Origin of the sequence: Salinicola halophyticus, assembly GCF_003206695.1 — a bacterium.
GTDB lineage: Bacteria > Pseudomonadota > Gammaproteobacteria > Pseudomonadales > Halomonadaceae > Salinicola > Salinicola halophyticus.
In genome coordinates, this window is the sequence record NZ_PZJN01000004.1 from 346,029 (window position 1) to 402,693 (window position 56,665).

58 protein-coding genes (2 of these 58 only partly in view) are annotated in these 56,665 nt (G+C 61.6%); 17 read left to right on the forward strand and 41 right to left on the reverse strand.

Annotated elements, in window-relative coordinates:
• From DOM58_RS06760 to DOM58_RS06770, 3 genes are all read right to left on the reverse strand, one after another.
• A protein-coding gene (locus DOM58_RS06760; RefSeq protein ID WP_075563280.1) for a saccharopine dehydrogenase family protein crosses the window boundary here: on the reverse strand, positions 1-635 show its 5' portion. Its footprint begins 565 nt before the window's first position; 635 of the gene's 1,200 nt are visible here — the first part of the coding sequence; it begins with the start codon at positions 633-635; the stop codon falls past the left edge of the window.
• A gap of 318 nt (positions 636-953) precedes the next feature.
• The gene (locus tag DOM58_RS06765) at positions 954-1,277 is read right to left on the reverse strand and encodes a YnfA family protein (RefSeq protein ID WP_223162143.1); all 324 of its coding nucleotides are present in this window, start codon (positions 1,275-1,277) and stop codon (positions 954-956) included.
• A 160-nt stretch (positions 1,278-1,437) separates the two neighbouring features.
• Positions 1,438-1,689, reverse strand: a complete 252-nt coding sequence (locus DOM58_RS06770; protein ID WP_075563281.1) for a CsbD family protein — start codon at positions 1,687-1,689, stop codon at positions 1,438-1,440.
• A 180-nt stretch (positions 1,690-1,869) separates the two neighbouring features.
• On the opposite strand from DOM58_RS06770, the gene DOM58_RS06775 reads away from it, so the two are divergent.
• Together DOM58_RS06775 and DOM58_RS06780 are read left to right on the forward strand one after the other, a co-directional pair.
• Entirely contained in the window at positions 1,870-2,757 is an 888-nt protein-coding gene (locus DOM58_RS06775) for a DMT family transporter (protein WP_110692259.1), read from the forward strand.
• Between the two features lie 231 nt (positions 2,758-2,988).
• Positions 2,989-3,414 carry a copper resistance protein NlpE gene (locus DOM58_RS06780; protein WP_110692260.1) on the forward strand — a complete coding sequence of 142 codons (426 nt, stop codon included), beginning with the start codon at positions 2,989-2,991 and terminating at the stop codon, positions 3,412-3,414.
• Positions 3,415-3,471: 57 nt separating this feature from the next.
• Here the strand turns inward: DOM58_RS06780 and DOM58_RS06785 are convergent, their stop codons facing one another.
• The 9 genes from DOM58_RS06785 to fabV all read right to left on the reverse strand — a co-directional run bounded on the left by DOM58_RS06785 (position 3,472) and on the right by fabV (position 15,059).
• Positions 3,472-4,269, reverse strand: coding sequence for a class I SAM-dependent methyltransferase (locus tag DOM58_RS06785; RefSeq protein ID WP_245392183.1), 798 nt, complete (start codon positions 4,267-4,269; stop codon positions 3,472-3,474).
• Positions 4,257-5,054, reverse strand: coding sequence for an undecaprenyl-diphosphate phosphatase (locus DOM58_RS06790; protein ID WP_110692261.1), 798 nt, complete (start codon positions 5,052-5,054; stop codon positions 4,257-4,259). The genes DOM58_RS06785 and DOM58_RS06790 overlap by 13 nt, the downstream gene beginning before the upstream one ends.
• A gap of 51 nt (positions 5,055-5,105) precedes the next feature.
• On the reverse strand, positions 5,106-5,795 hold the full coding sequence (tsaB, locus tag DOM58_RS06795; protein ID WP_075563285.1) for a tRNA (adenosine(37)-N6)-threonylcarbamoyltransferase complex dimerization subunit type 1 TsaB: 690 nt from the start codon (positions 5,793-5,795) through the stop codon (positions 5,106-5,108).
• 194 nt (positions 5,796-5,989) lie between these two features.
• Complete coding sequence (adk, locus tag DOM58_RS06800) at positions 5,990-6,646, reverse strand: adenylate kinase (RefSeq protein WP_110692262.1); 657 nt, start codon at positions 6,644-6,646, stop codon at positions 5,990-5,992.
• 242 nt (positions 6,647-6,888) lie between these two features.
• Entirely contained in the window at positions 6,889-9,048 is a 2,160-nt protein-coding gene (aceF, locus tag DOM58_RS06805; protein WP_110692263.1) for a dihydrolipoyllysine-residue acetyltransferase, read from the reverse strand.
• Between the two features lie 112 nt (positions 9,049-9,160).
• Entirely contained in the window at positions 9,161-11,851 is a 2,691-nt protein-coding gene (aceE, locus tag DOM58_RS06810) for a pyruvate dehydrogenase (acetyl-transferring), homodimeric type (protein WP_075563288.1), read from the reverse strand.
• Positions 11,852-12,231: 380 nt separating this feature from the next.
• Positions 12,232-12,843, reverse strand: a complete 612-nt coding sequence (ampD, locus tag DOM58_RS06815; protein ID WP_110692264.1) for a 1,6-anhydro-N-acetylmuramyl-L-alanine amidase AmpD — start codon at positions 12,841-12,843, stop codon at positions 12,232-12,234.
• Positions 12,840-13,826, reverse strand: a complete 987-nt coding sequence (locus DOM58_RS06820) for a GlxA family transcriptional regulator (protein WP_188113787.1) — start codon at positions 13,824-13,826, stop codon at positions 12,840-12,842. The genes ampD and DOM58_RS06820 overlap by 4 nt, the downstream gene beginning before the upstream one ends.
• A 33-nt stretch (positions 13,827-13,859) precedes the next feature.
• Positions 13,860-15,059, reverse strand: coding sequence for an enoyl-ACP reductase FabV (gene fabV / locus DOM58_RS06825; protein ID WP_110692265.1), 1,200 nt, complete (start codon positions 15,057-15,059; stop codon positions 13,860-13,862).
• 343 nt (positions 15,060-15,402) lie between these two features.
• Between fabV and DOM58_RS06830 the strand changes: the two genes are divergently transcribed.
• The gene (locus DOM58_RS06830) at positions 15,403-15,810 is read left to right on the forward strand and encodes a DUF7079 family protein (protein ID WP_075563291.1); all 408 of its coding nucleotides are present in this window, start codon (positions 15,403-15,405) and stop codon (positions 15,808-15,810) included.
• A gap of 32 nt (positions 15,811-15,842) precedes the next feature.
• Here the strand turns inward: DOM58_RS06830 and DOM58_RS06835 are convergent, their stop codons facing one another.
• Entirely contained in the window at positions 15,843-16,337 is a 495-nt protein-coding gene (locus tag DOM58_RS06835) for a glutathione peroxidase (RefSeq protein WP_110692266.1), read from the reverse strand.
• 104 nt (positions 16,338-16,441) lie between these two features.
• Entirely contained in the window at positions 16,442-16,963 is a 522-nt protein-coding gene (locus DOM58_RS06840) for an NUDIX hydrolase (RefSeq protein WP_245392184.1), read from the reverse strand.
• Between the two features lie 224 nt (positions 16,964-17,187).
• Between DOM58_RS06840 and DOM58_RS06845 the strand changes: the two genes are divergently transcribed.
• Positions 17,188-18,849 (forward strand): acyl-CoA dehydrogenase family protein, encoded by a 1,662-nt coding sequence (locus tag DOM58_RS06845; RefSeq protein WP_110692268.1) that lies wholly within the window; start codon positions 17,188-17,190, stop codon positions 18,847-18,849.
• Positions 18,850-18,934: 85 nt separating this feature from the next.
• Here DOM58_RS06845 and DOM58_RS06850 read toward each other — a convergent pair whose 3' ends face one another.
• A complete protein-coding gene (locus DOM58_RS06850) occupies positions 18,935-19,543 on the reverse strand; it encodes a LysE family translocator (protein ID WP_110692269.1) in 609 nt (202 codons plus the stop codon).
• A 586-nt stretch (positions 19,544-20,129) separates the two neighbouring features.
• Between DOM58_RS06850 and DOM58_RS06855 the strand changes: the two genes are divergently transcribed.
• Both DOM58_RS06855 and DOM58_RS06860 read left to right on the forward strand, forming a co-directional pair.
• Positions 20,130-20,456 (forward strand): ElaB/YgaM/YqjD family protein, encoded by a 327-nt coding sequence (locus tag DOM58_RS06855; RefSeq protein WP_110692270.1) that lies wholly within the window; start codon positions 20,130-20,132, stop codon positions 20,454-20,456.
• Positions 20,457-20,615: 159 nt separating this feature from the next.
• A complete protein-coding gene (locus DOM58_RS06860; protein WP_075563297.1) occupies positions 20,616-21,026 on the forward strand; it encodes a carboxymuconolactone decarboxylase family protein in 411 nt (136 codons plus the stop codon).
• Between the two features lie 129 nt (positions 21,027-21,155).
• Here DOM58_RS06860 and DOM58_RS06865 read toward each other — a convergent pair whose 3' ends face one another.
• From DOM58_RS06865 to DOM58_RS06875, 3 genes are all read right to left on the reverse strand, one after another.
• On the reverse strand, positions 21,156-21,884 hold the full coding sequence (locus DOM58_RS06865; protein WP_110692271.1) for a Crp/Fnr family transcriptional regulator: 729 nt from the start codon (positions 21,882-21,884) through the stop codon (positions 21,156-21,158).
• Positions 21,885-22,147: 263 nt separating this feature from the next.
• Positions 22,148-22,762: a hypothetical protein gene (locus tag DOM58_RS06870; protein WP_157957507.1), complete on the reverse strand. Its 615-nt coding sequence runs from the start codon at positions 22,760-22,762 to the stop codon at positions 22,148-22,150.
• 250 nt (positions 22,763-23,012) lie between these two features.
• On the reverse strand, positions 23,013-24,152 hold the full coding sequence (locus tag DOM58_RS06875) for a GGDEF domain-containing protein (protein WP_110692273.1): 1,140 nt from the start codon (positions 24,150-24,152) through the stop codon (positions 23,013-23,015).
• Positions 24,153-24,481: 329 nt separating this feature from the next.
• Between DOM58_RS06875 and DOM58_RS06880 the strand changes: the two genes are divergently transcribed.
• Entirely contained in the window at positions 24,482-24,883 is a 402-nt protein-coding gene (locus DOM58_RS06880) for a DoxX family protein (protein ID WP_110692274.1), read from the forward strand.
• Positions 24,884-24,895: 12 nt separating this feature from the next.
• On the opposite strand, the gene DOM58_RS06885 is transcribed toward DOM58_RS06880, so the two are convergent.
• The 7 genes from DOM58_RS06885 to metE all read right to left on the reverse strand — a co-directional run bounded on the left by DOM58_RS06885 (position 24,896) and on the right by metE (position 31,054).
• On the reverse strand, positions 24,896-25,591 hold the full coding sequence (locus tag DOM58_RS06885; RefSeq protein WP_245392185.1) for a uracil-DNA glycosylase family protein: 696 nt from the start codon (positions 25,589-25,591) through the stop codon (positions 24,896-24,898).
• 54 nt (positions 25,592-25,645) lie between these two features.
• On the reverse strand, positions 25,646-26,119 hold the full coding sequence (locus tag DOM58_RS06890) for a TspO/MBR family protein (protein WP_245392186.1): 474 nt from the start codon (positions 26,117-26,119) through the stop codon (positions 25,646-25,648).
• Between the two features lie 5 nt (positions 26,120-26,124).
• Complete coding sequence (locus DOM58_RS06895) at positions 26,125-26,565, reverse strand: VOC family protein (protein ID WP_110692276.1); 441 nt, start codon at positions 26,563-26,565, stop codon at positions 26,125-26,127.
• Between the two features lie 82 nt (positions 26,566-26,647).
• A complete protein-coding gene (locus DOM58_RS06900; RefSeq protein ID WP_110692277.1) occupies positions 26,648-27,052 on the reverse strand; it encodes a DoxX family protein in 405 nt (134 codons plus the stop codon).
• Between the two features lie 18 nt (positions 27,053-27,070).
• Positions 27,071-27,679, reverse strand: a complete 609-nt coding sequence (locus DOM58_RS06905; RefSeq protein ID WP_075563304.1) for an FMN-dependent NADH-azoreductase — start codon at positions 27,677-27,679, stop codon at positions 27,071-27,073.
• Between the two features lie 155 nt (positions 27,680-27,834).
• Positions 27,835-28,620 carry a C-type lysozyme, inhibitor gene (locus DOM58_RS06910; protein WP_110692278.1) on the reverse strand — a complete coding sequence of 262 codons (786 nt, stop codon included), beginning with the start codon at positions 28,618-28,620 and terminating at the stop codon, positions 27,835-27,837.
• Between the two features lie 145 nt (positions 28,621-28,765).
• The gene (gene metE / locus DOM58_RS06915) at positions 28,766-31,054 is read right to left on the reverse strand and encodes a 5-methyltetrahydropteroyltriglutamate--homocysteine S-methyltransferase (RefSeq protein WP_110692279.1); all 2,289 of its coding nucleotides are present in this window, start codon (positions 31,052-31,054) and stop codon (positions 28,766-28,768) included.
• A gap of 125 nt (positions 31,055-31,179) precedes the next feature.
• Here metE and DOM58_RS06920 point away from each other — a divergent pair, with 125 nt between their 5' ends.
• Positions 31,180-32,112, forward strand: coding sequence for a LysR family transcriptional regulator (locus tag DOM58_RS06920; RefSeq protein ID WP_075563306.1), 933 nt, complete (start codon positions 31,180-31,182; stop codon positions 32,110-32,112).
• A 37-nt stretch (positions 32,113-32,149) separates the two neighbouring features.
• Here DOM58_RS06920 and DOM58_RS06925 read toward each other — a convergent pair whose 3' ends face one another.
• The 8 genes from DOM58_RS06925 to DOM58_RS06960 all read right to left on the reverse strand — a co-directional run bounded on the left by DOM58_RS06925 (position 32,150) and on the right by DOM58_RS06960 (position 38,887).
• Positions 32,150-33,784: an ATP-binding protein gene (locus tag DOM58_RS06925; RefSeq protein ID WP_110692280.1), complete on the reverse strand. Its 1,635-nt coding sequence runs from the start codon at positions 33,782-33,784 to the stop codon at positions 32,150-32,152.
• Between the two features lie 266 nt (positions 33,785-34,050).
• Entirely contained in the window at positions 34,051-34,770 is a 720-nt protein-coding gene (locus DOM58_RS06930; protein WP_075563308.1) for a winged helix-turn-helix domain-containing protein, read from the reverse strand.
• Positions 34,771-35,092: 322 nt separating this feature from the next.
• Positions 35,093-35,740 (reverse strand): glutathione S-transferase family protein, encoded by a 648-nt coding sequence (locus DOM58_RS06935; RefSeq protein ID WP_110692281.1) that lies wholly within the window; start codon positions 35,738-35,740, stop codon positions 35,093-35,095.
• A 23-nt stretch (positions 35,741-35,763) separates the two neighbouring features.
• Positions 35,764-36,303, reverse strand: coding sequence for a carboxypeptidase-like regulatory domain-containing protein (locus tag DOM58_RS06940; protein ID WP_110692282.1), 540 nt, complete (start codon positions 36,301-36,303; stop codon positions 35,764-35,766).
• A gap of 213 nt (positions 36,304-36,516) precedes the next feature.
• Positions 36,517-37,041, reverse strand: coding sequence for a retropepsin-like aspartic protease family protein (locus DOM58_RS06945; protein ID WP_110692283.1), 525 nt, complete (start codon positions 37,039-37,041; stop codon positions 36,517-36,519).
• Positions 37,031-37,303, reverse strand: a complete 273-nt coding sequence (locus DOM58_RS06950; protein WP_110692284.1) for a DUF3253 domain-containing protein — start codon at positions 37,301-37,303, stop codon at positions 37,031-37,033. The genes DOM58_RS06945 and DOM58_RS06950 overlap by 11 nt, the downstream gene beginning before the upstream one ends.
• 6 nt (positions 37,304-37,309) lie before the next feature.
• Positions 37,310-37,933, reverse strand: coding sequence for a YbhB/YbcL family Raf kinase inhibitor-like protein (locus DOM58_RS06955; RefSeq protein WP_110692285.1), 624 nt, complete (start codon positions 37,931-37,933; stop codon positions 37,310-37,312).
• A 255-nt stretch (positions 37,934-38,188) separates the two neighbouring features.
• Positions 38,189-38,887, reverse strand: coding sequence for an extensin-like domain-containing protein (locus DOM58_RS06960; protein WP_110692355.1), 699 nt, complete (start codon positions 38,885-38,887; stop codon positions 38,189-38,191).
• A 205-nt stretch (positions 38,888-39,092) separates the two neighbouring features.
• On the opposite strand from DOM58_RS06960, the gene DOM58_RS06965 reads away from it, so the two are divergent.
• Entirely contained in the window at positions 39,093-39,869 is a 777-nt protein-coding gene (locus tag DOM58_RS06965) for an EAL domain-containing protein (protein WP_075563313.1), read from the forward strand.
• A 76-nt stretch (positions 39,870-39,945) separates the two neighbouring features.
• Positions 39,946-41,298, forward strand: a complete 1,353-nt coding sequence (locus tag DOM58_RS06970) for a GGDEF domain-containing protein (protein WP_188113788.1) — start codon at positions 39,946-39,948, stop codon at positions 41,296-41,298.
• Positions 41,299-41,421: 123 nt separating this feature from the next.
• Here the strand turns inward: DOM58_RS06970 and madM are convergent, their stop codons facing one another.
• From madM to DOM58_RS06990, 4 genes are all read right to left on the reverse strand, one after another.
• Positions 41,422-42,183 carry a malonate transporter subunit MadM gene (gene madM / locus DOM58_RS06975; protein ID WP_075563314.1) on the reverse strand — a complete coding sequence of 254 codons (762 nt, stop codon included), beginning with the start codon at positions 42,181-42,183 and terminating at the stop codon, positions 41,422-41,424.
• Positions 42,184-42,197: 14 nt separating this feature from the next.
• Positions 42,198-42,599 carry a malonate transporter subunit MadL gene (gene madL, locus DOM58_RS06980; RefSeq protein WP_110692287.1) on the reverse strand — a complete coding sequence of 134 codons (402 nt, stop codon included), beginning with the start codon at positions 42,597-42,599 and terminating at the stop codon, positions 42,198-42,200.
• Between the two features lie 205 nt (positions 42,600-42,804).
• Positions 42,805-44,343, reverse strand: a complete 1,539-nt coding sequence (locus DOM58_RS06985; protein ID WP_110692288.1) for a malonate--CoA ligase — start codon at positions 44,341-44,343, stop codon at positions 42,805-42,807.
• 36 nt (positions 44,344-44,379) lie between these two features.
• The gene (locus DOM58_RS06990) at positions 44,380-45,744 is read right to left on the reverse strand and encodes a malonyl-CoA decarboxylase (protein ID WP_245392187.1); all 1,365 of its coding nucleotides are present in this window, start codon (positions 45,742-45,744) and stop codon (positions 44,380-44,382) included.
• Between the two features lie 212 nt (positions 45,745-45,956).
• Here DOM58_RS06990 and DOM58_RS06995 point away from each other — a divergent pair, with 212 nt between their 5' ends.
• Complete coding sequence (locus DOM58_RS06995; protein WP_110692289.1) at positions 45,957-46,634, forward strand: GntR family transcriptional regulator; 678 nt, start codon at positions 45,957-45,959, stop codon at positions 46,632-46,634.
• A gap of 43 nt (positions 46,635-46,677) precedes the next feature.
• Here DOM58_RS06995 and DOM58_RS17575 read toward each other — a convergent pair whose 3' ends face one another.
• Both DOM58_RS17575 and DOM58_RS07000 read right to left on the reverse strand, forming a co-directional pair.
• Complete coding sequence (locus DOM58_RS17575; protein ID WP_168170669.1) at positions 46,678-46,851, reverse strand: hypothetical protein; 174 nt, start codon at positions 46,849-46,851, stop codon at positions 46,678-46,680.
• A gap of 227 nt (positions 46,852-47,078) precedes the next feature.
• The gene (locus DOM58_RS07000; RefSeq protein ID WP_075563319.1) at positions 47,079-48,713 is read right to left on the reverse strand and encodes a BCCT family transporter; all 1,635 of its coding nucleotides are present in this window, start codon (positions 48,711-48,713) and stop codon (positions 47,079-47,081) included.
• A gap of 199 nt (positions 48,714-48,912) precedes the next feature.
• Between DOM58_RS07000 and DOM58_RS07005 the strand changes: the two genes are divergently transcribed.
• From DOM58_RS07005 to DOM58_RS07030, 6 genes are all read left to right on the forward strand, one after another.
• Positions 48,913-49,560 (forward strand): thermostable hemolysin, encoded by a 648-nt coding sequence (locus DOM58_RS07005; RefSeq protein ID WP_110692290.1) that lies wholly within the window; start codon positions 48,913-48,915, stop codon positions 49,558-49,560.
• Positions 49,553-51,055, forward strand: coding sequence for an AMP-binding protein (locus DOM58_RS07010; protein WP_110692291.1), 1,503 nt, complete (start codon positions 49,553-49,555; stop codon positions 51,053-51,055). The genes DOM58_RS07005 and DOM58_RS07010 overlap by 8 nt, the downstream gene beginning before the upstream one ends.
• A 31-nt stretch (positions 51,056-51,086) precedes the next feature.
• Positions 51,087-51,782: an iron-containing redox enzyme family protein gene (locus tag DOM58_RS07015; protein WP_110692292.1), complete on the forward strand. Its 696-nt coding sequence runs from the start codon at positions 51,087-51,089 to the stop codon at positions 51,780-51,782.
• The gene (locus tag DOM58_RS07020) at positions 51,769-52,566 is read left to right on the forward strand and encodes an SDR family oxidoreductase (protein WP_110692293.1); all 798 of its coding nucleotides are present in this window, start codon (positions 51,769-51,771) and stop codon (positions 52,564-52,566) included. The genes DOM58_RS07015 and DOM58_RS07020 overlap by 14 nt, the downstream gene beginning before the upstream one ends.
• Positions 52,567-52,585: 19 nt before the next feature.
• The gene (locus DOM58_RS07025; protein ID WP_223162144.1) at positions 52,586-53,290 is read left to right on the forward strand and encodes a tetratricopeptide repeat protein; all 705 of its coding nucleotides are present in this window, start codon (positions 52,586-52,588) and stop codon (positions 53,288-53,290) included.
• A gap of 148 nt (positions 53,291-53,438) precedes the next feature.
• Complete coding sequence (locus DOM58_RS07030; protein WP_075563325.1) at positions 53,439-54,431, forward strand: LLM class flavin-dependent oxidoreductase; 993 nt, start codon at positions 53,439-53,441, stop codon at positions 54,429-54,431.
• A 229-nt stretch (positions 54,432-54,660) separates the two neighbouring features.
• On the opposite strand, the gene tal is transcribed toward DOM58_RS07030, so the two are convergent.
• Positions 54,661-55,617, reverse strand: a complete 957-nt coding sequence (gene tal / locus DOM58_RS07035; protein ID WP_075563326.1) for a transaldolase — start codon at positions 55,615-55,617, stop codon at positions 54,661-54,663.
• Between the two features lie 402 nt (positions 55,618-56,019).
• Positions 56,020-56,665, reverse strand: the 3' end of a protein-coding gene (gene xylB, locus DOM58_RS07040; protein WP_110692294.1) for a xylulokinase. Its footprint extends 842 nt past the window's final position; 646 of the gene's 1,488 nt are visible here — the last part of the coding sequence; its start codon lies beyond the right edge, outside the window; its stop codon occupies positions 56,020-56,022.

Genomic DNA, 56,665 nt, shown 5'->3' on the forward strand with positions numbered 1-56,665 from the left:
AACTTGCGCTTCTCGGCCAGGGGCGGTGTCTCGACCCACTCACCCTTCTCCCAGTAACGACCGTTCGCAGTGATCTCGCGAATGTTGATTTCCGGATTGAAATTGGTCGCAAACGGATAGCCGTGGTCGCCGCCATTGGCATCGAGGATATCGATGCGGTGAATCTCGTCGAACAGATTCTTCTGGCCATAGGCGCAGTAGATATTGGTCATGCCCGGATCGAAACCACAGCCCAGCGTGGCCATCGCGCCGGCCTTTGCGTAGCGATCCTGGAACGCCCACTGTTCCTTGTACTCGAACTTGGCTTCGTCGGGGTGCTCGTAGTTGGCGGTGTCGAGATACGGCACGCCGGTCTGCAGGCAGGCTTCCATGATGGTCAGATCCTGATATGGCAGTGCCACATGGATCAGGATATCCGGTTTGAACGACTCGATCAGCGCGACCAGCGCCTCGACGCTGTCGGCATCGACCTGGGCGGTCTGGATCGGACGCGGCAACTGCTCGGCGATCGCCTTGCATTTGGCTTCGTTACGGCTGGCGAGACAGATCTCGCTGAATACCTCGGGATGCTGGGCGCACTTGTGAGTAACGACACCACCGACGCCACCGGCGCCAACAATCAGGACTTTGCTCATGAATTCGCTTCCAGATCGGGAAAAGTCAACAGTGATAAGGTCTTATCGCTAGTGGCCAAGGCGAGTCAAATCAGTGGTCAAGGGCTTGTCGAATGAGTGTGCAACTAACTTCTCAGAAGATTCAGCGCGTCCCGACCCGATGCCACCCCGGTCTTGGTCTCGCACCGACCCGGGAACCGGCGAGAGGCCGCAGATAATGACCTCGTCTGAGACTGGCCTCAAGACTTTTTCGCGTCAAATTCCGGCCGATTTTAGGATAGATTCGTTACCATCCGACTAAACATCGCCCTCCAGTGTCTTGCCCTCGCTCGCCGCCCTTCAACCCCGAGGCCCGAACAGAATGACACCGGCGCCGATCAGACAGATCGTCGCGCCAATCACGTCCCACCGATCCGGCAGGCGCTGCTCGACCAGCCATAGCCATACCACCGACGTGACGATGTAGACGCCGCCGTAGGCCGCGTAGGCACGCCCTGCGTAATCGCTGTCGACCAGCGTCAGAAGCCAGGCGAACAGCATCAGGCTGACGACGCCCGGGCCCAGCCACAGTGCAGACTTGTCCAGTCGCCACCACGCCCAGAATGCGAAGCAACCGGCGATTTCTGCTAGCGCGGCGGCGAGGTAGATAAGGGGGGTCAACAAGATGTGGGCCTGTCTAAAACCGTAGGATCCGGCGGTATCGCCTCACCTGACAGGCGCCATTCCAACGCTACCGACCAAGACGTCTCCACGAGCCAAAACGACGACCCCGGCCTGAAGCCGGGATCGAGAAACGCTCTTGGCCGAGAAGTTCGAACGAACTTCAACGACGGCCGAGAATAATACCCAGAAACACGCCAACACCGCCTGCAATCGCCAGCGCGCTGATCGGATTCTTGACCGTTGCCTCACGGACTTCGTCGAGCTTCTCGCCGTAATTGGCCTGCACCTTGCCTACTGTCTGACGCGCTTTGCCTTCGCTGCGCAGATCGTCATCTTCGGTGAAAGCGCCAACGGCTTCCTGAGTGCGACCCTTGAGTTCCTCGGTGCGTCCTTTCACTTGATCTTCGTACATGTCGATCTCCTTGATGACTGACTTTACAGCAGAATCACTCCACTGGCCCTTGAGCATAGTTGGCTTGCGCGTTCTCGACAAAATTCGCGTATTTCGGTCGAGCTCGAACGCCGAAAACTGCCGGACATCAGCGCCGAACCGGTTTACGCTGCGTGGCGATCATGACCAAGGATAAATGCCATGCCGCTACCGTCGCTGCTCCGTCTGCTTCTGCTATCCGCGCTTTGGGGAGCCAGCTTCCTGTTCATGCGAATTGCCACTCCGGCACTGGGGGCGTTTCCCACCGCGTTTTTCCGCGTGCTGTTCGGCGCGCTGGGGCTGGTGGCGATCCTCGCCGTACTGGGCGTGCGTTGGCAGTTCGATGGCAAGTTCAAGACGTCACTGGCGATCGGCATGGTCAACTCCGGCATTCCGTTCGCGATGTTCTGTATCGCGGCCCAGTATCTGCCTGCCGGCTACTCCGCCATGCTCAACGCCTCGACGCCACTGATGGGCGTGGTGATCGGCGCCACTTTCTTTCAGGAACGGCTTACGCGGGATCGTCTGATCGGCGTGGCGCTGGGCGTACTGGGCGTCAGCGTGCTGGTGGGGACCGGCCCTGTCGCGTTAAGCCGGGGTCTGCTGATCGGTGCCGGCGCCTGCCTGGTCGCCGCTGGCTGCTATGGATTGAGCGGCTTCGCCGTCAGACGCTGGATAGCCGAGCGCGGCGGGCTCGATTCGCGGCTGATCGCAATGGGCTCACAGGTGGGGGCGACCTTGTTACTCGCGCCCTTCATGCTGGGGCAGGTCGCACTCGCGCCAAACGCGCTGGTATGGAACGACCTCGGTGTCTGGTGGGCAATGCTGGCACTGGGCCTTGCCTGCACCTCGGTGGCCTACCTCTTCTACTTCCGCTTGGTCGAGGATCTCGGTCCGATCAAACCACTGACGGTCACCATGCTGGTCCCCCTGTTCGGCGTGCTGTGGGGCGCGCTGTTCCTCGGCGAGCGGGTCACCTGGGCGCACGCTGTCGGCGGACTGCTGATCGCGGGAGCCCTGTGGCTGATTCTGTTCAGGCGCCAGCGATAGCTCTTTAGCGACAGCTCTTTGGCAATAGCTGGTTGGCAATAGCTGGTTGGCGATAGCTCGTGGGTGATAGCTCGTTGGTGATGGAACAGCGGCAACAGATCCTTGGCGAGCGGACGTCGCCGGCAGAACATCATCCACCGACCTGCAGCGAGAGAGCGCATCAGCGAATCTCCCGCCTCTGGATTTTCGAACTATACTGAGAAACGCATTCTGCTAAAAAAGGAATAAGCAATGCGTACTTCAGGTTTGATGGGTGCAGGGCTGCTGGGTTTGACTCTGACACTCGCAGGTTGTGCCGGGGCGCCGCCGTCTCCATACGAGAAGGCGGCCGGTGAATACGAAGGCGTCCTGCCCTGCGCGGACTGCTCGGGCATCCAGGTCGATCTGGAAATGATGAACATGGATGACACTGGTGGCGCCTATTCGCTCAACAGCCTCTACCAGGGACGGAGCGATGAGCCGATGACCACCAAGGGCAATTTCCTGGTGCTCAAGGATGCCGGACCGCAGCAGATTCCGACGATCTACGAGCTCAAAGGCGCCGGCGGCAATACGATCTACTATCTACGCCCCCTCGACAACGGCGATCTCGAAGTCCTCGATACTCACATGCAGACGATCCAGTCCGGCGCCGACATGACGTTGAAACGTCAGTAAGTTCAGCCAGGACCAGCCGACGAACCGGGCTCATGCCCGGTTCGCTCGTTTAAAGGCTCAAGTCTTCAGTGAACGATGCACATACAGATCGTATCGGCTGGTCTTGCCTTCCAGAACGTGCTTGGGCGCGGGGCCCTCGATAGGCGGCGCCTTGCGTGGGCGCTTGACCACGACGCGGTGCGTGGCGACATCCAGCGCCGCCGACAGCAGGCTCGGGGCATCGATATCATCGCCCGCGAGCTCGCGGAAGAGCCGCATCTCCTTCTTGACCATGGCGGACTTTTCCCGATGCGGAAACATCGGATCGAGATGCACGACCTGAGGCTGGTGCGGCCAGTCGCCGACTGCTTGCGCCAGTGCCGTTGCGCTGTCGGCGTGTCTCAGTGAAAGCCGTTCGACGATCTGTGCCACCTCGTCGTCGCTCGACGCCTGCCGCAGAGCCGCCTGCAGCAACGCGTGGACCGCCGCCACGCGTTCGACCATCAACACCTCGGCCCCCAGAGAGGCCAGCACGAAAGCGTCCCGACCCAGGCCTGCGGTGGCATCGACGATCTGCGGCACCACACCCTTAGCGAAGCCGCAGGCTCTGGCGACGAGCTGCCCGCGCCCGCCGCCGTAACGCCGGCGATGCGCCGCGGCTCCCGTCACGAAATCCGCGCGTATCGGATGACCGTAGAGTCTGACGTCACCGCCGATTTCCAGTCCGTTCTCGCCACATTGCAAGACGAGCCCGCCAGCGGGCGCCGACGAAGCCCAGGGCAATCCATAGCGCGCGGCGAGATCGATCAGGGAGTCGCCGACCACGGTCAGCGGCTCGCCGGCTGCCATCGGAGAGTGGGAATTCACGTCGCCCATACGAACAGCGCCACGCCCAGCAGCAGACGATAGATCACGAACGGCATCATGCCGATCTTGTCCAGTGCTGCCAGAAACAGCTTGATGCAGATCCAGGCCGCCACGAACGACAGCGCCACACCCAGCAGAATCTCGTGCCACTGGGCTGCGGTACCCGACTGAACCAGCTCGAATCCTTTCAACGACCCTGCCGCCAGAATCAGCGGAATCGACAGCAGGAAAGAGAAACGCGCCGAGGCCTGCCGGGTAAAGCCGAGCATCAAAGCTGCCGTCATGGTAATGCCCGAGCGCGAAGTGCCCGGAATCAGGGCAATGGCTTGGGCCAGGCCGATCAGCAGCGCGCTCTTCAGGCTCAGGGTTTCGAGCGGCTTGACCCGGCTACCGCGCTTGTCGGCCACGCCCAGCAGCACCCCGAACAGGATCGTCGTCGTGGCAATGACGAGCACCGAGCGCCCTGCACTCTCGACCCAGCCTTCGATCAACAGACCGACGATCACCGCCGGGATGGTGGCGATGATGATCGCCCACCCCAGACGACTTTCCGGGGTCGGCCCGCGCTCGCCGAACTGGGTAAACCAGGCGTGAAGGATGCGCCAGACTTCGTGGCGGAACGCGAACAGCACGGCCCCCAGCGAGCCGATATGGACGGCGACATCGAAGGCCAGCCCCTGGTCGGACCAGCCAAACAGCTGCGAAGGTAGAATCAGATGCGCGGAAGAAGAGATGGGCAGAAATTCCGTCAAGCCCTGGATGATGGCGAGCGCGGCCAGCTGAAAAACATCCATTATCGTTCAATATCCTTATGTAAAGAGGTCGCCACCGTTAGCCTCGACCTTTCACGTCTTACGCCACGCCACCTCGTCACGCAGATAGACGGGTATAACTTCATGGGGGGAGCCACCGCGGGCGCCACGCTGCCACGAAGCAGCGGCCAGACGTGCAATATCCTCAGCCGCCGGGAGTTCATCGGGGAGGGTCTGCACCAATGCAGCCTGTACATCGACAGGCATGGCAGATAAAAGTTGCCAGCCGCTGCCGATCCCCAGCCACTCGAGTTCGTCATCGCCTTGCGGCAGCGAGAGTTTCGAAGGCGGCATGACCCGCTCCTCCAGGAGGGCAGTCAGCGTCCCCTCATGGCAGCGATAGGCGGCGACATAGATCTCGTCCATGCGCGCGTCGAGCGCCGCGATCACATATCGCGCGTGCCATTGGCGATGGGCAGCCAGCGCCAGAGCGTCCAGCGTCGAGATTCCCATCAACGGCAGATCGGCGCCATAGGCCAGCCCCTGGGCGACCCCGGCCGCGATTCGCAAGCCGGTAAACGATCCGGGACCTTGCCCGTAGGCAATCGCATCGAGCTGCTCCAGTGATACACCGGCCTCGGCCAGAACCTCGTCGATCATCGGCAGCAGCAGGCGGGTATGTTCGCGCGGGGCGATCTCGAAGCGCTGAACGATGGATTGATCCTGAATCAGCGCACAGGAACAGGCGGTAGAGGAGGCGTCCAGCGCCAGCAACGTCGGCATCGGTGTCCCGGGGAATGGCGGCAAAAAGAAGGGGGCGAGTATAGCGCCATCGTGACGCCAAAACGAACGCTCCGCCAAGAGGCGGAGCCTATTTCGAGACGACTTTTCGGGCTATCGGCGTTTCTGGCTAGCAGCGTTTCTGGCTAGCGGCGTTTTAGGCTAGCGAGGAGTCGGACTGGCAAGGAACCGGATGCTCAGGCCTCGAGTGCGGCGAGAACCTGTTCGCGAATCTCGTCGACGCTGCCGATACCGGCAATACGGTGGTACGCCGGCGCTGCGTCGGCATCCTCCGCCGCCCACTGCTGATAGTAGCCGACCAACGGCTCGGTCTGATCATGGTAGACAGAAAGACGATGGCGTACGGTCTTCTCGCTATCATCGTCACGATGAATCAGCGGCTCACCGGTGACGTCGTCCTTGCCCTCTTCCTGGGGCGGCTTGTAATCGACGTGATAGATGCGCCCGGAATCCGGATGCACGCGACGTCCGGAAAGTCGATTGACGATCTCTTCGTCGTCGACGGCTATTTCCACCACATGATCGAGCTTGATGCCGGCTTCCTTCATTGCATCCGCCTGCGGCAGCGTGCGCGGAAAACCGTCGAACAGGAAGCCGTTGGCGCAGTCGGGCTGCGCAATGCGCTCCTTGACCAGCGCAATGATCAGATCGTCCGATACCAGAGCGCCACTGTTCATGGTCTCCTTGACCTTGACTCCCAGCTCGCTACCGTCCTTTACCGCGGCACGCAGCATGTCGCCGGTGGAAATCTGCGGGATATGAAAATGCTCGCAGATGAACTGGGCTTGGGTACCCTTGCCAGCGCCGGGGGCGCCCAAGAGGATCAAACGCATCGATACGGCTCCTTGAAGAATGATGTCGGTTCTTGGAATGGTCGGTGACATGGAAAACAGGATGCAGAAGACACCGTCAATGGCTCAAGACGATACCTGCCGATCCGGTAGCGCACAAGACTCGCTTGGGCTAACGCCGCCGCGGGATCCGGCCTTTCGTTTCTACCACGCTGGCGTGGTAGAGACGAAAACGCCAACGGCCTCCGTAGAGGCCGTTGGCGTCGATCGCATCGCCCGTCGGATCAGACCAGCATACGACGGATATCGGTCAGCACCTGCGCCAGGAAGGCGGTGAAGCGCGCCGCATCGGCACCGTTGACTGCCCGGTGGTCATAGGAGAGCGACAGCGGCAACATCAACCGCGGTGCGAACTCGCTACCGTTCCAGACCGGCTTCATCGACGACTTGGAAATACCCAGAATGGCCACTTCCGGAGTATTGACGATCGGCGTGAAGGCCGTACCCCCGATGGAACCGAGGCTCGAGATGGTGAAGCTGGCACCGCTCATCTCGTCGCGGGACAGCTTCTTGTTCTGCGCCTTCTTGGCCAGCTCGACCGACTCCTTGGCCAGATCGATCAAGGATTTCTTGTCGGCATCGCGGATCACCGGCACCATCAGGCCATCCGGCGTATCGACCGCCACGCCGATGTGCACGTAGTGCTTGATGATCAGCTTGTCGCCGTCCGGATGCAGGCTTGCGTTGAACTGCGGGAACTTGCGCAGTGCATAGGCACACGCCTTGATCATGAACGGCAGCGGCGTCAGCTTGGCACCCTGGGATTCCGCCTCGGCCTTCATCGACTTGCGGAACGCTTCGAGCTCGGTAATGTCCGCTTCGTCGAACTGAGTGACGTGCGGTACGTTGAGCCAGCTGCGATGCAGGTTGTTGGCGCCCGCCTTCATCAGACGGCTCATCGGTTTCTCTTCGATCTCGCCGAACTGGCTGAAATCGATCGCCGGCACCTGAGGGATACCCGCACCACCAGTGGCCCCGGCCTTCGCCGCGCCGCCGCCACTCTTGCGATCCTTCATCACCTGCTTGACGAAGCCGTCGACGTCATCCTTAAGGACACGACCCTTAGGGCCGGAACCTTTGACTTCACCGAGCTCGACGCCCAGTTCGCGGGCCAGCTTGCGTACGGCCGGGCCGGCGTGCACGTGGGCACCTTCGGTCTTGTCGTCACCATGCTTGTGGCGCGCTTCCGGGCTCGGCTCACCGCTGACGTCCTTCTGCGCCTGAGCGTCGGATCGCTTGTCGGCCTTGGACGTCTTTCCGGTGTCAGAGGTCTTTTCGGCGTCGGACGTCTTTTCGGCGTCGGACTTGGCCGGTGCCGGCTTCGAATCGTCGCTTTTCTTCGGGGACGATTTCTTCTTCGCCGGCTTCTTGGCACCCGCAACCTCGACGTAGCCGATCAGATCGCCTTCCGAGACGCTGTCGCCTTCCTTGACCGAGACTTCGACGACCTTGCCCTGGTAAGGGCTCGGTACGTCCATGGAGGCCTTGTCGGACTCCAGCGTGATCAGGGTGTCTTCTTCGTTGATCTCGTCGCCTTCGCTGATGGCAACTTCGATTACTTCAACACCTTCGCCGCCGCCGATATCGGGAACACGAATTTCCTGACGGCTGGCTTCGCCGTCGTCTTCGCCTTCGCCGCCTTCATCCTCGTCGCCATCGGCGTCTTCATTCTCGGCACTATCGGAGGATTCCGCGGGCGCTTCATCAGCGTCCTCTTCGCCTTCATCATCGCCTTCGCCAGCGATCTCCATGGTGCCGATCAGGTCACCTTCGGAGACGCTGTCGCCCTCCTTGATCGAGAGCGAGACGATCTTGCCGCTGTACGGGCTCGGCACATCCATCGAGGCCTTGTCCGACTCCAGCGTGATCAACGTGTCTTCTTCGCTGATCTCGTCGCCTTCGCTGACAGCGACTTCGATGATCTCGACGCCGTCGCCACCGCCGATATCCGGCACTTTCACTTCGACGGTACGCTTGCCACCACCGGAGGACTTCTTCTTCGATGCAGCCTTCTGGGGCTCGGCGTCATCGCCGCCGTTGTCGTCTGACTCGTCGCCATCGTCCGCCTGGGGCTTGTCCGATGACTCGCTCTCGTCCTGCGACGGCTCGCCGTCGGCATCATCGCCATCTTGGTCGTCGCCGCTATCCTCGGCTTCCAGCTCGAGAATATCGTCGCCCTCGGAGACGGTGTCGCCTTCCTTGACCAGAATCTTGACGACCTTGCCGCCCTTGGGCGCAGGAACATCCATGCTGGCCTTGTCGGATTCCAGCGTGATAATGGTGTCTTCGGCGGCAATGACATCGCCGACGCTCACCGCGATCTCGATGATTTCGACATCGTCGCTGCCGCCGATGTCGGGAACTTTGATGATTTCGCTACTCAAGGTCGCGCTCCTTTAATCATCCACCAGCCTGCCTAGCGGGCAAGCCGGCTAATTCAGGCAATCTGGTCGCCGCCATTTCGTCGGCGGCGACACCCTGACGTGATCCGCCCACTCAGGACAGCAGAGGGCTGGGCTTGGCGGGATCGATGCCGTATTTCTTCATGGCATCGTTGACGACCTTGGCGTCGATCTCGCCGCGATTGGCCAGCGCACGCAGTGCCTGAATCGTCACGTAGTAGCGGTCGACCTCGAAGAAGCGGCGCAGCTGCTCGCGCGTATCCGAGCGACCGTAGCCATCGGTGCCGAGAACGTGGAAGTCGCTCGGTACCCAGGCGCGGATCTGATCGGCGTAGAGCTTCATGTAGTCGGTCGAGGCGATGACCGGGCCTTCGGTCCCGTCGAGCTGCTGCACGACCCACGGCTTTTCCCGCTTCTCATCGTAGTCGAGGAACTGCAGCCGATCGTACTCGAGCGCTTCACGACGCAGCTCGTTGAAGCTGGTCACGCTCCAGACGTCGGCGTTTACGCCGTGCTCTTCCGCCAGCATCACGGCGGCCGCTTCGACTTCGCGCAGGATCGTGCCGCTACCCATCAACTGAACGCGCGGCTGCTTCTTCTTGCCGCCAGCTTCGCCCGGCTTGAGCAGGTACATGCCGCGAACGATGCCTTCTTCGCTACCTTCCGCCATTTCCGGATGCGCGTAGTTTTCGTTCATCACGGTCAGATAGTAGAAGCAGTTTTCCTTGTCCTGGAACATCCGCTTCAGACCATCCTGCACGATGACCGCCAGCTCGTGGCCGTAGCACGGGTCGTAGGCACGGCAGGTCGGCACCGTCGACATCAGGATATGACTGTGGCCATCCTGATGCTGTAGACCCTCGCCATTGATGGTGGTCCGACCGGCGGTACCGCCGACCATGAAGCCACGCGCCTGCAGATCGCCGGCGGCCCAGACCAGATCGCCGATACGCTGATAGCCGAACATCGAGTAATAGACGTAGAACGGCAGCAGCGGCAGATGATGGTTGGCGTAGGAGGTCGCCGCGGCGATCCAGGCCGACATCGAACCCGCTTCGGTAATGCCCTCCTCGAGGATCTGACCCTTCTTGTCCTCGCGGTAGTACATGATCTGGCCCATATCCATGGGCTCGTACTTCTGACCTTCGGCCGCGTAGATTCCGAGCTGCCGGAACATCCCTTCCATCCCGAACGTCCGTGCTTCGTCGGGGATGATCGGTACCACGCGGGAGCCCAGCTGTTTGTGCTTGACCAGGCCATTCAGTACGCGCACGAAGGCCATGGTGGTCGAGACCTCGCGATCGCCCGACCCTTTCAGCTGCGCCGCGAACATCTTGTCGTCGAGTCCCGGGATCTCCATCGCCTCGAAGTCCGCCTTGCGAGCCGGCAGAAAACCGCCGAGCTTCTCGCGCTGAAGATGCAGGTACTTCATCTCCGGGCTGTCGTCTTCGGGCTTGTAGTAAGGGATGTCGCCGCTTTCGATCTGCTTGTCCGAAACCGGAATGCCGAAGCGATCGCGGAAGGCCTTCAGCGCATCGACGTCCATCGACTTGATCTGGTGGGCTTCCATGTCGGCTTCGCCGTGACCGCCGCCCATGCCGTAACCCTTGACGGTGTGCGCCAGGATGACGGTGGGACGACCGTTCGACTTGTGAACCGCCTCGTGGTACGCCGCGTAGACCTTCTGGGGATCGTGGCCACCGCGATTGAGCCGGAAGACCTGCTCGTCGGAGTAGTCCTTGACCATCTCCGCGGTCTCTTCGTACTTGCCGAAGAAGTTGTCGCGGGTGTACTTGCCGCCCTGGGCCTTGTAGTTCTGGTATTCGCCGTCGACCGCCTCGTCCATGCGCTTCTGCAGCATGCCCTTGGTGTCCTGTTCGAACAGCGGATCCCACAGGCCGCCCCAGACCACCTTGATCACGTTCCAGCCGGCACCGCGGAAGACGCCTTCGAGCTCGTCGATGACCCGCGAGTTGCCGCGTACCGGACCGTCGAGACGCTGCAGGTTGCAGTTGATGACGAAGATCAAGTTGTCGAGCTTCTCGCGGCTGGCCAGGTGCAGCGCGCCCAGCGATTCCGGCTCGTCGCATTCGCCGTCGCCCAGGAACGCCCAGACCTTGCGGTCCTTCATGTCTTCCAGCTCACGCGAGTGCAGGTACTTCATCACGTGGGCCTGATAGATCGACTGGATCGGGCCCAGACCCATGGAAACGGTCGGGAACTGCCAGTAGTCCGGCATCAGATAGGGGTGTGGATAGGACGGCAGAGCTTCACCGTCGACTTCCTGACGGAAGTTATCCATCTGCTCCTGCGTCAGCCGGCCTTCCAGGAACGAGCGCGCGTAGATGCCCGGCGTGACGTGGCCCTGGATGTAGAGCAGATCGCCCTTGTGGTCGCCGTTGTCGGCGCGGAAGAAGTGGTTGAAACCGACTTCATAAAGCGTCGCGCTGGACTGATAGCTGGCGATGTGACCGCCCAGGCCCTTGTGCTTCTTGTTGGCACGGAGCACCTGCACCATGGCGTTCCAGCGAATCGCCGAGCGGATCTTGCGCTCGATGAACATGTCGCCGGGCATCTTGGCTTCACGGTGCACGGGAATGGTGTTGCGATGCGGTGTGGTGCCGGTAAACGGCGGTGAAGATCCGTCACGACGCAGGCGGTCCGCCAACCGGGTCAGGATGTACCGAGCGCGCTCTTCGCCCTCATGCTCGACGACCGAGGCCAGGGAATCCAACCATTCCGTGGTTTCGACCGGATCGAGGTCTTCTCGTGTCTCCAGACTCATAGACAACTCTCCGAATGGGAAAAGGTTTGCCATTCGCCCGGCCATGGCGGGTAGCCGCAGCGGGGCTTGGGAATATGCGCTCTTCGGTGCGGGCGCGGCTCTTTTGGGGCCGCTTTCCGACATTTATTGGCTGTAATGAAATGACAGCAGGCGTGCGTGACGCGAGAAATCAGGCGAAGAAGATACCGCAAACGCTGGCATCTGCCAATTCACGGACGCATTGATGGTGCTGAAACCTGCGCCCAAATCGATCAAAATCAATTACTTGGCGTTCAACCACATTAATGCAAGCGTGTATCGAACGAGGCGGCCAATCTACCGCCATCGCGAATTCGCGCTTGAGTGACAGCCGGGACGCCTGCTACAGGCAAGCATAGCATTCAAACGATCTCTGTCAGGCAGCGACGTAGATAGGCCCAATCGAACGCCGGCCCTGGGTCGGTCTTGCGCAGTGGCGCGATATGGGCGTGGCCGATGATCCGCTCGGCAGTGATTGCCGGATAGCGCGCGATCAACACCCTCAGTACGGCCGCCAGCGTGCGATATTGCACCTCGCGATAGGCACGCTCGTCGGTGCCCTCGAGTTCGATGCCGATGGCAAAGTCGTTGAGCCCCTCGCGCAGCTGTTCTTGACCTGGTCTTTCGTCATCCAGCCAGCGCGACTTCCCGGCATGCCAGGCGCGCCGATCGAAGGACACAAACTGGACGCACTCGCCATCGCGCCGAATCAGCAGGTGGGCCGACACTCGCAGCGACGCGATCGCGGGGAAAGCCGGATGCGCGTCCGGCTCCAGAGTATTGGTGAACAGCCTCTCGATAGCCTCACCGCCGAACTCCCCCGGCGGCAGACTGATGCCGTGCAGCACCACCGCGGATATCTCGTCCGTCGGCCGGTCGTTGGCGTTGGGCGATACCACCCGGCGCGCCGCGCGCAGCCAGTGATCGTCGGTCACCCCGTCGCTGTCGATTCCGAACGCGACTTCTGCTGTCATGACTCGTCTCCCGCGTGGCCCAGCCGCTCGTCTCTTGGACTGATGCCGAAATGGTGGCGATAGGCGGTGGAAAAATGCGCACCCGACGAAAATCCATGCGCCAGCGCGATCTCCCCCACCGCCTGATCGCCTTCCCGCAGCAGCTTGCGCGCCTGCTGCAGACGCAGATTGAGATAGTAGCGACTGGGTACGGCCTGGAGATGCTTCTTGAACAGTCGTTCCAGCTGGCGCCGCGATAGTCCCAGATGCGCCGACAGTTCATGGGTGGTCAGCGGCTCCTCGATGTTGGCCTCCATCAGCGCCACCGCATCGATCAGACTCTGCGGGACATGTCCCAGGCGCGAACGCAGCGGAATCTGCTGCGGCTCGTCGGCCATGCGAATCCGCTCGCAGACGAAATGTTCGGAGATCCTTTGCGCCAGTCCCGTGCCCTGCTGCTGACCGATCAGGGTCATCAGCATGTCCATCGCTGCGGTACCGCCACCACAGGTGAGGCGGTTGCGATCGATCTCGAACAACTGGTGGGAAATATGAATCGTGGGAAACGTCCGCGCAAAGCCATCGGCACTGGCGTAGGAAATGGAGGCCCGATAACCGTCCAGCACGCCGGCTCTCGCCAGCCAATGGGTACCGCCGGCGATGCCCCCCAGCATCACGCCCCGGCTTGCGAGGCGATGCAACCAATGGATCAGCGTCTCGCTGTCGTCGCCCGCGGCCACCGGCCAGGCCGGCGTGGGGGCGCAGACGAACAGCATGTCGAGATGGCGCGCATCGCTGCCGGCCACGCTTTCCGGCGACAGCGCCAGCTCGGCCACGCTCTTCACCGGGCGACCGTCGATACCGAAGGTCGTGGCCGTATAGAGCCGCCGGTCCGCTAGCGTATTGGCGACGATCAGCGGCTCGATGGCGCAGGCCTGTGCCAGCAGGGAAAAGCCCGGCAGCATCACGAACCCCACTCGACGTGGAGTATCGCTGGCGTTCATGGCTGATGTTTCATGCGACCTCGATCGACGCGATCAAACCCGGACGACGTCGAATTCGACCAGCGGGTCGACATCGGCGTCGTAATCCACATCGTCGCGTTCGAAGCCGAACAGCTTGAGGAATTCATGCTTGTAGCCGGCATAATCGGTGAGCGCGAACAGATTGTCGCTGGTCACCTGCGGCCACAGCTCCTTGCACGCCTGCTGAATGTCGTCGCGCAGTTCCCAGTCGTCCAGGCGCAGGCGCCCGGCTTCGTCCACCTCGGATTCGCCGTCGCCATACAGACGCTCGCCGAACAGCCGGTTGAGCTGATCGATGGTGCCCTCGTGAACGCCCTGCTCCTTCATCACCTTGTAGACCATCGAGATGTAGAGCGGCATCACCGGAATCGCAGCGCTGGCCTGAGTGACCACGGACTTGAGCACGGCCACGTTGGCCCCACCACCGGTGGTCTTGAGGCGTGCGTCGATCTCGCCGGCCGCGCGGTCGAGATCTTCCTTCGCCTTGCCCAGCGCACCGTGCCAGTAGATCGGCCAGGTGATATCGGTGCCGATGTAGCTGAACGCCACCGACTTGGCGCCCGGGGCCAGCACGCCGGCCTTGTCCAGCGCATCCATCCACAGTTCCCAGTCCTCGCCGCCCATCACTTCGATGGTGTCGGCCACTTCCTGTTCGGTGGCCGGTTCGACGGAAGCCTCGGTGATGGTGTCCTTGTTGGTATCGATGGCGGTCGCGGTGTAGGTCTCGCCGATCGGTTTCAGGCTCGAGCGCTTGAGTTCGCCGCTATCCGGCAACTTGCGCACCGGGGAAGCCAGCGAGTAGATCACCAGGTCGATCTGGCCCATGTCTTGTCGAATCAGCTCGATCGCCTTGTCGCGGACTTCGTGCGAGAACGCATCACCGTTGATCGACTTGCTGTAGAGCCCCTCGGCCTTAGCGAACTTGTCGAAGGCGGCCGAGTTGTACCAGCCTGCCGTGCCCGTCTTGGTCTCGGTCGCGGGCTTTTCGAAGAATACTCCCAGCGTATCGGCGCCGTAGCCGAAGGCCGCGGTGATGCGCGCCGCCAGGCCGTAGCCGCTGGACGCACCGATGACCAGCACGTTGCGCGGGCCGGCCTTGCGGTCGCTCAGATTGGCACGGGTGGTCTCGATCTGTTCGAGTACGTTGCGCTCGCAGCCGAGCGGATGCGTCGTGGTGCAGATGAAACCGCGAACCTTGGGCTTGATGATCACGTCTAACCTCGTCTTCTTGGGCCGAAACGGAAAGCCCCGACGACTCTCGCCAGGAACTCTCGCGAGGAACTATCGCCGGGAAATGGCGTGGGTCGAATGTTATCAGCTCTAGCGCTGTCTGGGCGCATTCTAGCAGGGTGGCAAAACAGCTTGGCAAAACCGAGCGGCAAAAAGGATAGGAACTCGTGAGCGGCCGTTCTCGTTCGAGCCCTGGATTGATCCCCGCTACGCTCGACGTCCTTCGCGACGGATTCCGGACTGCCTGAGCCCGGGCTTGTCTCGACGCGGCGGGTATTCGAAGATGGCTCACCAGCCGAGCCAGACCCGAGGACAGAAAAATCCCATGCATCACGAGCAAGAGATCGAAGAGCTGGTCGTCAGGCGCGGCGCCCTGTGGCTGGCGCTGTCACCGCTGTGGCTCGAGCGCGATCCGCGCGAGTCGGACTACGCGCGCATGATCCGCGAGATCGAGGCCAGTGAACTGACGCTGCAACAGCTGGAGTGGGTCTATCGTCTCGAGATGTCACCGGTGATGGCGCGCAATCAGCTCTCCATGGCCGGCGAATGGCGTGCGTTCGACGAGACCGAACTGCTGACGCGCCTAGTGCGCCATAACCGCAAGCTCGGCGGCTGGCGCAAGGTGAGCTGGTCGCTGTTCTCGGGGCTGACGACGATGATGAGCCGCCCCCGGTTCAACGAACTGGCGATGCGAGTCATGGTTGCCAGAGGCGAGCGACCTCCCGGCGGCTGAGACGCCGATGCGGCACGTCGAGCCGCCTTGGCTCAAGCCGAGAACGGCGTCTCCAGCGCCTCTTCGACGGCGCGACGTAGCGATCGCGGTACGTCTCGAGGGCCAAAACGCCGAATGATCTGGCCGTCGCGCCCCACCAGAAACTTGGTGAAATTCCACTTGATCGGCGTACTACCCAGCATCCCGGGCGCCTGACGACGCAGGTGGATGAACAGCGGATGTGCCTGGCGGCCGTTGACTCTGACCTTCTCCATTACCGGAAATGTCACCGCATAGCGCTGCTCGCAGAACGCGCCGAACATCGCCGAAGACTCCGGCGCCTGACGCCCGAACTGATTGCAGGGAAACGCGAGCACGGTGAATCCCTGATCGCGGTATTCGCGGTAAAGCTTTTCCAACCCCTCCATCTGCGGCGTGAAACCGCAGCGGCTGGCAACGTTGACAACCAGCAGCACCTGTCCGCGCAGCGCGCGCAGATTGAAAAATTCGCCGGTTTGCGTCCGACAGTCTTGCGTATATAACGACATTGATGAGTCGACCCGGGTCACACCAAGTTCAGATCCATGGAATCGGTGCGCGAGCCCCTAGAGGCAACGCTCCCGTTCGAAAGAGTGCCACGCTCCCCCTCACATCACCAGCGGTCGAGCTCGATGGCCGTCGATAGTGCCAACTGCGTATCCGGCGTGGCCTTCTCGAGCGCCAGTGCGTCAGCGACCGGCAGCCAGCGGACGGCGACGACCTCCTCCGGCTGCAGACGCAACGGGCCCGCATAATCCACCCAGTAAAGGCTGCCATAAAGCCTCAATCCCGCGTCGTGGAACACGAACTCGCCGCCGGACACCAGCTTGACGCCGCCAATGCCGAGCTCCTCGAACAGCTCCCGACGCGCCGCCGGCAGCGACGCCTCGCCGGCCCCGACCACACCGCCGGCGGCCAGATCGAACCATCCCGGATGCGTCTCCTTGATCGACGTGCGCTGCTGCACGCAGATCTCGCCCGCCACATTACGCACGATGATGTAGGTTGCACGGTGCCAGCAGCTCAAACGCCGCATGATGACGCGCGAAGTGCTGCCGCAAGGTCGGTTGCGCGGATCGACGAGCTGAACCTGCTCGTCAGCGATGACCCTATCGCTCGATGAAAACGTGCTCATGGAAAACGTGCTCATGAGGAACCTGACGATAAAAAAAGAGTGGCCAGCGTATCACGAGCGACTTGCGACTCGTTCCATCGAAAAGAAAGTGCGCGTCGCCTCGTCAGCTCTCAGGCGCACGTGTGGCGCTACTCAAATATCGTGTCGAATACCGCGTTGGTCGAAGATCCCGCACAACTTGCGATGAGCGGTTTATGCTGAGTTCAGCCACTCTGGAGGACTGCATGGCCGACTACGCCCCCCGTACCGAATTGAAAACCCACCGGGTCGAAAATCAGCCCGGCTCGCAGGGCGCGGGCGACCTGTGGCGCTCGGACCGGCCGCTGCGCGAGGCCGTCGCGCGGTTTGCACCGCCCTGGGTGGGAGCGCGCGTTGCGCCGCTGGGTCAACGTCTGGCGGCGCCTGAAGTCGCCAACTGGGGCGACCAGGCCAATCGATTCCCGCCCCAGCTGCACGCCTTCGACCGTTACGGCCGCCGCCTTGACGAGGTCGATTACCATCCCGCCTACCACGCGCTAATGGATCTGGCGATTCGCGATGGCTGGCACGCCGTCGCCTGGGAACGCGAATACGAGGGTGGCCATCAGGCGCACATCGCCGCGCTCTATCTGTTGACCCAGGCCGAACCCGGCTTCTGCTGCCCGATCACCATGACCCACGCGGCGATGCCCGTTCTGCGTCATCTGAAAGGCGGCGAGGCGTGGCAAGCGCGACTCATGGGCCGGGACTATGATCCGACCGCACTCCCGCCCTGGCAGAAGACGACCAATACTTTCGGCATGGCGATGACCGAGAAACAGGGCGGCAGCGACGTACGGCGCAACAGCACCCGGGCGCAGCCGGTGGCATCGCCCGGCCCCGGCGAGTGGTACCGGCTCGACGGTCACAAATGGTTTTGCAGCGCGCCGATGTCGGACGCCTTCCTGACACTGGCGCAGACCGACGACGGCCTCTCCTGCTTTCTGGCCCCGCGATTCACGCCCGAGGACGAACGTAACGCCATCGAGATTCAGCGACTCAAGGACAAGTGCGGCAATCGCGCCAACGCATCGGCGGAGATCGAATACGTCGGCGCCTGGGCGCAGCTCGTCGGCGAACCCGGGCGTGGCGTACCGGCCATTCTGGCCATGGTGCAGCAGACACGACTCGATGCCGCCACCGCACCGGCCGGCATGATGCGACAGGCGCTGAGAGAGGTCTGGCGCCACGTCCGCGAGCGAACGGTCTTCGATCGGCGACTGGCCGACCAGCCGCTAATGCAGCGTGTGGTGGCAGACTTGGCGATCGAGACCGAAGCCAGCCTGTTGCTGGCGATGCGCGGGGCGCAAGCCATGGACCGGGCGGTGGATGACGAGCATGAGGCAGCGCTGGCGCGGCTGATTCCCGCGCTGGCCAAGTTCTGGCACAACAAGCGCGGCCCCGCCTTCATGGCCGAAGCGATGGAGTGTCTCGGCGGCGTCGGATATGTCGAGGAGACGCCATTGGCGCGACTCTACCGCGAGGCGCCGGTCAACTCGATCTGGGAGGGATCCGGCAATGTGATCTGCCTGGACGTGCTGCGCATTCTGGATCGTCACCCGGCCAGCATCGCGGCGCTACGCAGCGAACTGGGCCTGGCGCTGGGCACTCATCCCGCCTTCGATGCTACGGTCGCCGCACTCGATCATCGACTGACGGCAAGCCCGGAGCAGCTGCAGGCCGAGGCACGCTGGCTCGCCCAGCGCATGGCGCAAACGCTGCAGGCCGCGCTGCTGATTCGTCACGCCCCGAACGCCGTCGCCGATACCTTCTGCGCCACCCGATTGAGAGACGCCTCGCCCGTTTTCGGCGTGATGCCTGTCGATGCGCCTATCGCGTCAATACTCGAGCGCGTGAGCGACGAATAGATCAGCGAGAGCCCTTAGCGAAAGCCCTTGGCGAAAGCTCAAGCCAGAGCCGTTAGCGAGAATCGCGGGCGAGAGCCGAGGCCGTTCATCCCAGCGCTACACGAGCGGCCAGTCCCAGTAGCACGATGCCGGTCAAGCGGTGAATCCACCGTGCGTGCTGCTGCAACCACAGCAGCACTCGAGAATGCGAAAGAACCAGCGCCACCAGCACATACCATCCGCCATCGACCACTGTCGCCGTGGCCACGATAAGCCAGCGCGCGTGGGTACTCAGATCGGCAGTGACGAACTGGCTCAGCAAGGCGATGAAGAAAACGATCAGCTTGGGATTGCCCAACGCCACCAGCAGGCCATCGCGCATGGCACGTCGCCAATCCCTGGCCTGCCGGACGATATCGAAGTCGGCACTGCCACCGCCCCTGAGTGCCTGAATGCCCAGCCAGGCGAGATACAGTGCGCCACCCCAGGTCACCAGCCGGTACAACCACGGCTGATGGACGATGACCGCAGCGAGCCCCAGCACCGTCAGTCCCGCGTACAGCCCGACCCCGAGCGCGTGAGTGAGACCCGCGACCACGCCGCAGAGCCGCCCGCCACCGAGCGTATTCTGCATCACCATGGCCAGACTGGGCCCTGGAGACATGGCCCCGAGGGCACATATGGCCAGCAATGAAAACCAGAGTTCCAACGACACGCCGCCTTCCTGTTTCCACTCTCGATATCCGAGGACCGACTATATTTCTTTTGGTACTTGGGAAACACTAGGAAAATTTAAGGGTTAGGGCACGTCTCGGATATTAGAAGTTCCTACTGTAGGAATTTATCAGGGCTTACGTCACCCATTGCGGGCGACGTAGACGGTGCCAGCAATGAGGGCAACCAGCAACACAGCGAACACACCGACGATGAACCACATGGTTATCCCTCCCCAATGAAGTACGGCCCAAGGATCCCCGCGATCGGGGACCCTATCCTATATAGTACTGGCCGCGATTGCCCACTGATTCACGTCCTCCGGGCTCAGGAACCACGCCACCCACGCATCCAGTAGGAGGTTGAACCCACCGGGGCCGGCGATCTCGTAGGCGCGCAGCAGTATTCGCTTGCACTTACTCGTGGGGATCCGCCGCGCGCTTGGCGAACCAGCCGGACAGCAAGCCGGTCGCCCATGGACTGAAGCCCTCGGCCATGCTCATCAGGTCGATTTTACCGCGGCACGGGCACTTCGAAGCGTCTACGCTGTCAGAGGCACAGGACCACATACATCAAGGAAGTGAACCATGAGCTTATTCAACAAGCGCGACGACCGACAGGCACGTACCGACCGTATCCGTGACGACCTGCGCGATATCGGTGATCAGGGTCAGGCACTGGGACGCGACCTGCGGGACGATGCCGGAGACGCCATCGAAGAAGCTCGGATCAAAAGTGAAGAGCAGTACGCCCGCATGGCAGCCGAATCGCGTCGGCGCAATCGCCGTTTCAAGCGTTCGGCGAACCAGTCCATGAATGACTGTGACCGCTACGTCAGTGAACATCCGTGGTCAGGTATCGGCGTCGCTGCCTTGGCTGGCGCCATTGTCGGCCTGCTGATCAGTCGCCGCTGAAGCGCCCTCGACGCCCCGCTTGCGGGGGCGTTTTCGTTGTCTCGAGTGATCGGAACCATGGTTGAACAGTTTAACCGTATTCAAACTTTCCAATCAGAGCTGTAGAAACTTGAGAACGATAGTCATTTAATCGCATGAAACCTGTTTCAGGAGCCCGAGATGACCGTCAATAAATGGCAAACGATCGATGTCGAGAATATCGATAAATCCGCGAGATCGCTGCATGCCTGTTCACTGGATCCCTCGATTCGCTGCCTGGCCGAGTTGCGTACCTCGCAGATCAACGGCTGCCTGAGCTGCACGCACTTTCGCCGTGAGCAAGCCGAAGCGCTGGGTATTTCTGCCAGCAAGCTGCAGGCGTTGACGGCCTGGGCCGAATCCGACGAATTCGACGACCGGGAAAAAGCGGCGCTGGCATGGTGCGAGTCGTTCACGCACTTCCGCCCGGCGAACCTGGCAACGCGAAAGCTGGCGCTGAATGCGTTCTCACCGCGGGAACTGGCGGACCTGACGATGGCGATCGAAATGACCAGCGCGCTGAGTCGCGCGTCACGTCGCGCCGCCGTCTAGATCGTTTCAACCTAGGTCCAGCCTCAAGCTCCATCTCGGTGCCAGGTGTCATCTCGGCTCGCTCTCGCCCCCTGACGAGAGCGAGTTTTCACGTCTGCGTTATCTCTCTCTGAAACTCGCCAACGCGGTTCACACCAGCGGCTCGACGTGATCGTGCAGACAGCCGAGCACACTGCCCTCGCGCGCCAGCGCCCGTCTATCCAGCATATGGACCCAACCTCGCGCCAGCTTGAGCAGCCCCTCCTGTCGAAACGCGGTCAAGGTACGGCTGACATGCACCGGGGACAAGCCCAGCGCATCCGCCAGATGCTGCTGCGATAACGGCAGACGAAAGCACTCGCGCTGGTCGTCGTCGCAGCGTCGAAGGCGGCAAAATATCTCGAATAACAGATAGGCCACTCGCTGGCGGGCGCTGCGTCGCGAAAGGTGGACCATTCGCTCGCTCAGCACCGCCTGCTGATAGGAGCAGACCGCGAAGCAGAGCGACATCAAGTTGGTCGATTGCCGGAACAGATCATGCAGCTGTCGATTCGATACCAGCCGAATCTCTCCGTCCTCCAGCATGGCAACGCTGGAGAGCCGCTGCTTGAAGGGAAATTCATGTAGCCCGATGATATCTCCGGGAAGAAATATCTCGAGAATGTGGCGGGTACCATCTTCCATATGCCGAAACGAATAAGCCCATCCTTGCCGCAAGGTGCAAAAGTCTCTTGCGGTGTCGCCCTCGTGCCACAGTACCTGCCCTTTGGTCACCCTCGTCGCTACACCCTCAAGAGCGTCGAGCCGACGACGATCATTTGCCGAAATGGCGCCGTAGTGGCCGAACTGACGAGCGATACAGCCTTCCTGCTGACCCATGCTCTTGCCTTATCGAATTTTTCAATAATGACAGCATGTTAGGAAAGCGAGTTACATAACATCGGTTAGATCGTCCAGCTAAATTACCCTCGCAAGCGCCTGTCGAGACTGGGATTATCGGTGGGGCCAGAATCCGCTTCGACCGCCCTCGCAGGTGTTATCGCGTCCCGAGGGGATATCGCGTCACCGGATCCGGGACGGACGGGGATCGGCTCGTCATTGGCAGAGGGCGTTGAGCGTTGAGCGTCATTCGGCGGGAAAGGCTAGCCCGGTGTACGCGCCAGAGTCCCGATCAGATAGAGATCGTGAAGGTAGGCGTCGAGTTTCGAGACAGCATGCGTCAGCAGGATGACTGCATAGATCAGCAGCATCAGAACCCATTCACTGTTCATCCACTTCAGCGATTCCACGGAGACCTGATAGGCGATCGTGTAGAGACTCAGCCCGCCGAAAAACATCACGATCAGACAATTCACCAAGACGATCGTCAGCAGTACGGCACGGCTATCGCTGGCAGGCAGTCGAGTCTTCCAGGAGAGTGCATGACGCACCATGACTCGGCCGTTGGAGAGAATGTGGCGCTGGCGGCGCAACAGTGCCGCGAGATATGGGGAGGCCTGGGGACGGGAAGCGGCGGAGAGTACGAGGTGGCGGTCGAAGCGGGCACCGAACAGCCGGCCGGAGAGTTCCAGCAGACCGTGGGTTTCTCCCGTTGTCTTGTACTGCTCGGCCTGGGTCGAGAGTCGACTCAGGTCACTATCGTTACTGGCCTGTCGCTCGTCGTCCTCGAAGTTCTGAGCATAATAGATGTCGTAGACCTGATAGACGGAGATCGCGACACCCACGAAAATCAAGAACAGCATCGTGATATTCAACATGTTTCGCCACTCCTCGGCCGAGCTGATCAGAAGCCGTATCATAGCAGGGCAAGCTCGAGACGAGCCATCTGCCCCCGGTGTGGCAAACGGTCGCTATCCGCAAGAATCACACGCGAAAATCGAACTGAACGAGCCTCCCGCCAGGCAACAGTCACCGCGTGGCCTGAATGGCATCATCGAGAGCGTTCGAGGCATCACTCCAGTCACGAACGGCGGGAGAACCTGCCTGGCACTCGAGCCTTGATAAGGCTCAGACCTCGTCGATTTCCAGAGCGTTCTCCGCGCCCCGGGTAAGGCGATCGGCGTTGCGCGAAGCGGAGCTGTCGGCGTGCCCGTCAGCCACCACCTGATCGCGACCGTCGGATTTCGCGGCGTAGAGGCGACGATCCGCCAGATCGATCACATCTCGAAGATGCAGACCTTCACGAGACAGGGCTATCCCCATTGAGACCGTCACCGGCAACACGGTGTCATCCAGCCGACAGGGGTGGCGGGCCAGCCGATCCCGAATACGCATGGCGGCGGCAATACTCTGCGTCTGGCCGGCACCCGGCAACAGAATCAGGAACTCCTCTCCGCCGACACGACCGATACTGTCGTCGTTGCGTAGCGAATCCCGCAGCAAATTGGCCAAGTGGCGAAGCACGGCATCACCGGCGGTGTGCCCATGATTGTCGTTGATGTCTTTGAAATGATCCGCGTCCACCAGCACCACGGCGAACGACTGCCCCTTCTTCCAATAACTGGAAGCTCGCTCGAAGACCGCCCGCCGATTGAGCACCCGGGTCAACGAATCGTGCATGGCGTCACGTCGATAGCGATGCTCATGGTGGTCGGTGATCGCCAGCATGCGCAGAATCACCGCACACAGCATGACGAAGACCAAGCCCAAACCCAGGTCGGAAAGCAGCGTATTCACCATCGAATGGGGTACGGCAGGCAAGCGCAGCGACGGCATGTGGATCACGCCAAGCGAGAGCGCGATCAAGCCGCCGGTGGCCAGAATCTTGGTTCGCTTTCGAAGATCGGCGAGCATCAGCTCGACCTCGGCGAACAGCAGATAGTAGATCAGGCTGCTCTGGTTGGCGGCGATGGCGGTGCCCGCACTGACGAAGACGAGAAAGACACCCAGCTTGACCGCCAGCGCCGTCGCCACGTAGAGCCGCCGATGCAATGACAACGCCAGCGCGTATCCACCCAGGCAGAGCAGGTTCAGACCGCCCAGCAGAGAATGCCCAACGACAAAAAACAACGGCGCTACGACCGTCTGCAGGCATAGCGCCAGCAAATAGATTTCGGCCATGATTTCAAAGCTGCGTCGGCGCTCCGCCGGCAGTGAGTCGGGCGCTTGGGTGCAGTTCCACCAGAGAGAAAGAAGCAGGCTTTGCATTTTCGACTCGTTATTGTATTGAGGGGCGCACCGTTGCCAGGCCCTTCCCTATCGGTAATGACGGGAAGACGTAAACCAGGGAAAGATCGAACCCTACCTCCAGCGCCCTGGTAAATCGAGAAGAAAGCACTTCTGAGTATCGCTGTTTTTAACAAAAGATAACATTGTCAAATTTGCTAAGAATACTGTAGTCCACCGATTACAAATGGATATCCAAACTGCTGACCCAGAATTCCTGTGCCAGAATCATCCGCGAGTTCTGGTAGCCTGGCTTCCCGGAACGGCATCTTCTCGCCGTCGATTAGTGCGCTCACATACGGAAATTCCCAATGCATTTTCTACACCAGGACGACCTGGGCAGACTCCTGTTGCGCCTGTGCGTTGGCGGCCTGATCCTGCTCCACGGCATCGACAAGCTGATGAATCCCGCCACTATCAGCGGCATCGCCCAGCAGTTGACGAGTGTGGGGCTACCCTCGTTCGTTGCCTACGGGGTGCTGGTCGGTGAAATCGTCGCGCCGCTGATGACGATCGTCGGCTGGCGAGCGCGCATCGGCGGGTTGTTGATGGCGATCAACATGATCGTGGCGCTGGCCCTCGTCCATACAGGCCAGCTATGGACACTCAATAGTCAGGGTGGCTGGACCCTCGAGCTGCAGGGCATGTTCCTGTTCGGGGCGCTGGCGATCATGTTTCTGGGTAGCGGACATATGGCCGCCAGGCCTGACTGACGGCTCGGGCCGTCACTCGATAGCCAAAGCTGTCAGCCTTTGCGCCAGCAATTCGGGGAAGCGCTTGAACCAGCGCTGATTGAGTGGCGATGGATGTGGCAGAGGTGCGAGGACGAAGCGCTTGCGTTCACCGTCGTCGAATGTCAGCTCGGTGACGTGCGTCGCGCTGAAACGATCGTCTCGGGACCAGAAGGCTTCGAGTGCGTCGCGGACCTCTTTCGTCTGGCCGATACCGAACCAGAAAAACGCTTCGCGCCCCAGGGTGATGACCTGCTCGCCCTGCCACTGCCGGGTCAGAAGCGCTGCCACCAGCGGCTGGAAACGCCGTTTTACCGCCATTGGCCAGGCCTTGTTGCCGAGCGGTTTGTAGGGAACGGTGTTGATCCAGAACAGATCCGCCCCCACCGACAGTGATGCCTCGAAGTCCGGCAACGACCGCCCATGACGGTGACGATAGAGCGCCTCCCGCACCTTCTGTCCACCGGCCCCCACGAATGGCAACCCGATCTCGATCTCCTTCCTGCCGGGATCACGGCCGAAGACGGCGAGCTTTGCTATCCGCGGCCCAAGGCCGACGATGGGCGTCAGCGGATCTCGATCGAACTGGCGATAGACCTCGCGATCCAGCCGCTCGAGCTCGGCAGCCTCGCGACGCATCGCTTTCTCGATATCGGCAGGCAGGGGCTGGGCCTGACGCCTCATGGACATGCTTATTCCTCCCGAAACGAGGTGTCGTGGAACAGCCCGCGGGCCACAGCAGTCTCAGTTCCAGGGCGAGTTGAGTATCAGCAGCGACGCATTGAGATAGGCGGCGAAACTGACCCATACCAGGTACGGCACGAGCAATCCGGCAGCAAACCGCGAATGGCGCCAGAACGTCACGATCGTCCACACGATCAGCCCCCACATCAGCAGCAGATCGAGCAAGCCGATCAACATCCAGTGTGCCGCGAAGAATAGCCACGACCACAGACCGTTGGCGATCAGCTGCAGCACGAAAGGCGTCAACGCTCTTCGGCGCTCGCCGCGCGGCACGATCAGGGTGATCTTCCAGGCCGCCACCGCCATCATCAGATAGAGCAGCGTCCAGGCGGTGGGAAACAGCCAGTCAGGGGGCGTCAGCGGCGGTTTGTCGAGTGCGGCATACCACTCGCCGGGCGGCGCCAGAATGCCGCTGCTGGCGGCGATCGCCACCAGCAGCAGCCAGGCGCAGAGAATGAAACTCGAACGACTCACGATGATTACCAGCTACCGGTGTTTTCCATCGAAGCCCAGGGTTCCTGAGGTTCCAGTGCGTCGCCTTTCTGCAGCAGCTCGATCGAGATGCCGTCCGGCGAGCGGACGAAGGCCATGTGGCCGTCGCGCGGTGGGCGATTGATGGTGACACCGCCCGCCTGCAGTTTTTCGCACAGCGCATAGATGTCGTCGACGCGATAGGCAAGATGCCCAAAGTTGCGACCGCCGGTGTATGTCTCCGGGTCCCAGTTATAGGTCAGCTCGACCATCGGCGACTGCTCGGACTTGGCGCGCGGTGTGTCGTTGGGCGTCGCCAGAAAAACCAGGGTGAAGCGTCCCTTGTCGTTTTCCTTGCGCGAGACTTCCTGCAGACCCAGCAGGTCACAGTAGAAACGCAGCGAGGCGTCGAGGTCGGCGACGCGGACCATGGTGTGCAGGTATTCCATGAAATCTCCTGATTCGTCAGTGTATTGAACCACTCTAGCGTAGACCACGAGCGCCGTTCGGTGAATCTACCGCCTATCGCGATCAGTCGGGTCTGATCGCCATGCGACCGCTGCCCAGGAACATCACGGCCAATGCGGCGAAGAAGTACATCCCCTGCAGCTCCAGCGCCCAGCCGCCCTGCTCGTTGAGCGTTCCCAATTGGGGGAGATGAACCAGCAGGACCGCCACGACCATGTTGCCGGCCATCAGCAGGCCGCCGATTCGCGCCCGCCAACCGACGATCGCCATCAGCGGCCCCACCACTTCACCCAGCACTACGCCGTAGGCGAGGAACGCCGGAAGACCCACGCCTGCCAGCATCTGGCCCAAGCCGTCGAAGCTGCCCGGATGAATGACCTTGTTGATGCCATGGAAAAGAATCAGGATGCCGACGCACAGGCGAACGATCAGTTTGCCGAGATCATCGTTTTTAAGCAGTTGACGCATGCTGGAGTCTCCGGACCATTAAAATCGCGATGAAACGTACTGACCGATCGCCTGCTGCGCCTCTTTCAAGGACTGCTGCTTGCGCTCATCGCCCATGTTGAGGCCTTCCGCATAGATCGTATCGACATCCTTGATGCCGATCAGCCCCAGCATGTGCTTGAGATGCGGCGTTTGGGAATCCATCTCCGTGCCGGCATACATGCCGCCGCGTGCTGCCAGAATCAGGCCCGACTTGTTCTCCAGCAGCCCCACCGGACCATTGGCGGTGTACTGGAAGGTCTTGCCGGCGCGCAGGATACGGTCGAACCACGACTTGAGCTGGCTGGGAATCCCCAGGTTGTAGAGCGGTACGGCCAGCACCAGCAAGTCGCTGGCTTCGACTTCGGCCAGCAGTTCATCGGAGATCCGCGCCAGATCCTGCTGTTCGGGGCTGCGCTCGGCGGGCTCGGTCATCCAGCTCTTCATTTCCGTCCCTGTCAGATGCGGCAATGCCTGTTCGACCACATTGCGCTCGGTGAGCTCGACATCGTGAGCTTCCAGGGCCTGCTTGAAAGATTCCGCCAGCGCGCGGGATTGGCCACCTTCGCCGAAGAGGGAACTGGTGATGAGAAGAATGCGTTGCGTCATGAACCTATCTCCAAGCCTGAGTCGATTAACCAAGGCGCCGGCACTGGCCGGCGCACGTTGGAGGCATTATTCGTTGTCATTTTTGAAATGAAAATCGCGAAAAATGGCGCGAATCATTCGAATGCATCGTTTTATGCCGTTAGGCATCGGCTTGACTAGCGGTGCGCTTCGACCCCCTGTCCACAGCCGTGAAACTCGCGTCCGCCATAGCGTAGCATCACCTTGACCGGCCAGGGTTTACCGCTCATATCGTCAAAACAGGCGCCAGCCCGAAGGTTCAGCTCCATCGGGTAGCGCCCGCTATCGCTGACCAACACCATGTTGGCATCGCTTCCGTTGTGGATCGAAGCAACCCGGTAATCGAACGTGTCACTGGCCTGGCCGTAGTCGGATACCAGGGTCAACGAATGGCTATTGCGATCGAGCGATACATTCCAGCCCGGCTCGTTGCCGCCCGCGTAGAAAATGCTGTCGGGATGTTGCTCACGGGTCGTCGTCTCACGCTCGTTGGCCAGCGTGCAGACCAGCTGCCCGTTGTCGCTCTCGACACGGGCGTCGCGGCCCTGGCGCCAGAACGAGACTCCATCGAGTTCGTAACGGGATCCGGCGCCCACCACCGCGCGGGGCAGCTCGGTCTCGCCCAGCGCCGTCCACAGTCGCAACCGCTTGTCATCCGGAGTCGTCGTGACCAGATCCTGAGAGGGTGTACAGCGCCAGGCGGTGAAGGTATCGCCACCATCCGCAAAGAAGGCACTGGGCAGCAGCGGCGACTTGAGCGAGTCCAGCGTCGACGACGGCGCGGCAGAGTGCGTCTCCTGATGCCCGCCGCTGGCACAACCCGCGAGCATGAGCGCGCCGAGTGAAAGGGTCAGCCAGCGGACCGATGAACGATGACGATAGAGGGCGCGGCGGTCTTTGCCAGCCTGAAGCGCTTTGGACATGAGCAAGGTTTCCGAGAGATGTCTGAACACGGCGAGCCGTCATGAAAAAGCGCCGCGAGATCGTCTCGCGACGCAACGTTCAGCCTAACATGCCAGGGCTACTGGCGGGCCAAACCATGAACGCGTTCATCGCTCGAAACACGTCTCAGGCGTAGCGCTGGCGCAGCTCGCGAGCGGCCTCGACCATGTTGGCCAGCGCCGGCTCTACCTCCGCCCAGCCTCGGGTCTTGAGGCCGCAGTCCGGGTTGACCCAGAGCCGCTCGGCGGGAATCTTCTCTGCCGCCTTGGCCATCAGGTCGACCATCCAGGCCCGCTCGGGAATGTTCGGCGAGTGTATATCGTAGACCCCGGGTCCGATCTCGTTGGGGTAATCGAAGTGCTGGAAGGCGTCGAGCAGTTCCATGTCCGAGCGCGACGTTTCGATGGTGATGACATCGGCGTCCATGGCCGCGATGGCGCCGATGATGTCGTTGAATTCGGCATAGCACATGTGGGTATGAATCTGGGTCGCGTCGGCGACGACCGCCGCGCTCAACTGGAAGCACTCCACCGCCCAGTCGAGATACGCCTGCCACTCGGCCTGACGCAGCGGCAGCCCCTCGCGCAGCGCCGGTTCGTCGATCTGAATGATCGCAATGCCGGCACGCTCGAGATCGGCGACCTCGTCACGCAACGCCAGCGCAATCTGACGACAGGTGGTGGCCCGCGGCTGATCATCGCGCACGAAGGACCACTGCAGGATGGTCACCGGACCGGTGAGCATGCCTTTCATCGGCTTGTCGGTGAGCGACTGGGCGTATTCGCTCCAGCGCACCGTCATCGCCGCGGGTCGCGTCACGTCTCCGAAGATCACCGGCGGCTTGACGCAGCGTGAGCCGTAGCTCTGGACCCAGCCGTTCTGAGTGAAGGCAAAGCCATCGAGCTGTTCGCCGAAGTATTCGACCATATCGTTGCGCTCGGCTTCGCCATGCACCGGCACGTCGAGCCCTAGCCGCGCCTGGCGTTCGACCACCTGAGCAATCTCTTCGCGCATGCGGTTCTCGTAATCCGCCACATCGAGCTCGCCGCGCTTGAAGTCGCGGCGCGCCGTGCGGATTTCCTGCGTCTGCGGGAAGGAGCCAATCGACGTCGTCGGGAACAGCGGAAGCTCGAGTCGCGCCCGCTGTGCCGACGCTCGCACCGAATAGACGTTGTCACGCCGCGTATCGGCGACACCGACTCTGGTCAGACGCTCGGCGACCTGTGGCTTATGGATATGCTGGGATTCACGCCGCGTGGCCAGTGCCCGGTTCGACTCCTCGACCCGCTGGCGATCCGTGGGCGTTTCGGCACCCTCGAGCACGTGCGCCAGCGTGACGACTTCATCGAGCTTCTGACGCGCAAACGCCAGCCAGCTCTTCAATTCCGGATCCAGCCGGGCCTCGTTGTCCAGATCGACGGGGACGTGAAGCAGTGAGCAGCTTGGCGCCAGCCACAGGCGATCGCCCAGACGGGCCCTGGCATCCTTGAGTTCTGCGGCGAGGCGGCTCAGGTCGGCACGCCAGATGTTGCGACCGTCGATGGCACCCACGGAGAGCACCTTGTACGGGGACAGGCGGTCGAGCACCGCGGTCAACTGCTGTGGGGCCCGTACCAGGTCGATGTGCAGCCCTTCGACCGGCAGCGACACCGCCAGACCCAGATTGCCGCCAAGGCCGCCGAAGTAACTCGCCAACAGCAACTTCACTGGGGCCGACTGCAACTGGTTGTAGGCGAACTCGAAAGCACGCTGCCACTCGTCGGGCAGGTCCTGGACCAACGCCGGTTCGTCAAGCTGCACCCATTCGACGCCGGCATCCGCCAGCCGGCTCAGAATCTGACCGTAGGTCGACATCAGATTATCGAGCAGAGAGAGACGCTCGAGACCTTCGCTCTTGGACTTGGCCAGCCACAGCCAGGTCACGGGGCCGGTCAACGCCACCTTGACCGGATACCCCGCCGACTTCGCCTCGGCGACTTCGTCGAACAGGCGCTCGCTGGCGATACGGAAGGTCTGCCCTTCGTGCAGTTCCGGCACCAGGTAATGATAGTTGGTGTCGAAATACTTGGTCATCTCGCATGCTGCCGCCGGCTCGCCGGACGGCGCCCGGCCGCGGGCCATGCGGAAACTGGTATCGAGATCGACCTCGCCTTCGACACTACCGAAACGCGGCGGCACCGCGCCGACCAGCACGGAAACGTTGAGCACCTGATCGTAGAAGGCGAAATCACCGACCGTGACGAGATCCAGACCTGCATCGATCTGTTGCTGCCAGTGAATCTTGCGCAGGCTTGCCCCTTCCAGCTCGAGACCGTCACGATCGAGTTCGCCTTTCCAGTAGGCCTCGACCGCCTTCTTCAATTCACGATGGGCGCCAATGCGCGGATAGCCCAAGGTATGCGCCAGAGTGGTCATGGGTAGGGTCTCTCAGGGTTAGCGGTTAGAATGAACGAGGTGCTGGCCTGTCACGCAGTCTGTCCATCGACGCATCCTGAATCAAACGCGTTTACCTAATCATCAACGTGAGCAAAATTCATAGAATGCTCGAACTTCGCCATCTACGTACGTTGATCGCTCTGCGCGACACTGGCTCGCTGGTCGAGGCGGCGGAACGCGTTCACCTGACCCAGTCCGCGTTATCGCACCAGATCAAGGATCTGGAGTCGCGGCTCGGCATGCCGCTGTTCGCTCGCAAGACGCGCCCGGTCTCGTTCACCCGGGCCGGAGAACGCTTGCTGACGTTGGCCGAACAGGTACTGCCCCAGTTACGTCTGGCGGAGCGGGATCTGGCACGACTGGCGGGGCATGAGCAGGGTCGCCTGCACATGGCGATCGAGTGTCACAGCTGTTTCCAGTGGCTGATGCCGACGATCGATCACTTTCGCGATCACTGGCCGGAAATCGAGATCGATATTCCCAGCGGTCAGAATTTCGATCTGCTGCCCGGGCTGACCCGTGAAGCGCTGGATCTGGTCATCACCGACAACCCCCAGCCGCTACCGGGCGTTCACTACGCCCCACTGTTCCGCTACGAAGGTCTGCTCGCCGTTGCCAGGCAGCATTCGCTGGCTGCTCGCAGCTGGGTCGAGCCGGCAGATCTGATCGCGGAAACGCTCATCGTCTATCCGGTGGAACACTCTCGCCTGGACGTCTTCACGCAGTTTCTCGACCCGGTGAACGTGCGTCCGCAGGAGATTCGCAGTGCTGAACTCACGGTGATGATGATGCAGCTGGTGGCGAGTGGCCGTGGCGTCTGCGCCCTGCCCAACTGGGCACTCACCGAGTATCTGGAACGCGACTACGTCAAGGCGCTGCCGCTGGGCAAAGATGGGGTATGGAGTACGCTTTACGCGGCGATTCGGGAAGACACGCTGGAGCTACCCTGGATGGAAGACTTCATTCGTACCGCGCGAGACACCTCGTTCGCGGTGCTGAGCGGGATCAAGCCGGCGGGCATGACGGAGCCTGCCTGAACGAAAAACCGCGACACGGATTGGAAGCGCATCGTCGTTAGGTCGACTCTTCATCGAAAGTCAGCGGCCGGATTGCCTCGCGCCCGTGCAGCGGCAGCAACAGGCTGAATCGGGCACCGCCCAGGCTCTCGCTGCGATCGACCACGACGTTGCCCCCGTGCCAGGCCATGATTTTCTGGACGATGGAGAGTCCCAGCCCGTAGCCGCCGGAGCGTCGCGTACGACTATCATCGAGCCGGGCGAACGGCTTGAAGATGGCGATACGTTTCTCTTCCGGTACACCGGGGCCGTCATCCTCGACATCGATACGGACCGCTCGCGGCTCGCGGTGGACGTTCACCATGACCCGATGCTCAGCGTGGCGACAGGCATTGGCGACCAGATTCTGCACCGCCCGCTGCAGATAGCGCGGTTCCGCTTCCACCTCCAGCTCTTCGCCATCGGCAACCCGCAACTCGAGATGGGGATGTAGCGGACTCAGGGTATCCAGCACTCGCCACGCCACCGCGCGACACTCCAGGCTCTCGGTCTTCAGCGACACCCCCTGCGCGGTTTCGCTGTCGAGCTTGGCATAGGTCAGAATTTCATCGATCAGCCGGTCGAGTTCGGCAATATCCTCGTCGATGCCGGCCAGCTGGCGCTGGGCGACTTCATCCCGACTGAGATCCTCCAGCATCTGTACCGCGAAACGAATGCGTGCCACCGGCGTGCGCAATTCATGCGACACCGCACGAATCATCTCCTGCTGGCTGCGCAATAGCGACTGAACCTGGGACGCCATGCCGTTGAGCGCCATGCCCAGGCGTCCGACGAAATCGTTGCTGTCGACCCGCACTCTCGAATTGAGATGGCCCGCCGCAATTCGCGTTGCGGCGCGCTCGAGCCGACCCACTCGGCCCTCGACGCTCCACACGATCAGATAGATCCCCCCCGCCAGAGCGGTCAGCACCATGATCAACAACGCCAGGGCCAACGATAGTGGCACCGATTCGAATCCGGGCAGCGGGCCGATCCGCAGCCAGCGGTCCGCACCGACTCGAGCGTGAATATAAAGCTCGCTGAGGCCGGTATCGAAACGCACCACCACCTCGCCGGCATCGAGACGCGTCGCCTGGATCGGGTCGACATCCGTGGGGGGTGACGTATACAGACCGATCGGCACGTGGAACTGACGTTTGACGCGCGCAAGCCGGCGAGCCTGAATATCGGCCTTCTCGCCACTCAACCAGCTGCGAAGCACCTCGGTTATCCCCCGAAGCTGCATCTCGTTGAGACTATTGATGCGTGACGCCAGCACCCAGTTCGAGTGAGGCAGCTGGTAGAGAGAGCGCCAGCCGTCGTCGGTCGACTCGATCACCGGGCGATTCTCGCGCAGACGTGCACGCTCGAAGTAGTTCAGCGACAGATCATCGAGCCTGAACAGTCCCAACGGCATGCCCAGGGTCGACGCCATCGACGCCAGCCATTCGTCGCGCTTGGCCAACGGCTGGAGCGAGACGAGATCCGCGAGCAACGCCAGCGGACCGCTGACCAGATTTTCCCGGTAGTGCTCCTGGCGCACTTTATCGACCATCAGGAAGCCGAACAGCACCATCGTGAAGGTGATGACCAACGCCGCCAGCAGCGACGCGTAGAATCGCAGAAATGTGCTGTCGGTAAAGGAACGACGCATGTTGGATCTCGCGCGGCAATCGGCTTATAGAGCAGCCCGAACGGGGACTCCGGCTACCTACAGGAAGAGACGGGGCCCACCGAGGGACGGTACCGGAGTCGACGAGCGGAAAGAAGGGAAATCGGCCATGAGCCTTCCTGCCATCCGGCATTATTCTCGCCCGTCGTCAACGGGAGCCCAAGGAGAAGAGTCCAGCACCAGGCGGCTCGCCGAGCGGCGGTCATGTCACTGCCGACGGCGGCCACGCGAGCCGGCCCCTTCTCGCTTCAACTGTCCCGGACGAAGAGATACCCTTTGCTACGCACGGTCTTGATGCGATGAGGGTGATTGGGATCGTCACCGATCTTGGGACGAATGCGCGAGACTCGCACGTCGATGGAACGATCCTGCCCGTCATACTTGATGCCGCGCAGTTGGGAGAAGATCTCCTCCCGCGTCAGTACGCGACCGGCATTGTCGGCCAGCAGCCAGAGGAGGTCGAATTCGGCGCTGGTCAGGTCGATCCGCTGTTCTTCCAGCCACGCTTCACGCGTTGCGCTGTCGATGACCAGGTTCTCGAACGTCAGACGCGTCGCCCCGCTCGAAGAGATCATGCTGTCGGCACGACGCATCAGCGCCCGCATGCGGGCCAGCAGCACTCGTGGCTGGACCGGCTTGGGCACGTAATCATCGGCCCCCATCTCCAGGCCCAGCACCTGATCCATGTCGTCGGTGCGTGCCGTCAGCATCAGAATGGGGCCGGGATAATGCGGTCGTGCCCGGCGACAGATCGACAGGCCATCCTCGCCGGGCAGCATCAAATCGAGGATCACCATATCCGGCTGTTCCTCGATGATGCGCTCCACCCCGCGGGCACCATCGTGTTCGAGTCCTACCTGGAAGCCATTGGCCTCGAGATATTCCCGCGTCAGATGAGCCAGACGTTCGTCGTCTTCGATAATCAATACGCGATCTTGATGTGCAGTGCTGTCCAAGCTGTCATCCATCCCTTTGAGTTGGCCTCGAAACCCTGCATACCATGATGTTCATTTATTATGGGTCAGTTGCCGGTAAAGCCAGCGTCGAAAGCCGGGCAATATCACTAGCTGCAACTGCTTCAGTCTGCTTGAAAACAGGCTTATGGAAACGGTAATTCACGCCACGCGAGTCGGAGAAGCGTAGCGGGTTACACAGCATCATACCCGAATTGTTCCCTTTGTAACCCCGTATCGCCAATGGTCTACGCCAGTCATGGGTAAATTCAGACGAGACACCGGCGAGATCGACTGACTGCCGCGGACACATCGGCTCGCGCCATCGCTCTGCTTCTCAGTAAGCCAGGCGCCCATACAGTTCGCCGAATGGCCGCATCACATGGCGCTGATAGGCAGGCCGTGCCTGCAGTCGCTGATACCACGCTTCGATGTTAGGCAGCGGCGGTCGAGGAATCTCGAGTTCGAAATAGCGGTAGAGCGTGGCCCCGGCCGGAATATCGGCCAGCCCTAGACGTTCGCCACCGAGAAATGGCGTGTCCGCCAAGTGGCTGTCGAGCCGCCGATAAAGACGGTCGCACCGTGCCAGAGAACGCTCGATGGCGGCATCGTCATGCTGGTCGCCCGGAGTCCGATAGAATCCCCAGAACACGCCGCCGAAAAAAGCGGGCTCCAGTTCGGAAAGCGACCAGTCAAGCCAGCGATCGGCCTCTGACTGAGCGGCAGGCGTCTTGCGCCGGAAATCGTCATTGCGATGGGCAGCGGCAAGATAGCGCAGGATCGAATGGGTCTCCCAGACCACGGTCTCGCCGTCCTGGATCACGGGAATTCGACCGTTGGGATTCAGCGCCAGAAATTCCGCCGATTCCAGTCCCCCATCCTCACCGCCTGCCGGTCGATGAACGTAATCGAGCGCCAGTTCGTCGGCCAGCCACAGCACCTTCTGCACGTTGTACGAGCTACGCCTTCCCCAGATGGTCAGCACGATTCGACTCCCTGTCGTTGGATTCAGCGGCTCAGGTCCACGTCCCGCGTCTGCCCCTTGCCGAGTTCAATCTGCTTGATGATGATCGGGCTACGCGACTCGCCACCGGGTAGTAGTACGCTTCCGGCGACGTAGAACACGCCCGCCGGAATGCCTCTGACGACGAAATACCCGTTGCCATCGGTCTTGGCATAGTGGGTGTATTCCCGAGCGCGCGGATCGGCCGGTTCGATCTTGCGCCCCGAAAGCGCCACATCGGCAGCCTCGGCCGCATAGCGCGTGGCCGGCGCCACGGATACCGTCTCGCCGCCACCCACCAAAGTCTGGCCATCTGATGTTGTATAGGTCAAACGCCCTTGCACGGCCGATGTGCCGGTCTTCTCGAGCCGGGCATACTCCTCCGCCGGAAAGGGAATCTGACGCTTCACCACGACTTCGTCGCTGCCGGAACGATCGAAGATGTCCGGCATTTGCAACGATCCCGTGGAAAAACTCTCACAGCCTGCCAGGATCAGTGTCACCGCCAGCGCCAAGGCCCCCCGCCACAGATTTCCCGCCATCATCGATGTCTCCCTGAGAATTCATCACGACCCGTCATCTCGACGACTCGTCCTCTTTTGGTCCTGCACTCGAATCGTGACTCAATCGCTCACCCGTCCAATCGGGCAACGAGTTCGCAACCCGTTTCCTATCCAGCCCAGCGCACCCGCGGGCCAGTGCATCCCCGGGCCAGCGCATCCGCGGGGTGGCATCCCGACGCCGGTTGCGCTGACCGCTCACGATTCGGGCGGACCGATGATCATCCGGTCGCCGCTTATCCTGATATCGAAGCGATCGAGAAAGCTCATGCCGAGCAACACGACATCGTCATCGATCCCGGCATGGATCGATCCGGCGACACCACGTGCTTCCAACCCCCCGAGCCTAACGCTATCGAGCGCTGTCAGATGGCCGCTGACACGACCGTTGGCGGTGCTGAACATGGCTTCCGGACCGGGCTCAATCTCCAGGGCGCGGGCCAGCGACCGGGAGAGCGAAACGTAGGTGGCGCCGGTATCGATCAGCAGCGTGACGGCATGACCGTCGATCTCGCCCGGCGCCACGAAGTGCCCGCGAGCATTGCGCTTCAATGTGACCGGGGGCTGTTCGATCGACGTTGCGGTAGCAAGACCGGCGTTGGGGTCGTTGCGACGCTGCTCTACGCCCCGAAACCACCACCCGGCCAGCAACAGCAGCAGGACCCAGAACACCACCATCATGCCGACGCCGGTACGACGCACGCCGCGGCCATCATCTCCCATTCGGGCGAGCCTTCAGCTGCAGGCGTATCGGTCCCTGCCAGGGCAAGTCGGGCGATAGTGTCCGGCCCTTCTGGCTGACCCGAAGATACCCGGCCTGGGCCAGCTCACGCGCGCAGTCGCGTACGCCGACCATCAACGGGCGCCAGTCGTCTGACAGTTGGCGCGCCACCTCGGAGGGGCAGAAGGTCTTGCCCGAGCCGCGCGACGCCGCCATCGACAGTATCGCGCGACTCAGCGCCGCCGAATCCGTGGCTGAAGTCATGACGAATCAGCGCAGATCCGGATTGAGCGTATAGGTCGCTGTGATGCTGGACTCGGCCAGAACATGCCCCTCCATCGCCTCGCGCACCTGCTCGCCGGTAAATTCGCCCGCCAGCCCGAGGGTGGGAATATCCAGCGCGAACACGGCAAAGGTGTAACGATGAACGACCTCGTCGTTCCACGGCGGGCAAGGCCCATCGTAGCCGCCGTAGACGCCAGCCATGTCCGGATCGCCGGCCATGAATCCGGTGTAACCGTTGATGCCGCTGACGCCTTTGGCGGTCTGCCCCGGCGCCTTGCCCTTGGGGACGACGCCATCGGCCATCTCGCCTTCCTCGATCAGATTGACCTCGGCAGGAATATCGATCAGCACCCAATGATAGAAATCGACGCGCGGCAGACTCGCGGTCAGCGTCTTGCCTTCCTGATTGACGTCGTCCGCTACGCCCGGCACGTCCGGATCGGTTATCAGCATAACGAAACTCTGTGTCCCCTGCGGGGCGTCCAGCCAGCGCACTTCCGGATTGCGATTGTCACCCAGACGCATGTGCTGGTCGGGGTCGGGGATGGCAAAAGCGAACAGTGCCGGGATCGGCTGGCCTTCCTCGATACCTTTGACGGTCAAACGCATGAGCTTCTCCTTGGCTGCAGGTAAAACGGAAAATCGATGATTACGGTGACAACGACGTGGGCCCCGCAATCGACACCCGTGTCGGCAAGATCGTCATGGAATTTATCGACAACCTTAGGTGGCCGCGCGCCTTTTGTCATGATTCGGAAATCGTTTGTCATGATCCGGAAATCGTTGGCACCATCGGCGTCAGTAGAAAACCGGCGATCTGTCAGTCACTGACATCGTGATTGCGGTACGCCGCCGACGCCCAGGCTAGCGGCAGAACGACACGCCGCGCATGCCGAGATGAAAATGGTTGGCGTGAGCGGCGTTGTAGTCCGGCCCCAAGGTGGTCCCGAAATAGTGACAGGCGCCGGCTTTCGCCTGGTGCAGAAACTCACCCTGCGTGCCGACGTCATCCCAGTCGTCGAGCACACTGATGGCCCGCCCATTCTCTAATCGTAACCCTGCGACATCGAGTGCCGAGGCCGTGGCGTGTTCGCTGCGCCGGGCGTTCTCGCGATGGTATATATTGCGGCAGGCGAAAGAGCCGTAGTGCTGAACGCTCGAGACACGCGAGCCGAGCAGTCGCTCGGCCAGCGGCTGTAACTCGTGCTGCTCGTACATCGTCCATGCCAATGCCAAAGGGCAGCTTGCGACGAAGCTCGAACTGAATGCCACCTGCGTGCTCGATAGCCGAACCACGTTTGTCAGGGGACAGCCCGCCGTCGGCGTATAGTCGTCGAGCGGTGTGAAAGAGATTGCTGGCGCGGTCTCGAGAGCGGCGAGGCAAGCCTCGCGATCGCCGGCCAAACGCTTGAGCTTCCAGCGTGTCATCGGTGTGACGGGGTCCTCTATCGCTAGCGGCGCGAAGGGATTCCACTCTCGCGGGATCTGCCAGACCCCCTTGTCGAAAGCGACACCGACGGCAATCGCCAGCAGACAGAACATGGTGCTCCAGGAAGGTTTCATAGGTTCCCAAGGGCCGATAAATGCGTTCCAGACGTCGAACCCGTCAATCGAGACGAAGACTGACAGCGACATTCACACGTTTCCGCTAAATCACTGCTATTCGATTCCGATCAAGTGATCTAAGCTTGGTTAGCTTGCCGAGAATATCAGCATCGCATCTCTGGCAACGTCGTCACTACCGCGCATGTCGTCAAGGAGGACAGCAATGCCGGGCTGCGCCAGACACGAGAACCTCTGCGGACGCTGTGATGCGCCGCTGGACTTCGATTTCACCATGGCTTTTCAGCCACTCGTCGATATCGCCCAAGGCCATGTCTATGGCTATGAAGCGCTCGTCAGAGGCCCTGGCGGGGAGTCGGCCGCCTCGATTCTGGCCAGAGTCGACGCCACGACACTCTATCGCTTCGATCAGGCATGCCGTGTCAAGGCGATCGAACTGGCCCACGAGCTGGGCGCCGTCGGCATGCTGTCGATCAATTTCCTCCCCAATGCCGTCTACGAGCCGCAAGCCTGTATTCAGGCGACCCTGAAGGCTGCAGAACGCGTCGGCTGGCCGGTCAGCAGACTCTGCTTCGAGATTACCGAATCCGAAAGCGTCGCGGACCGTCGCCATCTCCAGAACATCGTGGACAGCTATCGGGCAATGGGAATGAAAACGGCGCTGGACGATTTCGGCACCGGTCACGCCAATCTCGATCTGCTGATCGATATCTCGCCCGACGTGCTAAAAATCGACCGCCAACTGATCAGCCATATACAGGTAGCACCAAGACAACAACGAATCGTCGAACACATCGTCACCCTGGCCCATCAGCTCGGTATTACGCTGATCGCCGAGGGCGTCGAAACAATAGAAGAAGCTCGCTGGCTCTATCAGCATGGTATTGCGAGGCAGCAGGGATACTGGTTTGCCAGACCGATCGCAGGACAACTACCTACTTGCCCCGATTCGCGCTTCGCGTTGGCCCGGGGTGAACGCTAACGATCCGACGCGTCTGGCTACTCTTCTCACCGTATGAACCTCGGTATCCTAGCTTATGGTTGCTTCGAAAAATCGGTTGCCCCGCCAGTCGGTGGATGCTTCATCCACCGCTGACGGGCTGGACACGCTCAACATCGCCGCATTGATCTATCGGATCGATGAGGATGTGCCGTTGCTGGTCGATGCCAACGAGACAGCGAGACGTCTATTATCGATAGGTGACAGTTTCCCCACAGCCGACCCCTGGCATTGGCTGGATGCCCGGCGATGTCCGGCAACCGGCGCCCGACATCCAGCGATGCTTGAGGACGATTCACACGCCTCGCCTCAGTGGCAATACTTTCATCTCCGTCAAAGCCGGAAGCCACTGCGAGCCGTCAAGCTCAAGATTTCGCCACTGGATGCCCCCGCCGACGGCGACCACCGGCGCCATGTCCTGATTGCCGTCGGCGAGATTACCGAGGCCGACAGCGATGCCACTCCCAGTCTGCTGCCCCAGGCCGAGCCCCAACTGCACCAGATGCTGGGGAATCTGCCCATGGGCGTGTGCGTCATCGATGTCGAGGGCTATCTGCGCCTGGTCAACCGCGCTTTTTGCCGGTTCTTCGGCTATACGGAGAGCGAGCTGCTCAATGCCCATTTCCGCAAGCTGTTGCCCGAGCAGCATCGCCCAGCCGCCGACCAGTATCACGCTGCCAGTTTTCCCGATGCGCTGAATCAGCGTCGCGCGGTGGAGGTTCTGTTGCGGGATGGATCGACCCGGACCGTCATCATCGAGGATACGATCAACCATGACGACCTCGGCCGCCCACAGCACATCGCCTTTCTCGTCGATATCACCGAGCGACGCAATCTCGAACGTCGGCTGGAGCAGAAGAACCGACGTCTCGAGTACCTGGCAACGCGCGATGACCTGACGGGACTGCACAATCGCCGTTTCGGCCTCGAACTGCTGGAACAGACGCTGGAACGCAGTCAGCGCTACGGCGAGAAAGTCTCCGTCGCCATGCTCGATCTTGACTATTTCAAGGAGATCAACGATCAGTATGGTCACCCTGTCGGCGACACCATCCTGACGGACTTCAGCCGTCTCGTGGTCGAGTTGCTGCGCGCAAGCGACACCTTCATTCGCTGGGGAGGTGAAGAGTTCCTGATGATTCTGCCCGGCATCGACCGGTTCGCGGCGCAGACCACGTTGAACCGCCTCATCGAGCAACTTCACGACCACCCGCTGAGCCCCTACGATCTTCGGATAAGCTTCTCCGCCGGCGTCGGCGAGCATCATCATCAGACGTCGAAGGGATTGCTCGAAGAGATCGATCAGGCGCTCTATCAGGCCAAGTCTGCCGGCCGCGGCTGCGTCGCCATCGCGCCGATTTGTGTCTCCCGGCCCGGGCAGTGTTGCAATCAGGCATTTTCGTCGCTCTAACGTGACGGCCAGCCTCTGGCCGGCCATCTCGCTAATCTCGACTGCATCGCCGTTCGCTCGGCCTGGCGATCGGCCAGGCCCATGAGAAAGCGCTGGGGACGACTCCGGGAAGATCGCCCCGATCTAGAAGATCGTTCGCACGGCCAGAAACAGCACGGTCGGTGCCAGCAGGATGCCCAGCCCGGTATAGAACGTCGCCGTCATTGCGCCGTAAGGCACCAGTCGCGCATCGGTCGCCGCCAGGCCTGCAGCAACGCCGCTGGTCGTGCCGATCAAGCCACCGAAGATCATCGCCGAGCGCGGGTTGTCCAGCCCGATCAGTTTTGCGGTCATCGGGGTCGCGATCATGGTCAGAATCGACTTGACCAGACCGGCAGCGATCGACAGCGCGATCACTTCCGAGCTCGCCCCCAGCGTGGCCCCGGTGACCGGCCCGACGATGTAGGTCACTGCGCCCGCCGCGATGGTGGTGATGTCGACCGGGTCGGTATAGCCGAAACCGATCGCCACGGCAGCACCGGCCACGAACGAGACGAGAACGCCGAGAAACAACGCGATCACGCCGCGAAGGCCAGCCTTCTTGATTTCGTGAAGCCGGACACCGTAGGCGGTGGCGATGATCGCCAGATCCCGCAACATGCCGCCGCCCATCAGCCCGAGCCCGGAAAACAGCGTGACATCCGAAAGCCCCTTGCTACCGCCGGTGGACACGCCGCCGATGTAGGCAAGTACCAGGCCGATGATGATCGCGATGGCGGAACCGTGCAGACGCCCCGCCGTCAGATGGCGACTGAGCCAGTAGGCCACGTACATGGTGAGACCGATCACCGCGAAAGCCGCGATCAGGTGATATTTGTCGACCAGAGAGACAATGGAATCGTTCATGTCGGCAATCTCGCTCAATGGCCGCTAGGGGCAGTGGGGGTCGACTCGAGCGGGCTCGCGTCATCGGTCTTCTTGCCGGTCAGTACCGGAACCAGCGCCAACCCCAGCACGACCGAGAGCACGCCGGCCAGGATCGCCACCATGCCGCCGCTGAATGCCGCCGCCACGTTCTGACTCGCCGCCATGGCCACCACGATCGGAATGTACATCGCATTCCAGAAGTTGATGCCGCTCTCCGTCGTTTCCGGCAGCTTGTCGCGGTCCTTGAGACAGCCGGTCACGAAGATCAGCAGCAGCATGGCGATACCCACCCCGCCCAGATTGGAATCGATTCCCAGCAACTGGCCGAGCACGTCGCCGATGATTAGCCCCGCCAGCATGCAGCCGGCCAGGAGTGCTACACCGTAGATCACCATCGTCATCACCTCTTGGGTATTGTTATAGCGCGTTTTAATGGGACGTCGTTTTATGAAGCCTCGTGATGGCGCTTTGCTTTAGGACGTCGTCATGGATGGCTCGGTCGAATGAGCCTGGCGTGTCTCGAGACGAGCACCGTCTACCGCACGGTGACCGCCATGCCGCGTTACCCACGCGGCAAGGGTGAAAAGCGTTCGGCAACGCTTACGGGCGCGCCGTTTCTGCGCCGGTATAGATATCGGCATAGCGCTCCCGCAGCGCGTTCTTCTGGACCTTGCCCATGACATTGCGTGGCAGGCTATCGATGAAGAATACCCGCTTGGGCTGCTTGTAGCGCGCGACCTTATCCTTGAGCGCCGCCAGCACCTGAGCTTCGTCGAGTGATTCGCCGGGCTTGACCACCACTGCCGCCGTCACTCCCTCGCCAAGATCGGGGTGTGCCACGCCGATGACCGCCGACTCCACCACCTGGGGCAGTTCGTCGATCCACTGTTCGACCTCCTTGGGGTAGACGTTGTAGCCACCGGAGATCACCAGATCCTTGTCGCGCCCAACGATGTGCAGGTAGCCATCGTCATCGATCAGACCGAGATCACCGGTAATGAAGAAGCCGTCTTCCCGGAATTCCGAAGCGGTCTTTTCCGGCATTCGCCAGTAACCCTGAAAGACGTTGGGCCCGCGAACTTCCACCAGACCGGTCTCCCCCGCCGCCAGCGTCTTGCCGCTCTCGCGCTCGGTGATCCGCACTTCGCTACCCGGCAGGGCGAAGCCGACAGTGCCCGGGCGGCGCTCGCCGTCGTAGGGATTCGACGTGTTCATGTTGGTTTCGGTCATGCCGTAGCGTTCGAGAATGGCGTGGCCGGTACGCTCGTGAAATTCGTGGTGGGTCTCGGCCAGCAGCGGCGCGGAACCGGAGACGAACAGTCGCATGTTGGCGGTCGTCTCCCTGTTCAGACGCGGGCTGGTCAGCAGCCGGGTGTAGAACGTCGGCACCCCCATCAGCGTCGTCGCCCGCGGCATCAGGTCCAGCAGCTGGTCGGCATCGAGCTTGGGCATGAAAGTCATCGAGGCGCCGACGGTCAGAACGATGTTGCACGCCACGAACAGCCCATGAGTATGGAAAATCGGCAGCGCGTGCAGCAGATGATCGTCAGCCGTGAATTGCCAGGTCTGCGCCAGCGCCTGGCTGTTGGCGGCAAGATTGCCGTGGCTCAGCATCGCACCCTTGGAACGCCCGGTGGTGCCGGACGTATACAGGATCGAGGCCAGGTCATTGGCTTCGAGTTCGGCGAGACGAGAATCCTCCTCGGCGTTGCCGACCCGTTCCATCAATGAACCATCGACATCGGCGCCCAGGCTTTCGACGACTGCCACGCCGCAACGCTCGACCAGCCGCTGTGCGATCTCGAGATCCTCGGGCCGACACACATAGATCCGGGGCTCGGCGTCGGTAAGGAAATACTCGACTTCAGCTTCGGTATAGGCCGTGTTGAGCGGCAGATAGACGGCCCCTGTCTGCAGGCAGGCAAGGTAGAGCATGATCGCCTGCGGACTCTTTTCGACCTGAACCACGACACGATCGCCCGGCTCCACGCCGCTCTCGCGCAGCACCTTTGCCATGCGCCGCGAGGTAGCTAGCACGTCGCGATAGCGATACCGTTCGCCGCTCGGCGTGTCGATCAACACCTTGTCCGGGTGGCGCTCGAAATTGCCCGAGAATTGCAGATAAAGATTCTGATTCATTCCACCACTCCTGCTTTGATAAACGGTCATGGCCGGTCAGGCGTCGGTTCGCGAGCCATGGCGGCAGCGTGAACGACCTTGTTTGGCTTCCCGGCGGATCTCGCTGGTGCAGACCACCGTGCCCTCGCGGCTGAACGCTTCGTGATTCTGCTCGATGCGATCGAGTTCGTAGAGGTAATTGACCATCAGACCGTGGGACTGACGGCGTCCGTTCTCGGACGTGTCCCCCGGCCAGTTGAGCCGATGCAGACTGGCGCCATTACCCAGATGGAAGCGGGCTACCGGGTCCATCGGCATGCCGCTGTCGCGTTTGACGTCGATCAGATAGTGCGCCGCCAGACCGCGAAGCTCGGGTGTCAGCTTGTCGCGCGACTTGGCATCCTCTAACCAGCGGCCGCCGTCGATACTGGCGGCGGTCTCGTCCGTCAGTTGACACGCCCCGCTCTCGCGCTCGGTCGCCAGCCACTTGGCGAACCCGGGTACCGGCGACAGCGTCACGAATTTCTCGAGATTGGGCAGCTCGCGCTTGAGCTCCTGCACCACCTGCTTGATCAGGAAGTTGCCGAAGGAGATCCCGCGCAGGCCGGCCTGACAGTTGCTGATGCTGTAGAAGGCGGCCGTATCGGCCTCTTCCGGACGCACCTCGTCGCCCCCTTCGAGAATCATCTGGATGCTGTTGGGGATGCCGCGGCACAGGGCCACTTCGACGAAAATCAGCGGCTCGTCGCCGGTCGCCGGATGAAAGAAGGCATAGCAGTGACGATCGCCGGGATCGAGACGGCGGCGCAGATCCGACCAGTCACCGATCGCGTGGACCGCCTCGTAGTGAATGATCTTCTCGAGCACCGCCGCCGGCGTGTTCCAGTCGATGCTCTCCAGCACCAGGAAGCCACGGTTGAACCAGGAGGCAAAGAGATGCCCGAAGTCGGCATCCAAGGGCGCCAGTTCGGGATGGGTCTTGAGGCAGCGCAACAGATCCGCGCGCATCTTGACCAATTCATAAGTCCCGCCAGGGCAGAGATTCAGCCGGCGCAGCAGGTGTTGGCGTCGTGGCTCACACGCTGCAAACAGCTGCTGCAGACTCGCGTTGTCCTCGTCGACGCGGTAGGCCGCGTAAGCTTGGTGGATGGCCTCGGGCTCGGCGGCGTAGCGCTCGCCCAGTAACTGGAAGAAGGCGATACGGTCCGCTTCGTCGAGCGAGGCATAGCGTTCCAGCGCTTCCTGGGCTATCAGAATCTGGGAAGCCTCGCCACCGGGGTGCATCAGCGTCTCGCATACCGAGGTCAATCTCGCCAGGCTACTGGCTGCCTTGCCGGAGCCGGTCCCCGTGAGGTACTGACCCCGTGTTCGGCGACCGATGCTGGATAGCAGGTCCTGGAGGAAATTCATGTTGACGTTCATGCCGGCCCTCTCGGGTCTGTGGCTATGACTTCACCAGCGACGTAAAGCGACGCTGGCGAGCGTTGAACGGAGCGAGGCGGTCCAGCCGCTAAGCCTTGGTTTCGAAACCAACGAGACATTTCGAAACCGGCGGTTAACATACATGTCATCGCTCTGTTATATATAACAGTCACGCCCCGGTCATCGGGTGTCAACCTAGGAGAAAGTCTAATATGGCTCGCACCCCGCATGCCCAGCGACTTCGCGACCTGCTCGAGGATGCCATTGTCGACGGTCACTTCGCCCCGGGGGACAAACTGGATCCGGAAGCGCTGGCGCGCGAGTACGAATGCTCACGCACCCCGATTCGGGAGGCGCTGCAGCAGCTCGCGGCATCGGGGATGGTGCGTGTCTTGCCCAAGCGCGGGACTTTTGTCGCCCAGTTGAGCGTGACCGAGCTGGTCGAGCGCTTCGAAGTGATGGCGGAACTGGAGGGCATGTGCGCAAGGCTGGCGGCGCGACGTGCGACATCCGAAGAGCTGGCAGCGTTGCAGCGTGCTCAGACGGCCTGCCGGCAGTGCATGACCGCCGGCGACGCCGACGGTTACTACTATGAAAATGGCACTTTCCACCATCTGATCTATCAGGCCAGTCACAACCAGTTCCTGACCGGGGAGGCCGCGCGGCTTCACGCCATTCTGAAACCCTATCGACGCCTGCAACTGCACGCTCGCGGGCGCGTTGCCAGCAGTTTCGACGAGCATGAAGCCATCATGGCGGCGCTGGTACAGGGCGATGCCGAGGCCGCCGAGACGGCCATCAAGCACCACGTGCAGGTTCAGGGAGAACGATTCAATGACCTGGTCGCCTCCATGCAGCGTCTGCAAGCCCAGCGCCAGAACGGCGCCTGACCCGCGAGCGCATGGTTTCGGCCGCGGCAGTCGAAGACGAGAATCAGTGGAAGAGTAGCGTCACCATCAGCGCGACGCTGCCGACGATCAGCGCCGTGATGACGGAGAGACTGACCACCAGATTGAGCCAGCGATCAATCCGAGCGTCGGGGGGCGTCGGCGCACGCCGAGTCGCCCCGTGAGAGAGCTGGCGGGAAGACTTCGTGGCCGGGGGCATGGGCAAGCTCCGCAGTGGGTCATGATCGTGTTAACGGCGTCACGCCTCTCGAATTGAGTATTAAATTAAGCGGCTTCGATAAATTTCTCCACCTCTGTCATCGAGAGCCGTTGTCATGCCACTGGCCAATGCTCGATGCGCCAGGGAATTCCCCGCCAACGAAAAACGGCCCCGATCCTGTCCGGATCGGGGCCGTAGTCCACAACGCTATCGATCGGCGCTATCGATCAGCGCGGGTTGATACGACGATTTTTGACATCGGGCGCGCGGCGATAACGGTCTTCGTCCGCCAACTCTTCGGCTTCGAAGGCGTCGGCGCCCACCGGCGTGTCGCTGTGCTTACGATAGAGCGCGGTCAACATCGCCTTGCGATCGGCGCGCAGCTCTTTCAGCGTCACGAATATCATCCCATAGAGAATGAACGTGAACGGCAACGCGGCCAGCACCGAGGCCGACTGCAACCCTTTCAAGCCGCTTTCACCACCGGCCGAGAGCAACGTCAGGCAGATCGCCGCGATCAGCACCCCCCAGATGATCCGCTTCATCAGCGGCGGATTGAGCGAGCCGTTATCGGTCATCTGCGACACGATATAGGTGGCGGAATCCGCAGATGTCACCAGGAAGATGAAAATCAGACAGAGAGCCACGATCGACAACACATTCGAGAACGGCATCAGATCGAACATCTGAAACAGCGCCGAAGTGATGTTGTCCGAGGTCGCCTGAGCGAGGCCCGCATCGCTGTTCATTTCCATCTGAATGGCGGCGCCACCGAACACGCCAATCCACAGACAGGCCAGCAGCGGCGGTACGACCAGCACGCCGAACACATACTGCTTGATGGTACGACCACGCGAAATTCGGGCCACGAAGGTGCCCACGAACGGCGACCAGGCAATGACCCAGGCCCAGTAGAAAATGGTCCAATTGGATGCCCACTGACTGTCATCATACGGTGACATCCGCAGGCTCATGCCGATGAAATTCTGCAGGTAATCGCCGATACCCAAAGTGATGGTCTCGAGAATCGCGACCGTGGGTCCGGTGAACAGAATGTAGAACATCAGCGCGAAGCAGATGATCAGATTGAGGTTGGAAAGATTCTTGATCCCCTTGTCCAGGCCCGATGTCGCCGAGAGCATGTAGCAGATGAACATCGCTCCCATGATGATGAATTGCCACATCATGTTCTCGGGCACATTGAACACCGAGTGCAGACCGCCATTGATCTGCAGGACCGCCAAGCCGATTGATGTGGCCACCCCCATCACGGTGGCGACGACGGCGAAGATATCGAGGATCGGCCCGAGCCGGCGCAGTTTCGGGCGCTTGGCCGTTACCGACGACAGTACGTTGGACACCATGCCCGCCTGCCCCTTACGGAACTGGTAATAGGCGATGATCAAGCCAACCACAGAAAACGCGGCCCACTGGTGGATACCCCAGTTGAAGAACGCGTACTGAATCGCATAGCGCGCCGATTCGGCGGATTCCGGTTCCACATCGCCGTAGGGTGGCGTCATGTAATGGGTCATCGGCTCCGCCATCCCGTAGAACACCAGGCCGACACCGAACCCTGCCGCCAACAGCATGCTTATCCAGGAGAAGAAACCATAGGTGGGTTTGCTATCCTGCGGTCCCAGACGAATTTTGCCGTATTTGCTGAACGCCAGACCCACCAGAAAAATCACGAACCCGAAAACGGAGATCAGATAGAACCACCCGAAATAGTGCGTGGTAGCGCCCAATGCGGCGTTAGCGACATTTCCAAATCCCGTTGGAAAAATGGCACCGACGGCCACGATTGCCGCTATCACCATCGCCGAGACGATGAATACCCCTTGCTTGCCGAATTTGGGCATGTTGTCCCCTTTTGATTGTGCTGATTTCCTCTAACGCCAACAGTGTAGACGAAGCCTCTACTCTCTGCGGCCGCTCAGGGTCTACCTCGGTGCCTTTGGCGAGTCAACGGGATGCCATACGAAAACTCCCTCGACGTAAGTCTTCGTTAAGCCTTTGTGCCTCAACCTCGCCCTCATCATATTTGGTGGAGGGCTATCGATGTCGGGTTTATCTGCCCCAGCGGCGAACATCATCTGGCGCGAAAGTCGGGACGGTCAGGAGCGAGCCACGCTCGAGCACTTCATCGCGGATACCTACCGGCAGCAGCATGGCGCGTCGATCGCCCATTTCGCACCGCGTCTCTACGGGCTGTGGGAGCAAGATCAACTGCAGGCTGCTGTCGGCGTCCGTCGAGCCGACCCATCCCCGCTCTTTCTCGAGCACTACCTGGAAACGCCGATCGAGCAGGCCCTCTCCGACGTTCTGGAGACGCAGGTCGATCGCATGGCATTGGCGGAAATCGGCAATCTGGCCGCTCGTCGACCTGGCATGACGGTCCCGCTGATTCGCGCACTGATTGCCTCTCTCGTCGCCGAGGAGTGCCGGTGGCTGGCATTCACCGCAACGGCAACCGTTCGCAATGGATTTCGACGCCTTGGCCTCGACGTCCATCGTCTCGCGGCGGCCGACCCGACCCGCTTGGGTACCGCGCAAGGCGACTGGGGCAATTATTACCTGCACCGCCCCTGGGTCATGGGTGGCGACTTGCTTGCCGCTTGGCATCGCCTCGCCCCGGATGGCGACCGCACGATCATCAACACCGTGCCAGCCGCTGCCCCGCTTCACAAGGATATCAATCATGCGTGAGCGCTTTCTGGACCATTTGTGGACGCTGGGGAAGACCGACGAGAACCGTGTCGCCCTGGAGGACGAGACCCAGTCGATCAATTACGGCGAACTGATGGTGCTTGTCGAATCCCGCGCACACCAGCTACGTCAACTCGGTAGTCAGCGTGTCGGATTGGCCCTCGATAATGGCGTCGACTGGGTACTGTGGGATCTCGCGATGATGCAGGAGGCCATCGTCAGCGTGCCGCTACCCGGATTTTTTGCGCCGTCACAGCTAGCCCACGTGGTCGATCAGGCAGGTCTGGATACGCTGATCGGGACGCCGTCCGTGGCGACGGCATTGGGCTTCGAGGCTATCACAGACACCAGCGGCTCCACGAACACCAAAGACGCCACGCTCTGGCAGCGCCGCGTTGTCTCGTCACTCCCAGCGTTACCCGAAGGCACGCACAAGATCACCTTCACCTCGGGCACCAGCGGCACGCCCAAAGGCGTCTGCCTGAGTAGCGACAACCAGCTCGTCGTCGCCGAGAGTCTCGCCGAGATCGCCGCTAGCGTCGACGTGCGCCGACACCTGGCAATACTCCCACTGGCGACGCTGCTAGAAAACATCGGTGGCATCTACGCCCCACTATGGCTCGGCGGCAGCGTCACACTGCCCTCCTTGGGGACACTGGGCTGGCTGGGCGCAAGTGGTTTCGATAGCGCCCTCGGCTGGCAGGTCATTACCGAGCACGCGCCGGACAGTCTCATTCTGGTGCCGCAACTGCTTTCGGCGTTACTCACCCAGCAAGGCGATGCGCCCATCGGCTTTGGCCGTTTCTTCGCCGTCGGCGGGGCCACGGTGTCGCCCACGCTCCTGGCGCGCGCGGAAGCCGCTGGCTGGCCGGTGTTCGAAGGATACGGTCTTTCCGAGTGCGCGTCCGTCGTCACACTCAATCGTCCCGGCGAAGCTCGTCCCAGTGAACATCGACCCGGCAGCGTGGGCAGACCATTGCCTCATGCAGAGGTAAGCCTGTCCGAAGATGGCGAGGTGCTGGTTCGGGGCAATGTGATGCTGGGCTACCTGGGTGACAGCGGCCCGGCACCGACGGTCTGGCCCACGGGCGATCTAGGTGAATGGGATGGCGATGACCTGAGGCTCAAGGGACGTCATCGCCAGGTCTTCATCACCGCCTACGGCCGCAATGTCGATCCGGCCTGGGTCGAGGCTGAATTGACCGCCGAACCCGCGCTTGCCCAGGCCTGGGTGAGCGGTGAAGCGCAGTCCTTCAATCGTGCCCTGTTGGTGCCGCGAGGCGACTGGGTCAACGATCGCCAAATCGAAGACGCCGTGGCGCGAGCCAACGCCCGATTGCCCGATTACGCGCGCGTCTCCCTGTGGCAACGCAGCGCCCCCTTTACTGCACAAAACGGTCTAGCAACCGCCAACGGCCGGCTGCGCCGTGACGCGTTGGCCAACCATTACCACACCTGGCTTACGAGCCCGGTCTTTCCATCAGCGGATGTGTAAGACATCCGCTTACGTCTCAGGAGACGACATCATGTCCCACTATGAAAAACTGCAACAAGCCACTGCCAGTCATCGCCAATGGCTGCTCGACACGCCGGTCATTCGCCGGGCGCTGGAAGGCAACATCACGCGGGACATCTATCTCGCGTTTCTGGAACAGGCCTATCACCACGTCAAGCAGACGGTGCCGCTGATGATGGCCTGCGGGGCGCGCCTGCCGGCTCGTCTCGAATGGTTGCGTGGCGCGCTGGTGGAATACATTGAGGAAGAGTACGGCCACCAGGAATGGATTCTGGACGATATTCGCGCCATTGGGGGCGATGCCGATGCCGTCGCCAGTGCCACACCCGCGCCGGCTACCGAATTGATGGTGCGCTACATCCGTGATGTCATAGCCTACGACAACCCGGTCGGCTTCTTCGGCATGGTGCACGTGCTGGAAGGCACCAGTACCGCCATCGCCACCCAAGCCGCCGAGCAGATGCGCGACGGTGCCGGACTCCCGGCCAACGCCTTTCGCTACCTCGAATCCCACGGCAGCCTCGATATCGGACATCTGGCGTTCTTCGAGGAGCAGATCAACCGGCTCGAAGACCCCGCCGACCTGCAGGCCATCATCGATTCCGCCAACATGGTCTATCGCCTCTACGGTGCCATGTTCCGCAATCTTCAGCGGGATGCCGATGACGTCGCCAGCCATGAGGGCCTGAGCCATGCGCTGGTCTGATCGCCGCATCCTAGTCACGGGCGCCAGTGGCGGCATCGGACGGGAACTCGTGTCACTGCTGGCCCAGCGCGGCGCGCGGCTACTGATCGTGGGGCGCAACGCCAGCGTGCTGAAAGAACTGACGACACTGGCGCCCGAGCGCATTCGTGCGCTCACCGCCAACCTGACAGCGCTAGATGAGCGTCGCAGGGTCGTCGAGGCCGCCGATGATGCACGGGTCGACATGCTGATCAACGCCGCCGGGGTGAATCATTTCGGCCTCTTCGACGAGCAGTCTCCGGCGGCGATCTTGTCGATGGTGGATCTCAACGTAACAGCCACCCTGCTCCTCACTCAGGCGCTGCTACCGCGACTGCTGCACGAAAATAGCGCCTGGATCGTCAACCTCGGATCTGCTTTCGGTGCGATTGGCCACCCGGGCTATACCGCCTACTGCACGACCAAGTTCGCCTTGCGCGGATTCAGTCAAGCCTTGCGTCGAGAGCTAGCCGATACGCCGATCCAGGTGCTGCATATCTCGCCTCGTGCCACCCGCACGGGCATGAACAGTGACCGCGCCGATGCCCTCAACACCGCGCTGGGCAACCACGTGGACGAACCCGCTCACGTCGCCGCTAGCGTCATCCGCGGCATCGAGAAGCATGCTCGTGATCGACAGCTTGGCTGGCCGGAGTGCCTGCTGGTCAAGCTGAACGGCATTCTGCCCGGCCTCGTCGATCGCGCGCTCAAAAAGCAGCTTCCAACGATCCAGCAGCATGCGCGTCGTCCTTCCACGTCGTCCTGACTCGCACAGGGAGATCACCATGACAGAACACCACTCTTTGAAGGCCATGGTTCTCGCCATGGTTCTCGCCACGACGGCTGGGATGGCGCTTACCGACAGCCCCATGGCGTTGGCGGCACAGCCTTTGACGGCTTCGGCATCGACCGCAGACTCGGCAGCGCCGGCCGCCGCGGGCCTGCATGAACTCCAGAGCCGCTGGGCCAACATTCAGTACCAGACGCCGGAAGCGCGACGTGCCGATGCCTTCGAGCAGCTCTATCAGCGCGCTCAGGCTCTACTTAAAGCACAACCCAAAAGTGCAGAACTACACACCTGGGCGGGTATCATTCGTGGCTCTCAGGCAGGCGCGGAGGGCGGTCTAAGCGCCCTATCGCAGGTCAAGGAGGCCCGAGCCGAGTTCGAGCAGGCGCTGTCGATCGATCCGACGACGCTGAGCGGCTCGGCGTACACTAGCCTGGGTACGCTCTATCACCAGGTGCCCGGCTGGCCCATCAGCTTCGGTGACGACGACAAGGCGCGACAGCTGCTGCAGAAAGGTTTGAGCCTCAATCCCGACGGGATCGACAGCAACTACTTCTGGGCAGACTTCCTCCACGATCAGGGCGACGATGCGCAGGCCCGCCAGGCGATCGAGAACGCCATGGCAGCAGCGCCGCGCCCCGGCAGGGAAACGGCCGATGCCGGGCGTCGTCAGGACATTCAGGCTCTGCTGAAAGAGATCTAGGCGCACGCCTCGTTCGGAGGTCCGACCAACCCGGAAGTAGCGTAAAGGTCGGCGGCGGTGGAATCGGTTGCATTCGTCTCTGGCGCCCTCATGATAGGGATTATGAGGGCGCTAACTAGCGCTCACTCACTTCTCGATGGGAACGCTCATGTCACGACTTGCCGATATTCCTCTCTCGGTGCTGGACCTGGCACCGATCACGCGCGACGGTACTGCGGCGGAGACCTTCCGTCACAGCGTCGACCTGGCCCAGCAGACCGAACGCCTTGGCTACAACCGTTACTGGCTGGCCGAGCATCACAACATCGATGGGATCGCCAGCGCGGCGACCAGCGTGTTGATCGGTCACATTGCGGGCGCTACCTCGACGCTACGCATCGGCAGCGGCGGCATCATGCTGCCCAACCATCCGCCGCTGGCGATCGCCGAGCAGTTCGGCACCCTGGCCACGCTCTACCCGGATCGGATCGATCTCGGCCTGGGCCGCGCGCCGGGGTCCGACGGCATCACCATGCAGGCCATGCGCCGCGACCCACGCGCCGGCGTCAACGATTTCCCCGACCGTCTCGATGAACTACGCCGCTATCTGGGTGATACCGTACCCGGCCAGCGCGTGCGCGCCATTCCCGGTGAGGGCACCCACGTGCCCATCTGGCTGCTCGGCTCCAGCGGCTATAGTGCCCAGCTCGCGGCCAGGCTCGGTCTGCCTTTCGCGTTCGCTGGGCAGTTCGCGCCGGGCTACATGGTCGAGGCGCTGCATCTCTATCGCGAAGGTTTCCAGCCGGGTGTACTCGACAAGCCCCACGCCATGATCGGGATTCCGCTGGTCGCCGCCGACACCGACGAGCGCGCCCGCTTTCTGGCCACCACGCAGCAGCAGAAATTTCTCAATCTGATTCGCGGCAAGAGCACGCGCACCCTGCCACCGGTAGAGAATCTCGACTGGTCGCCGCAGGAACGGGCCATGGTCTCGCAGAATCTGGGGGCCGCCGTGGTCGGCGGGCCGGAGAGCGTACGCCAACAACTGGACGACCTGCTCGAGCAGACCGGCGCCGACGAAATCATGGTCAACACCGACTGTTTTGATCACGCCGAACGGGTGAAGTCCTACGAGATTCTGGCAGACGTATGGAAGGCCTGATTGCCGAACAGTCGTAGATCTAGAGGCTAGAATTTGCCTCCCGGCGTCTCCAAGACCGCGCGGGGTGAGAAGCGCCAAGCCGGGTCGCGCGACATGGATGTCGCGCGAGGCGCGCCAGGACCTCTCCGCCCGCGAATCAGACGAATCCTAACTACCCACGAAAAAACACCCGGCACATGGCCGGGTGTTTTCATTTTGAGGCAGCGATGAGAAGTCAGCCCAAGGGCTATCAACCCAAACGCTTGGCCAGCAGACCTTCCAGCTTCTTCTGGTCGGCGGCGAAGGTACGGATGCCTTCGGCCAGCTTTTCGGTCGCCATGGCGTCCTCGTTGTGCTCCCAGCGGAACTGCGCTTCACCGATCGGATCGAGGCGCTCGGTGCCGCTACCCTCGTCGGTGATCTTGCGCGTCACGTCCCCTTCCGCCGAGGAGAGTTCCTCGAGCAGCGCCGGCGAAATGGTCAGGCGATTACAGCCGGCCAGCGCCAGAATCTGATCGGTGTTGCGGAAGCTGGCGCCCATGACCACCGTCTTGTAACCGTACTGGCTGGCGTAGTCGCACACACCTCGGACGAACTTGACGCCCGGATCCTCGTCCGGCGCGTAGGATTCGGTACCGGTGGATTTCTTGTACCAGTCGGTGACGCGGCCGACGAAGGGAGAGATCAGATAGACGCCGGCTTCGAAACAGGCGCGCGCCTGGGCATCGGAGAAGAGCAGCGTCAGATTGCACTTGATGCCTTCCTTCTCGAGCCTTTCGGCAGCGCGAATGCCTTCCCAAGTGGAGGCGAGCTTGATCAGCACGCGGTCCTTGGAGACGCCCTGCTTCTCGTACAGTTTGATCAGATGGTGGGCCTTCTCGAAGCTGGCTTCCTCGTCGAAGGAGAGCTTGGCGGCCACTTCGGTGGAGACGCGACCCGGAATGATCTTGGTGATCTCGGTGCCGATCGCCACGCAAAGACGATCAACCGCGTCCTCGACGCGTGCGTCGGCATCGGACACTTCCGACTTCACCGCGGTCAATGTCTCGTCGATCAACGCCTGATAGCCCTCGAGATCGAAGGCCTTGAGAATCAGAGAGGGATTGGTAGTCGCGTCATGCGGCTGATAGCGGCGGATGGCATCCAGATCGCCGGTATCGGCGACTACCATGGAAAGTTGCTTGAGAGAGTCGAGTTGCTGCGTCATGAGTCACTCCATCGTCGTAGCGTGTGATTGCATCCCTTCGCAATCCTAATTCTGAAAGCATAACACCGATGCGTAGCTATCACCGTGACTTGACCGCGTTCCGCGCACTCTTTGACGTGAGGCCGCATCACACAATCAGAATGATGATACTTAAGGCCCGAACTGAAAATAAGCGACGAATAGGCGACGGCAAGAATGTTACTGCCGGTCAATATCGCCCCCATCGGCAACGCCTTCTCCTGTCCACTATCAATGGGGGAACAAAGCGCGATTTCAAGCCTTGAGGCAGCTGTTTTCGGGCGACAGCATCGCTGCCCACTGACGACGCGGTGGCGGTCAACCGGCGATACGGTCGCGGCCGTCGGGCGATACGAGAGCCGCCCCCGGAAGGATACCGAAGACTCAAGCGATACCGTGCTCGCGGCTCAGCGCCTCGCGGTAGCGGCGATAGATATCATCATAGCAGGCGACGGTTTCCGGCTGTGGCCGAGTCAGCGTGGATTCATCCAGGCGCACCCAATCCCGGCAGAGCGTATCCAATGCCACTTCGGACTCACGGTCATCGCACCAGCGTGCCTGGATCGCCCCGCCGAAAGCCGCGGCCTCGGTGACCTGGGGACAGACCACCTCGACATCGAGCACATCGGCCACGATCTGGCGCCACACCGGGCTTTTGGCCCCGCCGCCAACGAGCCGCACCTGAGTTGCCTGACTGGCCAACGGGCCCAGCAGTTCGAGCCCATAACGCAGCCCGAAGGTGGCGCTTTCGACAGCGGCACGGCACAGATTTTCCGGGGTGGTGTTGAAGCTGGTCAGGCCGCTCATGCTCGCCTGCGCCTGGGGCAACGCCGGCACCCGTTCGCCACTGAAGAACGGCAGCAAAGTGATGCCACCCGCCCCCGGCTCGGCCTTGGCGACGGCACGATTGAAGCCGTCGATGTCCAGCCCGACCAGCTCCCGCAGCGTGGTCGTGGCCGAGGTGACGTTCATGGTGCAGATCAACGGCAGCCAGCCGCTGTGACTGGCGCAGAAGTTCGCTACCATGGCG

Coding starts and splice junctions, on each gene's coding strand:
- DOM58_RS06770 (WP_075563281.1), bottom strand. CDS start 1,689: ATGTACGAAGATCAAGTGAAAGGACGCACCGAGGAACTCAAGGGTCGC.
- DOM58_RS06775 (WP_110692259.1), top strand. CDS start 1,870: ATGCCGCTACCGTCGCTGCTCCGTCTGCTTCTGCTATCCGCGCTTTGG.
- DOM58_RS06780 (WP_110692260.1), top strand. CDS start 2,989: ATGCGTACTTCAGGTTTGATGGGTGCAGGGCTGCTGGGTTTGACTCTG.
- DOM58_RS06785 (WP_245392183.1), bottom strand. CDS start 4,269: ATGGGCGACGTGAATTCCCACTCTCCGATGGCAGCCGGCGAGCCGCTG.
- DOM58_RS06790 (WP_110692261.1), bottom strand. CDS start 5,054: ATGGATGTTTTTCAGCTGGCCGCGCTCGCCATCATCCAGGGCTTGACG.
- tsaB (WP_075563285.1), bottom strand. CDS start 5,795: ATGCCGACGTTGCTGGCGCTGGACGCCTCCTCTACCGCCTGTTCCTGT.
- adk (WP_110692262.1), bottom strand. CDS start 6,646: ATGCGTTTGATCCTCTTGGGCGCCCCCGGCGCTGGCAAGGGTACCCAA.
- aceE (WP_075563288.1), bottom strand. CDS start 11,851: ATGAGTCTGGAGACACGAGAAGACCTCGATCCGGTCGAAACCACGGAA.
- ampD (WP_110692264.1), bottom strand. CDS start 12,843: ATGACAGCAGAAGTCGCGTTCGGAATCGACAGCGACGGGGTGACCGAC.
- DOM58_RS06820 (WP_188113787.1), bottom strand. CDS start 13,826: ATGAACGCCAGCGATACTCCACGTCGAGTGGGGTTCGTGATGCTGCCG.
- DOM58_RS06830 (WP_075563291.1), top strand. CDS start 15,403: ATGCATCACGAGCAAGAGATCGAAGAGCTGGTCGTCAGGCGCGGCGCC.
- DOM58_RS06835 (WP_110692266.1), bottom strand. CDS start 16,337: ATGTCGTTATATACGCAAGACTGTCGGACGCAAACCGGCGAATTTTTC.
- DOM58_RS06840 (WP_245392184.1), bottom strand. CDS start 16,963: ATGAGCACGTTTTCATCGAGCGATAGGGTCATCGCTGACGAGCAGGTT.
- DOM58_RS06845 (WP_110692268.1), top strand. CDS start 17,188: ATGGCCGACTACGCCCCCCGTACCGAATTGAAAACCCACCGGGTCGAA.
- DOM58_RS06855 (WP_110692270.1), top strand. CDS start 20,130: ATGAGCTTATTCAACAAGCGCGACGACCGACAGGCACGTACCGACCGT.
- DOM58_RS06860 (WP_075563297.1), top strand. CDS start 20,616: ATGACCGTCAATAAATGGCAAACGATCGATGTCGAGAATATCGATAAA.
- DOM58_RS06865 (WP_110692271.1), bottom strand. CDS start 21,884: ATGGGTCAGCAGGAAGGCTGTATCGCTCGTCAGTTCGGCCACTACGGC.
- DOM58_RS06870 (WP_157957507.1), bottom strand. CDS start 22,762: ATGTTGAATATCACGATGCTGTTCTTGATTTTCGTGGGTGTCGCGATC.
- DOM58_RS06875 (WP_110692273.1), bottom strand. CDS start 24,152: ATGCAAAGCCTGCTTCTTTCTCTCTGGTGGAACTGCACCCAAGCGCCC.
- DOM58_RS06880 (WP_110692274.1), top strand. CDS start 24,482: ATGCATTTTCTACACCAGGACGACCTGGGCAGACTCCTGTTGCGCCTG.
- DOM58_RS06885 (WP_245392185.1), bottom strand. CDS start 25,591: ATGTCCATGAGGCGTCAGGCCCAGCCCCTGCCTGCCGATATCGAGAAA.
- DOM58_RS06895 (WP_110692276.1), bottom strand. CDS start 26,565: ATGGAATACCTGCACACCATGGTCCGCGTCGCCGACCTCGACGCCTCG.
- DOM58_RS06900 (WP_110692277.1), bottom strand. CDS start 27,052: ATGCGTCAACTGCTTAAAAACGATGATCTCGGCAAACTGATCGTTCGC.
- DOM58_RS06905 (WP_075563304.1), bottom strand. CDS start 27,679: ATGACGCAACGCATTCTTCTCATCACCAGTTCCCTCTTCGGCGAAGGT.
- DOM58_RS06910 (WP_110692278.1), bottom strand. CDS start 28,620: ATGTCCAAAGCGCTTCAGGCTGGCAAAGACCGCCGCGCCCTCTATCGT.
- metE (WP_110692279.1), bottom strand. CDS start 31,054: ATGACCACTCTGGCGCATACCTTGGGCTATCCGCGCATTGGCGCCCAT.
- DOM58_RS06920 (WP_075563306.1), top strand. CDS start 31,180: ATGCTCGAACTTCGCCATCTACGTACGTTGATCGCTCTGCGCGACACT.
- DOM58_RS06925 (WP_110692280.1), bottom strand. CDS start 33,784: ATGCGTCGTTCCTTTACCGACAGCACATTTCTGCGATTCTACGCGTCG.
- DOM58_RS06930 (WP_075563308.1), bottom strand. CDS start 34,770: ATGGATGACAGCTTGGACAGCACTGCACATCAAGATCGCGTATTGATT.
- DOM58_RS06940 (WP_110692282.1), bottom strand. CDS start 36,303: ATGATGGCGGGAAATCTGTGGCGGGGGGCCTTGGCGCTGGCGGTGACA.
- DOM58_RS06945 (WP_110692283.1), bottom strand. CDS start 37,041: ATGGGAGATGATGGCCGCGGCGTGCGTCGTACCGGCGTCGGCATGATG.
- DOM58_RS06950 (WP_110692284.1), bottom strand. CDS start 37,303: ATGACTTCAGCCACGGATTCGGCGGCGCTGAGTCGCGCGATACTGTCG.
- DOM58_RS06955 (WP_110692285.1), bottom strand. CDS start 37,933: ATGCGTTTGACCGTCAAAGGTATCGAGGAAGGCCAGCCGATCCCGGCA.
- DOM58_RS06960 (WP_110692355.1), bottom strand. CDS start 38,887: ATGAAACCTTCCTGGAGCACCATGTTCTGTCTGCTGGCGATTGCCGTC.
- DOM58_RS06965 (WP_075563313.1), top strand. CDS start 39,093: ATGCCGGGCTGCGCCAGACACGAGAACCTCTGCGGACGCTGTGATGCG.
- madM (WP_075563314.1), bottom strand. CDS start 42,183: ATGAACGATTCCATTGTCTCTCTGGTCGACAAATATCACCTGATCGCG.
- madL (WP_110692287.1), bottom strand. CDS start 42,599: ATGGTGATCTACGGTGTAGCACTCCTGGCCGGCTGCATGCTGGCGGGG.
- DOM58_RS06985 (WP_110692288.1), bottom strand. CDS start 44,343: ATGAATCAGAATCTTTATCTGCAATTCTCGGGCAATTTCGAGCGCCAC.
- DOM58_RS06990 (WP_245392187.1), bottom strand. CDS start 45,744: ATGAACGTCAACATGAATTTCCTCCAGGACCTGCTATCCAGCATCGGT.
- DOM58_RS06995 (WP_110692289.1), top strand. CDS start 45,957: ATGGCTCGCACCCCGCATGCCCAGCGACTTCGCGACCTGCTCGAGGAT.
- DOM58_RS17575 (WP_168170669.1), bottom strand. CDS start 46,851: ATGCCCCCGGCCACGAAGTCTTCCCGCCAGCTCTCTCACGGGGCGACT.
- DOM58_RS07000 (WP_075563319.1), bottom strand. CDS start 48,713: ATGCCCAAATTCGGCAAGCAAGGGGTATTCATCGTCTCGGCGATGGTG.
- DOM58_RS07005 (WP_110692290.1), top strand. CDS start 48,913: ATGTCGGGTTTATCTGCCCCAGCGGCGAACATCATCTGGCGCGAAAGT.
- DOM58_RS07010 (WP_110692291.1), top strand. CDS start 49,553: ATGCGTGAGCGCTTTCTGGACCATTTGTGGACGCTGGGGAAGACCGAC.
- DOM58_RS07015 (WP_110692292.1), top strand. CDS start 51,087: ATGTCCCACTATGAAAAACTGCAACAAGCCACTGCCAGTCATCGCCAA.
- DOM58_RS07020 (WP_110692293.1), top strand. CDS start 51,769: ATGCGCTGGTCTGATCGCCGCATCCTAGTCACGGGCGCCAGTGGCGGC.
- DOM58_RS07025 (WP_223162144.1), top strand. CDS start 52,586: ATGACAGAACACCACTCTTTGAAGGCCATGGTTCTCGCCATGGTTCTC.
- DOM58_RS07030 (WP_075563325.1), top strand. CDS start 53,439: ATGTCACGACTTGCCGATATTCCTCTCTCGGTGCTGGACCTGGCACCG.
- tal (WP_075563326.1), bottom strand. CDS start 55,617: ATGACGCAGCAACTCGACTCTCTCAAGCAACTTTCCATGGTAGTCGCC.